Origin of the sequence: Rhodococcus koreensis (assembly GCF_017068375.1) — a bacterium.
GTDB classification, from domain to species: domain Bacteria; phylum Actinomycetota; class Actinomycetes; order Mycobacteriales; family Mycobacteriaceae; genus Rhodococcus_F; species Rhodococcus_F koreensis.
In genome coordinates this window covers 965,827-1,023,497 of sequence record NZ_CP070609.1, presented here as the reverse complement: position 1 = coordinate 1,023,497, position 57,671 = coordinate 965,827, and the positions used below count along the sequence as shown (strand labels likewise).

The 57,671-nt window shown below is 69.2% G+C and carries 52 protein-coding genes (2 of these 52 only partly in view); 29 read left to right on the top strand and 23 right to left on the bottom strand.

Annotated features, from left to right (window positions below):
- From JWS14_RS04630 to JWS14_RS04615, 4 genes are all read right to left on the bottom strand, one after another.
- Window positions 1-289: the start of a FecCD family ABC transporter permease gene (locus tag JWS14_RS04630; protein ID WP_072941795.1), read on the bottom strand. The gene continues 785 nt to the left of window position 1, outside the view; the window shows 289 of its 1,074 coding nt (coding positions 1-289); it begins with the start codon at window positions 287-289; its stop codon lies beyond the left edge, outside the window.
- The gene (locus JWS14_RS04625; RefSeq protein WP_206012607.1) at window positions 286-1,326 is read right to left on the bottom strand and encodes a heme/hemin ABC transporter substrate-binding protein; all 1,041 of its coding nucleotides are present in this window, start codon (window positions 1,324-1,326) and stop codon (window positions 286-288) included. The genes JWS14_RS04630 and JWS14_RS04625 overlap by 4 nt, the downstream gene beginning before the upstream one ends.
- A complete protein-coding gene (locus tag JWS14_RS04620) occupies window positions 1,323-2,009 on the bottom strand; it encodes a biliverdin-producing heme oxygenase (protein ID WP_072941791.1) in 687 nt (228 codons plus the stop codon). Before JWS14_RS04620 ends, JWS14_RS04625 begins: the two co-directional genes overlap by 4 nt.
- A 96-nt stretch (window positions 2,010-2,105) precedes the next feature.
- Entirely contained in the window at window positions 2,106-3,035 is a 930-nt protein-coding gene (locus JWS14_RS04615) for an aldo/keto reductase (protein WP_072941788.1), read from the bottom strand.
- 232 nt (window positions 3,036-3,267) lie between these two features.
- Here JWS14_RS04615 and JWS14_RS04610 point away from each other — a divergent pair, with 232 nt between their 5' ends.
- The 5 genes from JWS14_RS04610 (at window position 3,268) to mshC (ending at window position 7,701) form a co-directional block, all read left to right on the top strand.
- Window positions 3,268-4,113: an undecaprenyl-diphosphate phosphatase gene (locus JWS14_RS04610; protein WP_072941787.1), complete on the top strand. Its 846-nt coding sequence runs from the start codon at window positions 3,268-3,270 to the stop codon at window positions 4,111-4,113.
- A 40-nt stretch (window positions 4,114-4,153) separates the two neighbouring features.
- A complete protein-coding gene (locus JWS14_RS04605; protein ID WP_072941784.1) occupies window positions 4,154-4,852 on the top strand; it encodes a histidine phosphatase family protein in 699 nt (232 codons plus the stop codon).
- Between the two features lie 128 nt (window positions 4,853-4,980).
- The gene (locus JWS14_RS04600; RefSeq protein ID WP_072941781.1) at window positions 4,981-5,574 is read left to right on the top strand and encodes a DUF3090 domain-containing protein; all 594 of its coding nucleotides are present in this window, start codon (window positions 4,981-4,983) and stop codon (window positions 5,572-5,574) included.
- Between the two features lie 3 nt (window positions 5,575-5,577).
- Window positions 5,578-6,381, top strand: a complete 804-nt coding sequence (locus JWS14_RS04595) for an SCO1664 family protein (RefSeq protein WP_072941779.1) — start codon at window positions 5,578-5,580, stop codon at window positions 6,379-6,381.
- 72 nt (window positions 6,382-6,453) lie between these two features.
- On the top strand, window positions 6,454-7,701 hold the full coding sequence (mshC, locus tag JWS14_RS04590) for a cysteine--1-D-myo-inosityl 2-amino-2-deoxy-alpha-D-glucopyranoside ligase (protein WP_095863668.1): 1,248 nt from the start codon (window positions 6,454-6,456) through the stop codon (window positions 7,699-7,701).
- A 39-nt stretch (window positions 7,702-7,740) separates the two neighbouring features.
- On the opposite strand, the gene JWS14_RS04585 is transcribed toward mshC, so the two are convergent.
- The 6 genes from JWS14_RS04585 to JWS14_RS04560 all read right to left on the bottom strand — a co-directional run bounded on the left by JWS14_RS04585 (window position 7,741) and on the right by JWS14_RS04560 (window position 18,392).
- Window positions 7,741-11,898, bottom strand: coding sequence for a TIGR02680 family protein (locus JWS14_RS04585; RefSeq protein WP_206012606.1), 4,158 nt, complete (start codon window positions 11,896-11,898; stop codon window positions 7,741-7,743).
- Window positions 11,895-13,289 carry a TIGR02678 family protein gene (locus tag JWS14_RS04580; RefSeq protein ID WP_072941773.1) on the bottom strand — a complete coding sequence of 465 codons (1,395 nt, stop codon included), beginning with the start codon at window positions 13,287-13,289 and terminating at the stop codon, window positions 11,895-11,897. Before JWS14_RS04580 ends, JWS14_RS04585 begins: the two co-directional genes overlap by 4 nt.
- A complete protein-coding gene (locus JWS14_RS04575) occupies window positions 13,286-14,737 on the bottom strand; it encodes a TIGR02677 family protein (protein ID WP_095863995.1) in 1,452 nt (483 codons plus the stop codon). The genes JWS14_RS04580 and JWS14_RS04575 overlap by 4 nt, the downstream gene beginning before the upstream one ends.
- A 187-nt stretch (window positions 14,738-14,924) precedes the next feature.
- On the bottom strand, window positions 14,925-16,082 hold the full coding sequence (locus tag JWS14_RS04570; RefSeq protein WP_072941771.1) for a hypothetical protein: 1,158 nt from the start codon (window positions 16,080-16,082) through the stop codon (window positions 14,925-14,927).
- 182 nt (window positions 16,083-16,264) lie between these two features.
- The gene (locus JWS14_RS04565; RefSeq protein ID WP_206012605.1) at window positions 16,265-17,386 is read right to left on the bottom strand and encodes a helix-turn-helix domain-containing protein; all 1,122 of its coding nucleotides are present in this window, start codon (window positions 17,384-17,386) and stop codon (window positions 16,265-16,267) included.
- A gap of 154 nt (window positions 17,387-17,540) precedes the next feature.
- Window positions 17,541-18,392 carry a class I SAM-dependent methyltransferase gene (locus JWS14_RS04560; RefSeq protein ID WP_206012604.1) on the bottom strand — a complete coding sequence of 284 codons (852 nt, stop codon included), beginning with the start codon at window positions 18,390-18,392 and terminating at the stop codon, window positions 17,541-17,543.
- A 48-nt stretch (window positions 18,393-18,440) separates the two neighbouring features.
- On the opposite strand from JWS14_RS04560, the gene JWS14_RS04555 reads away from it, so the two are divergent.
- The gene (locus JWS14_RS04555) at window positions 18,441-19,031 is read left to right on the top strand and encodes a helix-turn-helix domain-containing protein (protein ID WP_206012603.1); all 591 of its coding nucleotides are present in this window, start codon (window positions 18,441-18,443) and stop codon (window positions 19,029-19,031) included.
- A gap of 73 nt (window positions 19,032-19,104) precedes the next feature.
- Complete coding sequence (locus JWS14_RS04550; protein WP_072941763.1) at window positions 19,105-19,317, top strand: helix-hairpin-helix domain-containing protein; 213 nt, start codon at window positions 19,105-19,107, stop codon at window positions 19,315-19,317.
- 18 nt (window positions 19,318-19,335) lie between these two features.
- Here the strand turns inward: JWS14_RS04550 and JWS14_RS04545 are convergent, their stop codons facing one another.
- Window positions 19,336-20,136 carry a helix-turn-helix domain-containing protein gene (locus JWS14_RS04545; protein WP_072941761.1) on the bottom strand — a complete coding sequence of 267 codons (801 nt, stop codon included), beginning with the start codon at window positions 20,134-20,136 and terminating at the stop codon, window positions 19,336-19,338.
- Window positions 20,137-20,201: 65 nt separating this feature from the next.
- On the opposite strand from JWS14_RS04545, the gene JWS14_RS04540 reads away from it, so the two are divergent.
- Complete coding sequence (locus JWS14_RS04540; protein WP_072941759.1) at window positions 20,202-20,642, top strand: DUF3224 domain-containing protein; 441 nt, start codon at window positions 20,202-20,204, stop codon at window positions 20,640-20,642.
- Here JWS14_RS04540 and JWS14_RS04535 read toward each other — a convergent pair.
- From JWS14_RS04535 to JWS14_RS04510, 6 genes are all read right to left on the bottom strand, one after another.
- Window positions 20,627-21,214, bottom strand: coding sequence for a carboxymuconolactone decarboxylase family protein (locus tag JWS14_RS04535; protein ID WP_095863675.1), 588 nt, complete (start codon window positions 21,212-21,214; stop codon window positions 20,627-20,629). The genes JWS14_RS04540 and JWS14_RS04535 overlap by 16 nt on opposite strands.
- Window positions 21,215-21,307: 93 nt before the next feature.
- Window positions 21,308-23,494: an acyltransferase family protein gene (locus JWS14_RS04530; protein WP_072941756.1), complete on the bottom strand. Its 2,187-nt coding sequence runs from the start codon at window positions 23,492-23,494 to the stop codon at window positions 21,308-21,310.
- 124 nt (window positions 23,495-23,618) lie between these two features.
- Complete coding sequence (locus JWS14_RS04525) at window positions 23,619-23,945, bottom strand: Rieske (2Fe-2S) protein (RefSeq protein ID WP_072941754.1); 327 nt, start codon at window positions 23,943-23,945, stop codon at window positions 23,619-23,621.
- Window positions 23,942-26,437, bottom strand: coding sequence for a nitrite reductase large subunit NirB (nirB, locus tag JWS14_RS04520; protein ID WP_206012602.1), 2,496 nt, complete (start codon window positions 26,435-26,437; stop codon window positions 23,942-23,944). Before nirB ends, JWS14_RS04525 begins: the two co-directional genes overlap by 4 nt.
- A gap of 90 nt (window positions 26,438-26,527) precedes the next feature.
- A complete protein-coding gene (locus tag JWS14_RS04515; RefSeq protein WP_072941750.1) occupies window positions 26,528-27,679 on the bottom strand; it encodes an MFS transporter in 1,152 nt (383 codons plus the stop codon).
- Window positions 27,676-28,641, bottom strand: coding sequence for a PAC2 family protein (locus JWS14_RS04510; protein WP_072941748.1), 966 nt, complete (start codon window positions 28,639-28,641; stop codon window positions 27,676-27,678). The genes JWS14_RS04515 and JWS14_RS04510 overlap by 4 nt, the downstream gene beginning before the upstream one ends.
- 51 nt (window positions 28,642-28,692) lie before the next feature.
- On the opposite strand from JWS14_RS04510, the gene metH reads away from it, so the two are divergent.
- The 6 genes from metH to hisG are packed head-to-tail and all read left to right on the top strand — an operon-like array spanning window position 28,693 to window position 35,920.
- Window positions 28,693-32,262: a methionine synthase gene (gene metH / locus JWS14_RS04505; protein WP_072941746.1), complete on the top strand. Its 3,570-nt coding sequence runs from the start codon at window positions 28,693-28,695 to the stop codon at window positions 32,260-32,262.
- On the top strand, window positions 32,255-32,947 hold the full coding sequence (locus tag JWS14_RS04500) for an HAD family hydrolase (protein ID WP_072941745.1): 693 nt from the start codon (window positions 32,255-32,257) through the stop codon (window positions 32,945-32,947). The genes metH and JWS14_RS04500 overlap by 8 nt, the downstream gene beginning before the upstream one ends.
- Before the next feature lie 15 nt (window positions 32,948-32,962).
- Entirely contained in the window at window positions 32,963-33,820 is an 858-nt protein-coding gene (gene trhO / locus JWS14_RS04495) for an oxygen-dependent tRNA uridine(34) hydroxylase TrhO (RefSeq protein ID WP_206012601.1), read from the top strand.
- Between the two features lies 1 nt (window position 33,821).
- The gene (locus JWS14_RS04490; protein WP_095863679.1) at window positions 33,822-34,715 is read left to right on the top strand and encodes a pseudouridine synthase; all 894 of its coding nucleotides are present in this window, start codon (window positions 33,822-33,824) and stop codon (window positions 34,713-34,715) included.
- 25 nt (window positions 34,716-34,740) lie between these two features.
- Complete coding sequence (locus tag JWS14_RS04485) at window positions 34,741-35,022, top strand: phosphoribosyl-ATP diphosphatase (protein WP_009473527.1); 282 nt, start codon at window positions 34,741-34,743, stop codon at window positions 35,020-35,022.
- Between the two features lie 46 nt (window positions 35,023-35,068).
- Window positions 35,069-35,920 carry an ATP phosphoribosyltransferase gene (hisG, locus tag JWS14_RS04480; RefSeq protein WP_012687844.1) on the top strand — a complete coding sequence of 284 codons (852 nt, stop codon included), beginning with the start codon at window positions 35,069-35,071 and terminating at the stop codon, window positions 35,918-35,920.
- A gap of 37 nt (window positions 35,921-35,957) precedes the next feature.
- Here hisG and JWS14_RS04475 read toward each other — a convergent pair whose 3' ends face one another.
- Together JWS14_RS04475 and JWS14_RS04470 are read right to left on the bottom strand one after the other, a co-directional pair.
- On the bottom strand, window positions 35,958-36,794 hold the full coding sequence (locus JWS14_RS04475) for a thioesterase family protein (RefSeq protein WP_072941740.1): 837 nt from the start codon (window positions 36,792-36,794) through the stop codon (window positions 35,958-35,960).
- Window positions 36,791-37,696: a RecB family exonuclease gene (locus JWS14_RS04470; RefSeq protein ID WP_095863680.1), complete on the bottom strand. Its 906-nt coding sequence runs from the start codon at window positions 37,694-37,696 to the stop codon at window positions 36,791-36,793. The genes JWS14_RS04475 and JWS14_RS04470 overlap by 4 nt, the downstream gene beginning before the upstream one ends.
- Window positions 37,697-37,791: 95 nt before the next feature.
- Here JWS14_RS04470 and JWS14_RS04465 point away from each other — a divergent pair, with 95 nt between their 5' ends.
- Window positions 37,792-38,646, top strand: a complete 855-nt coding sequence (locus JWS14_RS04465) for a tRNA (adenine-N1)-methyltransferase (RefSeq protein ID WP_072941736.1) — start codon at window positions 37,792-37,794, stop codon at window positions 38,644-38,646.
- A 47-nt stretch (window positions 38,647-38,693) separates the two neighbouring features.
- On the opposite strand, the gene JWS14_RS04460 is transcribed toward JWS14_RS04465, so the two are convergent.
- On the bottom strand, window positions 38,694-39,197 hold the full coding sequence (locus JWS14_RS04460; protein WP_095863681.1) for a WKL family lipoprotein: 504 nt from the start codon (window positions 39,195-39,197) through the stop codon (window positions 38,694-38,696).
- 183 nt (window positions 39,198-39,380) lie between these two features.
- On the opposite strand from JWS14_RS04460, the gene arc reads away from it, so the two are divergent.
- Window positions 39,381-41,156: a proteasome ATPase gene (gene arc / locus JWS14_RS04455; protein ID WP_072941731.1), complete on the top strand. Its 1,776-nt coding sequence runs from the start codon at window positions 39,381-39,383 to the stop codon at window positions 41,154-41,156.
- 65 nt (window positions 41,157-41,221) lie between these two features.
- On the opposite strand, the gene JWS14_RS04450 is transcribed toward arc, so the two are convergent.
- A complete protein-coding gene (locus JWS14_RS04450; protein ID WP_095863682.1) occupies window positions 41,222-41,770 on the bottom strand; it encodes an NUDIX domain-containing protein in 549 nt (182 codons plus the stop codon).
- A gap of 82 nt (window positions 41,771-41,852) precedes the next feature.
- On the opposite strand from JWS14_RS04450, the gene JWS14_RS04445 reads away from it, so the two are divergent.
- The 5 genes from JWS14_RS04445 to prcA all read left to right on the top strand — a co-directional run bounded on the left by JWS14_RS04445 (window position 41,853) and on the right by prcA (window position 45,825).
- Window positions 41,853-42,230: a nitroreductase family deazaflavin-dependent oxidoreductase gene (locus JWS14_RS04445; protein ID WP_072941725.1), complete on the top strand. Its 378-nt coding sequence runs from the start codon at window positions 41,853-41,855 to the stop codon at window positions 42,228-42,230.
- Between the two features lie 74 nt (window positions 42,231-42,304).
- Window positions 42,305-43,804, top strand: coding sequence for a depupylase/deamidase Dop (dop, locus tag JWS14_RS04440; protein WP_007299057.1), 1,500 nt, complete (start codon window positions 42,305-42,307; stop codon window positions 43,802-43,804).
- Between the two features lie 169 nt (window positions 43,805-43,973).
- The gene (locus tag JWS14_RS04435; protein WP_005242990.1) at window positions 43,974-44,168 is read left to right on the top strand and encodes a ubiquitin-like protein Pup; all 195 of its coding nucleotides are present in this window, start codon (window positions 43,974-43,976) and stop codon (window positions 44,166-44,168) included.
- Entirely contained in the window at window positions 44,165-45,049 is an 885-nt protein-coding gene (gene prcB / locus JWS14_RS04430; protein WP_072941723.1) for a proteasome subunit beta, read from the top strand. Before JWS14_RS04435 ends, prcB begins: the two co-directional genes overlap by 4 nt.
- Window positions 45,046-45,825 (top strand): proteasome subunit alpha, encoded by a 780-nt coding sequence (prcA, locus tag JWS14_RS04425; RefSeq protein ID WP_095863683.1) that lies wholly within the window; start codon window positions 45,046-45,048, stop codon window positions 45,823-45,825. The genes prcB and prcA overlap by 4 nt, the downstream gene beginning before the upstream one ends.
- On the opposite strand, the gene JWS14_RS04420 is transcribed toward prcA, so the two are convergent.
- On the bottom strand, window positions 45,816-47,279 hold the full coding sequence (locus JWS14_RS04420) for a phosphatase PAP2 family protein (protein ID WP_095863996.1): 1,464 nt from the start codon (window positions 47,277-47,279) through the stop codon (window positions 45,816-45,818). The genes prcA and JWS14_RS04420 overlap by 10 nt on opposite strands.
- Before the next feature lie 76 nt (window positions 47,280-47,355).
- Between JWS14_RS04420 and pafA the strand changes: the two genes are divergently transcribed.
- The 8 genes from pafA to JWS14_RS04380 all read left to right on the top strand — a co-directional run bounded on the left by pafA (window position 47,356) and on the right by JWS14_RS04380 (window position 56,816).
- Window positions 47,356-48,714, top strand: a complete 1,359-nt coding sequence (gene pafA / locus JWS14_RS04415) for a Pup--protein ligase (RefSeq protein ID WP_012687833.1) — start codon at window positions 47,356-47,358, stop codon at window positions 48,712-48,714.
- Window positions 48,715-48,761: 47 nt separating this feature from the next.
- A complete protein-coding gene (locus tag JWS14_RS04410) occupies window positions 48,762-49,754 on the top strand; it encodes a helix-turn-helix transcriptional regulator (RefSeq protein WP_143051464.1) in 993 nt (330 codons plus the stop codon).
- Complete coding sequence (locus JWS14_RS04405) at window positions 49,751-50,731, top strand: helix-turn-helix transcriptional regulator (RefSeq protein WP_206012600.1); 981 nt, start codon at window positions 49,751-49,753, stop codon at window positions 50,729-50,731. The genes JWS14_RS04410 and JWS14_RS04405 overlap by 4 nt, the downstream gene beginning before the upstream one ends.
- Window positions 50,728-51,792 (top strand): 2-dehydropantoate 2-reductase, encoded by a 1,065-nt coding sequence (locus tag JWS14_RS04400; protein WP_206012599.1) that lies wholly within the window; start codon window positions 50,728-50,730, stop codon window positions 51,790-51,792. The genes JWS14_RS04405 and JWS14_RS04400 overlap by 4 nt, the downstream gene beginning before the upstream one ends.
- Before the next feature lie 72 nt (window positions 51,793-51,864).
- On the top strand, window positions 51,865-52,161 hold the full coding sequence (tatA, locus tag JWS14_RS04395; protein WP_072941710.1) for a Sec-independent protein translocase subunit TatA: 297 nt from the start codon (window positions 51,865-51,867) through the stop codon (window positions 52,159-52,161).
- A 71-nt stretch (window positions 52,162-52,232) separates the two neighbouring features.
- Complete coding sequence (gene tatC, locus JWS14_RS04390; RefSeq protein ID WP_095863685.1) at window positions 52,233-53,273, top strand: twin-arginine translocase subunit TatC; 1,041 nt, start codon at window positions 52,233-52,235, stop codon at window positions 53,271-53,273.
- A gap of 18 nt (window positions 53,274-53,291) precedes the next feature.
- Window positions 53,292-56,027: a DEAD/DEAH box helicase gene (locus tag JWS14_RS04385; RefSeq protein WP_206015924.1), complete on the top strand. Its 2,736-nt coding sequence runs from the start codon at window positions 53,292-53,294 to the stop codon at window positions 56,025-56,027.
- A gap of 102 nt (window positions 56,028-56,129) precedes the next feature.
- A complete protein-coding gene (locus JWS14_RS04380) occupies window positions 56,130-56,816 on the top strand; it encodes a DUF4333 domain-containing protein (RefSeq protein WP_072941705.1) in 687 nt (228 codons plus the stop codon).
- A 19-nt stretch (window positions 56,817-56,835) separates the two neighbouring features.
- Here JWS14_RS04380 and JWS14_RS04375 read toward each other — a convergent pair whose 3' ends face one another.
- Window positions 56,836-57,671 carry the 3' portion of a 5'-3' exonuclease gene (locus JWS14_RS04375; protein WP_072941702.1) on the bottom strand. Its footprint extends 121 nt past the window's final position, so the window shows 836 of its 957 coding nt (coding positions 122-957); the start codon falls outside the window, past its right edge; it ends in the stop codon at window positions 56,836-56,838.

Below are 57,671 nucleotides of genomic sequence, written 5' to 3'. Positions count from 1 at the left end.
CTCCCGCGCATCCCAGTGCCGCCCCGACCAGGATCGCGAGGATCACGCGGGGGAACCGGACCTCCCACAGCGTCACTTCACCGCTGGGGTGCGCGGGCATCGGCCCGAGATCCAGTCCGACGCGGTGCAGGATGCTTCCGACGACCTCCCCGGGGCCGGTCGGCACCTGACCGATGCAGGCCGAGAACACGGCGGCGACGGCGAGGGCGATCAGCAGACCGCCGAGAACGGCACCGGTCCGGGTGCGTGACGAGGGCTTACCAGGAGCGTCGAGGTCTTCGACCGTCATGGAGTGGCGGCCGGGTAGACGGCGTCGGCCAGAGCGCCGAGGACGCGACCGGTGTTGGGGCCGAAGCTCAACAGCACCCCGTCCTGCATGTCCACGACCCGCTGGTTCCTGCCCGCCGGTGTCTGCGCCACCCCGGGGACCTTCTCCAGGCCCTCGATCCCGCCGATCGATTCGAGTCCACCGGTCATCATGAGAAGCACGTCGGGGGCGGCGGCGATCAGTGCCTCGCTGGTGATCGGGGCGAACTGCTGGGTGATCCCCGAGGCGGTACCGGCGTCGACGGCGCCGAGCGCGTCGATCAGGGAGTCGGCCCCCGATCCCGGGCCGCCGATCATGGTGATCGCGGTGCCGCGCAGATAGAGGAACGCGATCTTCAGCAGATTCTCGCCCTGGGGCGCGCGACTGCGGGCCGCCGCGATCTCGCTCTCCGTGCGGGCCGCGAGTTCCCGGCCCTGCTCCGGCACCCCGAGCGCATCCGCCACCGCGGTGATCTGGCCGGGCACGCCGTCGAGGGTGCGCGTCGGATCGAAATAGACCACCGGCACCCCGGCGGCCCGCAGCTGATCCTGCACCGCCTGCGGTCCGATGCTGGTGTCGGTGAGGATCACCGTCGGCGCCAGGTCGAGGATGGCCTCGGCATTGAGGGACTGCCCACCCGGTGTGACCACCGGCACGTCCTGCGCGGCCGGGAACTCGGACGCGATGTCCCGGCCCACCACGTTGTCGCCGAGCCCGAGCGCGAACACCGTCTCGGTGAGCGTTCCGTAGCGGTCCGCGGTCACGATCCGGCTCGCGTCCGTGATCGTCACGTCCACCCCGTCGAAACTGCGGACCGTGACGGGCAGCGCCGGTGTCGCCGGGGACGCGAGAGGCTCCGGATTCAGGTCGTCGAGGACCGCCGTGCGCGCGCCGCCGGTACCGCCCGCGCTGTCGCCGGTACCGGAACTGCACGCCGACACGGCCACCGCGGCCACCAGGAGCAGGACGAGAACGGCGAACAGCGACCTGTCTGCGCGGGTACGGGACACCAGCCTCATCGTGCGCGATACCGGTCGATGCCGGCTTCGAGGTCGGCGAAGAGGGCGCCGTTGAGGCGGTAGGCGAGGTTGACCTCGTCGATCACCCGCTGCTGGTCCTCCGGAGACAGCGGCGCCGCGTCGAGTGTCGCGCGGTAGGTATCCTTGAACACCTTCGGTTTCGGGATCTCGTCGAAGGTGTAGAACTGCAGGCCCTCGGTGCTGTACCCGTAGGCGCGCTCGAGCATGCGCCGGATGATCTGCCCGCCCGACAGGTCGCCCATGTACCGGATGTAGTGGTGCGCAACGAAACCGGCGGGCCATTCGTACGCCACCTCGCGGAGCCGTTCCACGTACCGGGTGGTGGCGGGCAGCGCGGAGACGGTGTCCCGCCACGACGGCCCGCGCAGGAACTCGAGATCCGCTTCCAGCGACGGAACCCGCAACAGCTCGTCGTGGAGAAACGGCGACACGACGGGGCTGCCGGTGTGGGCGCGCCCGGCGTCCTCGAGTTCGCGGTAGACGAGGTACGTCTGCGCGAGCAGTTCGGCGTAGCCGTCCGAGGTGAGCTCACCGGCGAGCAGGGCCCCGACGAAGCGGGACTGCTCGGTCTCCCGGTGAGCGGCGTCCGTGCCCGCCTTGATGCGCTCGGCGAAGCCGACGGTTCCGCGGTCGGCCGCGTCGGCCTCGTTCAGCGTGGTCATGGACTCTCCTGCGGATCTACGGACGTCGGCCGGTGAGCACCAGGTTAGCCTGCCCTGCACGTGAACTGCAGGTGCACGTCCGCCTGCCCGCCCGCGCTACGCGCTGACGTCGTCGAGCGCGGCCGCGATCGCTGCGGGCAATTCCAGCTCCTCGGCGACGAGCACTCCGGTCAGCTGGGCGATGTCCCTGGCCCCGACGACCGCGCTCGCGACCCCGGGACGGTCGCGTGCCCAGGCGAGTGCGACCGCCAGCGGGGACGTGCCGAGACCGTCGGCGGCGGTCACGACCGCGTCCACCACCCGCACGGACGAGTCGGTGAGGTAACTCTGGACGTCCTGCGCGTGCGCTTCGTCGGCCCCGCGTGAATCGACGGGGATGCCGTTGCGGTATTTGCCGGTGAGCACCCCGCGGGCCAGCGGCACGGCCGCGAACATCCCGACGCCGTGATGGGCGGCTGCCGGAACGAGCTCTTCCTCGACGCCCCGGGCGAGGAGCGAGTACTCCACCTGCGTGGCGACGAGCGTGGTGCCCCGGGACGCGCCTGCCGCGGTCGCCAGCTGCCAGCCCAGGTAGCCCCTCGCCCCGACGTACCGGACCCGGCCGCTGGACACCGCGAAATCGAGTGTGGCGGCGACCTCGTCGACCGGCGTGAACGGATCCCACGTGGCGACCTGCCACATGTCCAGGTAGTCGGTGCCGAGCTCGCGCAGGGTCGCGTCGAGCTGGGCGACGAGTCCCCGTCGCGAGCAGTCGATTCGCGAGGGTCCCGCCGGGTTGATGCCCGAACTCGAGCTCAGGACGAGTTCCGTGCGCGGCACCACGTCGTCGAGCAGTTCCGCCAGGATCCGCTGCGCCGCACCGTCGCCGTATGCGGGGGAGGTGTCGACGAGGGTTCCGCCCGCATCGACGAACGCCGCGATCTGCGCGGCGGCTTCGTCGCCGTCGGTGTCCCGACCCCAGGTGAGCGTGCCCAGGCCGAGACGTGACACTCGCAACCCGCTTGCTCCGACCGATCTCTGTTCCATAACCGCCTGCGTCTCGTACCGTAGCTGCAACCCGGGCATCCCCCGAAGATGCTGGTGCCCCCGGGACCGGCCACCACAGGAGCAGAGTAGTGGGGTATCGCGTGGCAGGGGTCCTGCCACGCCGGATTCTGCCGGAGGTCACCCCCACCGGTACCGTGGCGCCGGTGAATTACGAACGCGACATGGGAAATTGGCGTCAGAGCGGCACATTCGGCCTCGGGACCGGTGAGTGATGGGCGAGGCGATGACCTGGCTCCAGGCGATTGTCCTCGGTGCCGTCCAGGGATTGACCGAGTTCCTGCCCATCTCCTCGTCGGGCCATCTCCGGATCGTGTCGGAGGTCTTCTTCGGTGACGACGCCGGTGCCTCGTTCACCGCCGTCACCCAGCTCGGCACCGAGGCCGCGGTGCTCATCTACTTCGCCCGGGACATCGGACGGATTATCGCCGGCTGGTTCCGGGGACTGTTTCATGCCGAGCATCGCAGTGACCTCGATTACCGGATGGGCTGGTATGTGATCATCGGCACGATTCCGGTGGGTGTGCTCGGGTTCCTGTTCAAGGACCAGATCCGCACCGGAGCCCGCAACCTGTGGCTGATCGCCACCATGTTGATCGTGTTCGCGTTCGTCATCGCGGCGGCCGAGTACTACGGGCGGAAGGTGCGTCCCGTCGAGGACCTGCGCGCCAAGGACGGCATCATCATGGGCTCGGCCCAGGCGCTCGCCCTGATCCCGGGAGTCTCGCGGTCGGGCGGCACGATCAGCGCCGGCCTCTTCCTCGGACTCACCCGCGAAGCCGCGGCCCGCTATTCGTTCCTCCTCGCCATCCCCGCGGTCGTCGCATCCGGGCTGTTCAGCCTGCCGGACGCATTCGAACCGGCCGGTGAGGGTCTCAACGCGAGCGGTCCGCAGCTCCTCGTCGCGACCGCGATCGCCTTCGCCATCGGTTACGCGTCGATCGCGTGGCTGCTGCGTTTCGTCGTCGACCACTCCATGTACTGGTTCGTCGGCTACCGCATAATCCTCGGCGTCATCGTCCTGTCGCTTCTCGCGACCGGCGTCGTGTCGGCCACCTGAGATCGGGCGGTCGGGGAGTGCGCGACACTAGGCTGGGCCAATGACAGTTGTGCTGCTGCGCCACGGGCGGTCGACCTCGAACACTGCACACACGCTCGCCGGCCGGTCACCGGGAGTCGAACTCGACGACCGCGGCCGCGAGCAGGCGCAGGCGATCGTGGCCCGGCTCGCCGACGTGGTGATCGAGGAGATCGTGCACTCACCGCTTCTGCGGTGCGAGCAGACGGTGGCACCGCTCGCCCGAGCACGGGGCCTGACCCCGGTGGTGGAACATCGGCTGGTCGAGGTCGACTACGGCGAGTGGACGGGTCGCGAGCTGAAGGTCCTGCTCGAGGAGCCGCTGTGGAAGATCGTGCAGCAGCACGCGTCCGCCGCCGTGTTCCCCGGCGGAGAAGGGCTCGCCCAGGTCCAGGCGCGGGCCGTCGCCGCGGTCCGGGAGCACGACGCCCGGCTCGCGGAACTCCACGGCCGCGACGTCGTGTGGGTGGCCTGCTCGCACGGTGACGTCATCAAGTCGGTCCTCGCGGACGCCCTCGGCGCGCACCTCGACGGATTCCAGCGGATCGTCGCGGAACCCGCCTCCATCAGCGTCGTCCGGTACACCTCCACCCGCCCCTACGTGCTGAAGATGAACGACACCGGGGCCGATCTGTCGGGGGTGAACGTGCCACCGGCGTCGGGAGACGGCGCCCGGGCCGAAGTATCCGGATCGGTGCCGGGCGGGGAGGTCCGGTTGTGATGATTGGGCGGACACCGCCGGTAACGATTGACGGATAATGAACGCAGCATGCTGCGAGGAACAGTCCGAGACGGAACAACGAGTGGGCAGCGCCGCAGTAGGGCCCGGCTCCAGCTGAAGGAGGTGCAATGTCACGCGCAATTCACGTATTCCGCACTCCTGACCGATTCATTGCCGGGACGGTGGGCGAACCCGGCGACAGGTCGTTCTATCTCCAGGCAGTACACGAGGCGCGAGTGATCAGCGTCCTACTGGAGAAACAGCAGGTACAGGTCCTGGCCGACCGGATGGGACTTCTCCTCGAGGAAGTGCACCGCAGGTTCGGCACGGAGGTTCCCCCGGAAGGGGCCGAACTCGACGACTCGAGCCCACTCGTCACCCCGATCGACGCCGAGTTCAGGGTCGGCACGATGGGCCTGGGCTGGGACGCGGACGCCGGAGCCGTCGTCGTGGAACTGCTCGCCGTCAGCGAGACGGAATTCGACGAGTCCGTCGTCCTCGACGACTCCGACGACGGACCGGACGCCGTGCGCGTCTTCCTCACCCCGCTGCAGGCGAGGGACTTCTCCCTGCGGTCCGAGCGGGTCATCGCCGCCGGTCGCGCACCGTGCCCGCTGTGCGGCGAGCCGCTCGCCCCGGAGGGACACATCTGCATCCGCACCAACGGGTACCGCCGCGGCCAGAGCTTCGGACTCACCCCGGAAATGGACGAGGAGGACTGACGGTTGCCTGCCGAGGAGTCCGATCCCCTGGAGTCCGGCGAGCTGACCCTCATCGGCCAGATCACCCACGCCAGTAACGCCACCCTGGTCTGCGACGCGGCCGCGGGTGAGAACACCGTCCGCTGCGTGTACAAACCGGTCCGCGGGGAACGCCCGCTGTGGGACTTCCCGGACGGCACGCTCGCCGGACGGGAGTACGCGTCGTATCTCGTGTCCGAGCAGCTCGGGTGGGGTGTGATTCCCCGCACTCTCCTGCGGGACGGTCCGTTCGGCCCGGGGATGGTGCAGCGGTGGGTCGACACCCCGGACCGGCACGCCGACGACACCGGCGGTCTCGACCTGGTCGACATCTGCGCGCCCGACGCCGTCCCCGAGGGGTGGTTCGAGATCTTGCGCGCCACCGACATGGACGGCGAACCGGTCGCACTGATCCACGCGGACGACCCGCGGCTGCAGCGGATGGCCGTTCTCGACGTGCTGATCAACAACGCCGACCGCAAGGGCGGCCACGCGCTCGAGGGTCTCGACGGTTCCGTCTACGGCGTCGACCACGGCATCTGCCTGCACACGGAGAACAAATTGCGGACCGTGCTGTGGGGGTGGGCCGGGACGGAGGTGCCGGGCGCCCTCGTCGTCGACATCGCCGAACTGATCTCCTCACTCGAGGGCGACTTCGGCGCGCGGCTCGGCGAGCACATCACGTCCGGCGAGGTGGCCGCGCTGTACGAGCGCGCCGTGGACCTTCTCGCCGCACCCGTGATGCCCCGGCCGAACGGTCACCGGCCCATCCCGTGGCCCGCGTTCTGAGCGACCCGTTCGGAGCCCGGCGGGCGGCGGCTCCCTCCGAGGCGGAAACGCGGGTCCATTAGGCTCGCTGTCATGCAGTCTTGGTCCGAAACCGCTGTCCCGTCCGTTCCAGGCCAGGGGCCTCCGCTGCGGTTGTTCGACACCGCCGACCGGCAGGTGCGCCCCGTCACTCCCGGACGCACGGCCACGATGTACGTGTGCGGTATCACCCCCTACGACGCGACCCACCTCGGTCACGCCGCCACGTACCTGACGTTCGATCTGGTGAACCGGATCTGGCGTGACGCCGGGCACGACGTGCACTACGTCCAGAACGTCACCGACGTGGACGACCCGCTGTTCGAGCGCGCCAACCGCGACGGCGAGGACTGGGTCGTCCTCGGCATGCGCGAGACGGCTCTGTTCCGCGAAGACATGGAAGCCCTCCGGGTGATTCCCCCGCGCGACTACATCGGCGCGGTGGAATCGATCGGCGAAGTGATCGAGATGGTCGAGAAGTTCGTCGCGTCCGGCGCCGCCTACGTCGTCGACGACGCCGAATTCCCAGACGTGTACTTCCGCGCGGACGCGACGGAGCAGTTCGGGTACGAATCCGGCTACGACCGCGCGACGATGGACAAGTTCTTCGCCGAACGCGGCGGCGACCCGGACCGCCCCGGCAAGCAGAATCCCCTCGACGCGCTGGTGTGGCGTGCGGCCCGGCCGGGCGAGCCGTCCTGGCCGTCGCCGTTCGGTCCCGGGCGTCCCGGCTGGCACATCGAGTGCTCGGCCATCGCCCTCAACCGCATCGGCTCGGGTTTCGACGTCCAGGGCGGCGGCAGCGACCTGATCTTCCCGCACCACGAGTACTCCGCGGCGCACGCCGAGTCGGCTACCGGGGATCGCCGCTTCGCGCGCCACTACGTGCACACCGGCATGATCGGTCTCGACGGCGAGAAGATGTCGAAGAGCCGCGGCAACCTCGTGTTCGTGTCGAAACTGCGCGGCGAGGGCGTCGACCCGACCGCCATCCGCCTCGGACTGCTGTCCGGGCACTACCGGCAGGACCGTCCGTGGACCGAGCAGGTTCTCGCCGACGCCCATACCCGGCTCCAGTTGTGGAAAGATGCCGCCGCACTCGAGTCAGCGCAGTCCGCCACCGACACGATTGCCCGGCTGCGCCAGCATCTCGCGGACGACCTCGACACCCCGAAGGCGCTCGACGCCCTCGACGGCTGGGCCCGCCGCGCCCTCGACAACGGTGGTTCCGACACGAACGCGCCGAGCGAATTCGCCGCGGCTGTGGATGCCCTTCTCGGTGTGCGGCTTCGCCGCCCGTGAGTACTTGTTAACCGCCCGCGGTTAACAAGTACTCACGGGTCAGGCGAACTCGAGGGCACCCTCCGCGGGCGTCGGGACGCGCCGGCGCAGGGGCGAACCGAGCGCCTGCGCCAGGTCGGTGCCGTCGTGTTCGGCGAGTAGCTCACCGTCGGACCACACGAGCAGGGTGGCGCTGACGCTCTGCTCGGCCGTCGAGTGCGCCAGATCGTAGTGCGCGCAGCCCGGCACGCCGCCGTACGTGATCCACAGGTCGAACCCGGTCATGAACAGGTCGAGGTCGAATTGCACGCTGAGACCGAGCAGTTCGGCCCGGCCGTTGTCGTCGACGCCGGCGAACGCCTCGTCCAGCGCCAGCAGTCGCGGGGCGTGCGGGTCGGCGGAGTCGAGCATGACGTGCGCCGCGGCGAACAGCGGCAGGTGCAGTGAGACGGACTGCTCGCCACCGGAGAGTGCGCTGTGCCGGGCGACCGTCAGCCTGTCCTCGTTGCCGTTCCCGCTGATCAGGGTGAACGAGAACACCCGCCACCGCCGGTAGTCGAGGGCGGACGCCAGGATCTCCGGGTACGACCGTTCCGGGTGGGCAGCGCGGGCTGTCCTGATCTGGTGGGCGAAGTGGGCGCGCATCGTGGCGAGTTCGTCTGGGCCCAGCGCCGAGGTGTCGCGCTCGAGCAGTTTGGAGATGGCCTTCGCGCTGTCGTCGAGGTTGTCGGCGAGCACCCAGTGGACGCCGATAGTGTTGCCGGACGACATCCGCCGCTCCCGCATCTCGGTGCCCATCCGGGCGATGAGTTCGCGGGCGTCGACGGTGCGTTCGTGGATCTGCTGGGCGAGACCGGTGAGCAGCGCGTCCTCCAGGATGCGGCGCTCGGATTCGGTGAGCAGCAGTTCCTGATCGGAGCGCGCGGACGCGATACGGGCGGCGAACTCGCCGATCGACGAGTAACCCTCGTCGTCCTGCACCTGCACGACCGTCAGGCCGTCGGGCGCGTCCCACTGCAGCCGGTAGTCCTGGCCGGCGGCCGCGAGTTGCGCGTCGAAGTCCTGCAGCGCGGTGGTGAGCGCCGTCCGCGTCGACTTGCGTGCCGAGTCGCTGACCCGCACCGATTCGGTGGCGCCGTCCAGTGCGCGGAACAGCGCATCCGCCTCGGGGGGCAGGATCGGAGTGTCCTGGTCGGCGTTCTGGATGCGGTACACCAGCTGTTCGGCGCTCATCCACGCCGCCGTACTGGCCGGCCAGGTGTGGCCGCCGTCGACGCCGAGGAGTTCGAGCAGGTCGCGCCGGGCGTACGGCGCGAGGTGGGCGGCGTCGGCGTGGGTTTCGGTGAGCGCCAGCCGGAGCGTCTGGACGGCGGTGTTGTACGCGCCCTCGGCTTTACCGATGGCCTCGCCCGCATCCTTGTCCGCCTTGCGGGCGTCGCGCTGCTCCTTCTTGCACGCCTCGATCCGCGCGTGCGCCTCCTCGAGTTGCCGGTCCAGTTGTTCGGCCCCGGCGCCCAGTGTGTCGCGGAGCGTCTCGAGACGCTGGATCTGTTGCGCGAGCACCTCTTCGGCGACGGCGGCCTCCTCCGCGAATTCCTCCGCGTTGCCGCGCGCCTCGTGCAGCCGGTCCTCGGACTGGCGCGTGTGCTCCACCTCCTTGCCGTGTTCGCGCCTGCACCGCTGCACCATCTCGCCCTGCTTCTCGAAATGCCGCACGGCCGCGGCGAGCGAGTCGATCTCGCGGGCGACGTGGGGAGTCCGGTGCGTGGATGCGGTGGCCCGGAGTTGCTTTTCCTTCGCGGACAGGTCGGCGATGGCCTGGTCGAGTTCGCGGCCGACGGCGGTCGCGGTGTCGGTGCGGCTGCGGAGCGCGCCTGCCGATTCGGTGACCTTCTTCAGCGCGGTGAGGATCGATCCGGTGCGGGGCAGGGCTTGTGCCGCCGCGGTCGTCCGCGTCAGCAACGCTGCCGCCGTATCCGCGGACGCCCGGGTGTCGTCGAGCCGCGCCCGGGTTTCCTCGAGCGTCCGGTCGAGTTCGGTGAGTCGGGCGGCGCGCCTGCGGGCCCGCGCGGTGGTTCCGATGTACTCCGCATCCGATTTCGTGTGCCGTCCCCGCTGGATCCCCTGGCGGTAGGCCCCGTCCCCGGCGACGCCCACCGGACCCTCGGCGAGGTCGAGGGATTCGAGGGCGATGGATTCGAGGATTGCGCGCACACGATCGTCGGGGACACCGGTGTCCTGCTCGACGTCGAGGACGTCGGCGAGGGTCCTGCCGGTGGGCCGATCCTCGGCGGGAAGAGCCACGAGGAATTGTTCGGATTCGACGTCGGGGAGCGCGTCGTCGACGGTGACCCAGCCGTCGAGGAGATTCGCGGCCTCCAGTGCGGCCTCGATTCCCGCCGCGACCGCGGCGTCGACGCCGTCGGCGAACCGGACCAGACGCCAGAGCGGCGCACCGGTCAGCCCGGACCGCGCGTCGTGCCTGCCTGCCGGGAGCGGTGGGGCGTCGTCGTGCTCGGATTCGATTGCCGCGCGCGCCGATTCGTATTCGGCGATCGCCTCGGCCGCGGCGGCGGCGTCCCGGTCGTACTGCTGACGACGCAGCCGGAGTGCGTCGACGGCGTCCGTGGTCTGCTCTGTCAGCGTCTCCGACAGGGTGGCGGCGTCGTCGTCGCCGATCCCGCGGAGGGCGCCGTCCAGTGCGTCGAACAGCGCAGCGGGCGCCTCGATCTCGGCGTAGAGGGACGACTGTTCCGTCCACCAGGAGCGGAGTTCGGTGGCGCATCGGCTGCGGGCCGATTCGACCGCGGTCTCGGCTTCGAGGACGGCCACCGTCGCGGTGTCGAGTTGTTCCTGGCCACGACGTGCCGCGTCGTCGGCGCGGGTCCGCTCGGTGGCGGCCTTCTCGACGGTGGCGAGCGCGGCCCGGACCGCGCGCAGGTCGCCGTCGCGTTCCTCGGCGTGCCCGCGCAGCGCCGCGGTCAACTGGTCGGCGCGCGCGTCGCCGGGGAGTGCGGTCCAGGTGATTCCGGCGTCCTCGGCGGCGACGTGAAGTTCGTCTTCGGCGTGGGCGAGCGCCTCGACGGCGCGGGTGACGGCGTCGCCCGCCTTCTCGTGCTCCTCGGACCGCTGTTCGAGGGTCGCCTTGGCCTTGCGTGCCTTCTCGGCCTGCAGTTCCGTCGACTTCTCCAGCGTCGACACGGCCTGCGCAAGGTCGTCGAGTTGAGTCCGCCCCTCGTAGGCGGTCGACCGTTTCAGTGCGTCCAGGGTGGCGTTGGCCTGGTCGAGTGCGCGGTCGGCGGCGGTGAAGCGTTCCTCGGCGGCCTCCCGGCTCGCCTGGCTGCGCGCCCGGTCGGCTGCCGCCCCGTGGAGGGCGGTGATGCCGGATCGCACCGCGTCGAGACGGGTTGCGAGTTGGTCGACGTCCGTACGCGCCTGCTGGCGAAGGTATTTCGCGTACACACCGACGAAGCTCTGCGCCGCCTGATCCGCCGCCGCCAGCCCCTCGAGCGCCCGGCCGACCTCTTCCATGTCGCTGAACGAGCGCGCCGCCTCGAGGACGAGCTGTTCGTCGAGGGGTCGCAGACCGTCGGTGAGCGCCTGCGACAGTCCCTTGGGGTCGAGGTTCTTCGCGAGCTGGGGGCGGCGCAGCGTGAGGATGAGGTTGATCAGCTGGTCGTAGCGCTGGACACCGAGCCCGAACATCCGGGCGTCGATGGCGGCGCGGTAGTCGAGCGGCCGGTCGGTGATGGAGTCGGTGCCGATCTGCTCGCCGAGTTGCTTCTTCGTGAGCGGACGGTCGTCGGTGCCGAGCAGGGAGAAGTCGACGCCGACCCGGCCGTCGGCCACGAAGTACCAGCGCGTGACCTTGTCGTTGGTGCGGGAGGCCCGCATGCCGATGCCCACGGTGACGGCCTCGGGGTCGTCCTTCGCGCCGCGGCAGAACTCCATCCAGACGTACGAGTACGCGCTCTCCTGCCCGCGGTACAGGAGGTTCGACTTCATGGTCCGTTCCTCGCCGGCGAACGGGTTGAGACGCCGCGGTTCGATCCTGCCGTCGAAGACGAACGGGAACAGCACTTCGAGCGCCTTGGTCTTGCCGGAACCGTTGGGGCCACGAAGAACGAGGCGGCCATCGGCGAAGGAGAACTCCTGATCCCGGTAGTCCCAGAGGTTGATGATCCCGGCTCGGGTGGGCCGGAAACGCGCACTCGTCATGCTGTGATGTCCTCGCTGTCGTTCGCTGAGCTCTGGAACAGGTCGATCTCCGGTGTGCGGTCGCGGATCGTGACCACCACACCGCGGTAGCGGGCGAGCGCCGGGAGCGCGAGCACGCCGCCCGGCACCGCGGCGGTGAGGCGCAGCCGCTCGAGCAGCGCCAGAGCGGCGCGTCCCAGACCGTCGGGGTCGGCCTGCCACCCGGCGGCGAACGTGCGCCCGAATCTGTCGGTCAGGGTCCGGACGGTGTCGGTAATCCACTGGTCCTCGACGACCGGGAAGAGCCGGTCGGCGGGGGCGGGCTCCTCGGGTTCGACCCCGTCGTGGCCTGCCAGGCTGTCGAAGATCCCGGACTGCGGAATCGCGCTGTCGACCTGTTCGACCAGGTCCTCGGACCGGCCCCGCGGCAGCGGCATCCGGGCCGTCTCCGGCGTGTCGGGATCCAGGACACGATCGGCGATCTCCCCCGCGAGCAGCAGCGCGACCTGTGCGACCGTTCCCGTCCCGGGGAACCGGACGTCGGAGAGCCGTCCGGAGGAGTCGATCATCGCGACGCCCTCCTCGCGCCGTTCCGCGACCAGTCCGGTGAGCAACTCGACATCGGCTGCGGTGCGGGGGAGCGCGAGCTGCACCAGTTCGTGATCGTCCAGGTCGGCGGCGTAGACGACGGGCCGTTCGACGAGAGCGCGCCGGACCCGCCGCGCCGTCTCTTTCACGTCGACCGTCCGGGACGTCCCGAACTCCGCGGCGTCGTCGTCGGTCATCGAGTCCGCGCCGGCGAGCAGACCGCGGATGGAGCGGAGATGCTGCAGTGCGCGCGGCGGCCGGAACAGGGCGATGACGACGGACCGGTCGATGTCGTAGAGCGCTTCGCCCGCATCGGGATTGGCGGCCCAGCCGCCCGCGTCACCGTCGGCGAGGGCGATCGCGCCGCGGGCCGCGAGCCAGCCGACGGCGTCGACGAACGCGTCCCGGTCGGACGCGCGTTCGGTGGACAGGTCCACCCCGTCGACCTGCGCGGCGTCGGCGGCGACGTGATCGGCGAGTTCGGACAGGGTGATCTGGTTGCCGGCGCGACCCAATGCGGCCAGCGCCAACGCGAGGTAGGCGTAGCGGTACCGGTCGAACGTGCGGTCGGTGGCCGTCTTGGCCGGGGTCCCGGCGTCGAGTCGGTCGCTGACCGTGAACAGTCGGGCGGTCGTCTCGGTGACCTCGAGCCGGTACCCGAAGAGCGTCATCAGATCGTCGCGCAGTTCGGTGGCCCACCGGCGGAGCAGGGGAAGCGCGATGCGATCCGGATAGGTCTGCGTCACCAGATGATTCGACAGGATGACGCGGGCGGCGCGCTGATACGAATCGAGGGCGAGCGGTGAGATCTCCCGTGCCTTCACCGAACGCTCACCTGCAGTCCGTCGAGGTGCAGTCGTCCTCGGGCGGTGCGCACCACCGTCGATTCGCTGTGCGGGCTGAGGGTGAGCTTCACGCCGTTCTCCGATCCGGTGCTGCTCGTGACGCGGCCGCTGACCGGTACCCGGGCCGTCAGTGCGGCATTGAGCAGGCTCAGCAGCACGTCGGTTTCGGCCTCGTCGAGTTCCCGCTCGTAGACTCCGCCCCGGGCCAGCGACTGGGCGGCGGCCGCGCGATTTCGTTGTGCGGTCAGCTGTTCCTCACGCAGGCGGCGCACGCTGCCCTCGTTGCGCTGCACCCGCGCGGGCAGGCCGGGGGACGGCGGACGTCCGGTCTCGGCCAGCGTGCGGGAGATCTCCACGGGCTGCGCCTCCCACCACGACCGGGTGTCGGGGATGATGTCGGCGTCCGGGTGCACCATCGAGAGGTGGCGCGGACGCCCGAGGTCGAACACCGCCTGGAACAGCGCGTGCGCGGCGTCCTCGTTCGGAGTCGCGGCGAACCAGCCTGCAAGGTGGCGCAATTGGCTCTCCCTGCTGACGCCGCCCTTGCGGGTCTCGGTGACGCGGCGCAACAGCGACAGGACGGCGGCGATGGCGCTCATCGTGCCCTCGCGCAGGCGTTCCGACTCGCTCGGACCCGCCTCGCTCCCGACGAACCAGTGCGTCAAACCGGTCCACCGGGCGCGCCAATCGGCTTCGCGCTCTTCGACATCGAGGAACACCCGCTCGTCGCTGGCGGCGGCCCGCGCCACCATCGCCTCGACACCGGTGTCTTCCACGAGCGCGATGGCCGCGGCGAGTTTCGGCGCATACCGCGACAGGTCGGAGCTGAACTCGCGCATGTGGGTGAGGAGAGCGTCCTTGTGGGACATGAACGTCTCCGGGGTGATCTCCGTGGTGCGGACGAGATCGCCCAGGGTCAGATAGAACTGGGCCGCGCGTCCGGCCATGTCGGACAGCGTCGCATCGAGTCGGTTGAGTTTCCGGTACACCAGGTCGTTGTCGGCGGCGCGATTCGCCGCGGCCAGGTCGTTCATGTCGGCGAGAAGGTCGGGGAGCGCCAGCCGGGACAGCGACGCGTCGTCGAGCCGGGCCGCGAGTGCGTCCTCGACGGCCCGGAACACCTGGTAGCCGGCCTGACTGAACTGGTACACGAAGTGCCGGTTCCGATATTCGGCGAGTGTCGCGGCGCGCGTTCCGTCGTAACTGCGTTCGAGCACTTCCCAGACGTGGAGTTGCTCGAGCAGGGGAGTGACGTCTCCGGCGCCGAGTTGCCCGGCCGGGTCGTCGCCGGCGAGGCCGTCCAGGATGCGGGCGACGTCGCCGGCGTGGAGCAGCACGATGTAGTTGGCGCGGGCGTGATCGAAGGCCCGCAGCACCCACAGATACTCCGCCCGCTTCTCCGCGGTGGCGAAGGAGAACAGTTTCAGCCGGTCGTCCCGGAGCGGGGGAGCGACCGCCGGACGCCCGGCGCGCAGCCCCGACGGGGACCGACCTGGATCGCTGCCTGATTCACTCACCGTGACAGGTTATGCGGTCGTGCAGCGGTCGAGCGAACGCCGTGCCGACCTGCACCCCTCACCCCACCACGACACCGACGAAAGGGAGGCGGGGCAATCAGAGGACGAACAGCACGAAGACGATCGCGACCAGCACGAGCGCCAGCCCGACCGCTGCGGCGACGAGCCAGGACGCCCGGGAGGCACTGTCGGAATCTTCCCCGGACTGCACGACGGCGCGCGGTTCCGGCGGCGTCGCGACTGCCGTTCCGCCCGACACTCGCGCGGGGGAGGCGCCCACCGCTGCGGCGGACGCGGGGTTCTGCGTGCGTGTGGCGGCCCGGTTCGGGGTTGCGGACGTCGACGGCACGGGCTCGCCGACGACGGCGTCGATCACCTCGGTGACGTCGTACGACGGTGGCAGGCCGATCGGGGTCACCCTGTGGGTGGTCGGATTGAACCCGGCGGCGCGGATGGCGGCACCGAGCGCCGAGGTCTGCTCGGGGCCCGGGCCGACGACGCACCGGACATCGAACTTCTCGCCGATCGTGGCCGCGAATCCGTGAACGGCCGCGGAGTCCCTCGCGATCAGACCGTCGCCCGTGACGACCACGGCGTCGAGGTTGCTGGGCAGCCAGCCGAACGCACCGAGTGCGGTCGCGATCTGGGCCGTCGGGGAGCCCCCCGAGGAGAACCGGAACGCCTTGCCTGCCTCGACACCCGAGCGAATCAGCGCGACCGTCGATCCGGTGTCGTCGACGTGATAGATGCCGACCAACTGCCCGGGGCGCTCGGCGATCTCGGATTCGAACCAGGCCGCGGCGGCTTCGGCGTCCGAGACCAGGGACAGATACGACATGTCGGCGTAGTCGAGCGCGTCGCGGAGCGCTGCGACCGCGGCCGAGTCCCAGCGGGTCGGATAGGTGGCCATGATGTCGGGGGCGCCACCCGTTCGGCCGCCGTGGTCGGGCAGAGGTTCGCACTCGCGGAGCAGGCATCGCATCGCACCCGCGACCAGGTCTTCTGCGCGGTACCGCGATCCGTCGCCCACCGCGACGCCGGCGGGGTCGCCGACACGGGGAAGGAACCCCGACACGGTGTGGGTATCTCCGATCGTGTGCGGCGCCGATCCGCCGAGAATTGCGGTGCCGTCCGGGCACATGTGCAAGACGGTGTCGCGGACGATGACGATCGGATCGGGGGATCCTGGATCGTTCGACGCCACCACCGCGGTGGACACGACACTGCCGATCCTGAGCCCGACTCCCATGGACATGCAAGAACCCCTATTCGTGTTGCGAACGGATTGCGACTTCCGTCAGGCCCGCCCGACTCGGTCGGTGAGGCCACAAGATGTACATCCTGCTACCCGAGGGTGCTTGTGCGCGCCATCACGCGCGGCGTGGCGTGGTCGTATTGCACACACTCGGGGAGTTTGCGCCTGCGACGAGTGATCGGTCAGGTCACCGTGGGTGCGCCGAGGGCCGTTCTCCACTCGGTCACGTTCTCGGTCATCCAGCTGAGGAGATGCTCCGCTTCCTGCGGATGGCGGCCGGTGCCGGCGAGGAGATCCGCGAAGGCCTGTGCCGGGGCGACCAGGCGGACGTTGTCGCGGAACAGGGTGCGTTCGAAGACCGCGGCCGATCGGGGAGTGGCGACGAGGACGTTGGCACCCTGATCGACGGAACGTAGTTCGAGAGCGCCTGCCAGCGCCTCGGCGTTGTCGGCGTAGATCTGCACGTGGTGCGTCGGTGCGTACTCGACGAACGCTGCTGCGGCGTGCGAGCCTGTCACCGCGTAGAGATGGTCGGAGACCTTCCCGAGTTTCGCGACGAACGACTGCACTCCCTCGGGTGCGAAGTAGCCGACGGTGGGGCAGTCCTTGAAGCTGGAGTCGCTGCTCCAGGCGCGCAGCATCTGCTGCCACCGAACACTGGTGATGGGGCCGCGGGGGAGTCGCTCGAGGAGATCGCGTTCCTCCAGGGTCTCCACCACCCGATAGGTCGCGCCGGTGGACGCGCCGGACAGCCGGACGAGTTCCGGGACCGTCAGCTGACCCGAGTGATCGGCGAGGGCACGCACGACCCGCGCGGCGGGATCGCCGGTCAGCTGGGCGGCCGGACGGCCGGGCCCACGCCACGGGTCGGCGTCCGCGCCCCGGTCTCGCACCCAGATGGCGGGCCGGTCCGCCGACAGAGAGGTGTTGCCCGTCGCGTCCGCGTACGACAGACCCCTGGCGTCGAGTTGGCGGCGAACGGGTTCGGAAAGATAACGGGCGCAGACGAATCCGCGATCGGATCCGGACAGTCCGTCGGCGAACCGGGCGGCGTCCCCCGCGAGCACCCCGCGGGCGGGGATGACGGAGAAGGACGCCACCTCGCCGCCCGGGGCACCGACCAGCAACCGTTCCGGTGCGTCGGCGAGGGAGCGGGACTTTCCGGACGTCAGCGACCAGCCGTGGGGGAGTGCGGCCTGGAGGGTCGCGATCGCCCGGCGGTAGAGATCGATGTCGCGTTCCGGCTTGGGGAACGGGACCTTGGGCTCGCTCCCGGCGAATTCGGGGTTCTCCTGATTCGGCACTTCGCCAGTCTACTCACTCGGTCCGAGACGGAACCGCGTAAAAGACCGAATTCTGAGATTCCGTTCCGTACGTCACCGAGTATGCAGATCCCGCCGATCCTCACCACCGCACAACACCCGTTCCGAAAGCTCGGACAAGGGCACGCACACGATTTCAGGGGCGTCGGGCGGTCCAGGCGGTCCTGCTGCCGCGGACCGTCAGGTCCCCGCGGTGCAGGACGCTGTCCGGGTTGTCTTCCGAGAGAAGACGATCGAGAGTGTCGCGGTCGTCGGCGGCCAGTTGTCCGTCGAGGGCGGAGCGAACACGGCTCAGAAAGGTATGTGCGTAGCGTCCGGTGCTGGGCGGGGCGGGGGTTGCCTCACTGGTGAAATTGCGCTCCTCGACGTCCACGAAACCAGCTCTCTCCACGTGGTCCCGCCAGTTCGGGTGAGCGTTCCAGTCCATCCGCGCCAAGGCCTCGTGGCAGCGCGACTCCAGGCCCGGGCGGCCCATGCCCAGGTCGTCCGGCAGGAGGCGGGGCAGGGCGTCCATCTCGACGACCACCAGCACGCCGTCGGAGTTCAGCGCGGCGTACATGTCGCGCAGCACCCGGTCGGGGTCGGCGACCTCGTGCAACGAAGAGGCCGCCCACACGACGTCGGTGGCCTCGACTGCGGGCCAGCCGGCATCCAGATCGGCGTGCACGACGCTCACCCGGTCGGCCAGGCCCTGCCCGCGCGCGGCTGTGCGGACGCGCTCGAGCATCACCTCCGACCTGTCGATCGCGACCACCTCGGCCGCGGGGAACCGCCGAGCCAGCGTCAGGCTGCCGACGCCCGTTCCCGCGCCCACGTCGACGACCCGGCGCGGCGTCTCCCCGACGCGCCGTTCGGCCCACTCGGCCACCTGATCCAGGTAGGAGCCGAAGATCTCGGCGTCCAGGTCGAGGAGATCCGGCAGAGCGGCTTCGTGGGCGAGTGTGTGCTCGCCGTGGTGGTGGGCGTGGTGATGCGAATGCTGTGTCATGACTCCAAGGCTAGTCACGTTCTGCTCTATACGCATACACTCTTGCGTATGACGCAAGAACTCGGATTGGACGGTGTGATCCGGCAGCGCATCCGGGGCCTACGGCTGGCCCGCGGCTGGTCCCTCGACGCGCTCGCCGCCCGCTGCTTCCTCAGTCCGTCTACGCTGAGCCGCATCGAGACGGGCCACCGCAGGATCGCCCTCGACCAACTGGTTCCGATCGCGCGGGCTCTCGGCACCACGCTCGATCAGCTCGTCGAGTCCGTCGACGACGAGGACGTGGTGATCCGGCCGATGCCCGAACACACGCGAGGCCTCACGACCTGGCTCCTGTCCCGCGAACGCGCCCTCCACGGCGCAACCGTGGCGAAGATGCGCATCACCCCCGAACGGACGGCCGGCCCGGAGCACGTCTGTGTGCACCCCGGTCACGAGTGGTTCACCGTCCTGTCGGGGACGGCCCGCCTGCAACTGGGGGAGCGGACCATCCTGATCGAAGCCGGTGCCGCAGCGGAGTTCTCGACCATGGTGCCGCACTCCATCGGCGCCCACGACGGTCCGGTGGAGATCCTCACGATCTTCGACCACGACGGGGAGCGGGCACACCTGCACGCCGCGGACGACGCTCCGCCGGCGTGACGAACGCACGCCTACGGTGCACGGCCCATACGATGTGGGCGGCATCGGCGCACGCCGAGAAGAAAGGACGGATATGTCGTCTTCCGACACCGCAGGCGAGACGGAATTCCCGGCGAGTATGGGGAAGGTCTCCCGTCGTGAGCTCGCGTCCCACGGCTACACGCGCTTCGATCAACTGACGACGGTCACCGCCAAGGAGCTGTTGAAGATCCACGGCGTCGGACCGAAAGCGATCCGGATCCTCGAGGAGGAACTCGCCGAGCGGGGACTCGGCTTCGCCGGCTGAGCGGCGGAGCCGGACGCGCTACAGCAGGCCGTTCGCGCGCTGGTAGGTGGCAGGCGGTGTGCCGACGACCTGGGTGAAGACCCGGGTCAGGTGGGCCTGGTCGCTGAACCCCAATTCGTAGGCGAGCGCAGACCAGTCGATCCTCTCGCCCGAGTGGGCGGCGGCGGCCGCGTCGAGGATGCGAAACCGCTGGATCACCCACTTCGGGCCGATGCCGACGTATTCGGTGAACAGCCGTTGCAGGGTACGCAGGCTGCAGCCGGCGTGCGCGGCGAGCTGGTCTGCGCGGACGAAGTCCCGGCGGCGCTGGGCGTCGCCGACCAGGGCCGTGACCTCCCGTCCCGTAGGATCCGGAACGGGATCGCTGCGCAGAAGATACCGCTCGAAGGTGTCGATCATCTCCGCGCTGTCCGTGCCTGCGAGGATCCGTTCCGCGACGGGGCGATCGTCACCGGACAGCAGATCCCGTCCGGGCTGGACGGTTCCCGAGATCGCGCCGAGACTGCTCTTCAGCAGAGGCCGGAACCCGCCGGCGTGGAAGGCGGCACCCAGCACGTGGCCGTGTCCCGTCAACGTTCGGGAGAACGGCGACCGGGAGATCCCGTGCACCAGCAACTGTCCGTCCTCGGCGGCGACGTGAACGCGCGGCTGAGGAACCACCTGCTGCCGATGGGGCTTCGGCACCGACCACCTCACCAGCCAGTGGTAGTCGACGAACTCGGCCAAATCTGCTCGGGGAGCGACTCGTTCGACCTCGAAACCGGGTGCGTCGGCGGTCGGGCGGACGATCGCCTCGGGATGTCCTGGCACATTCGGCACTCGCTCATCCTAGTGTCGCGAATGTTCAAGAGCGCCACGCTGCCGCGTACCTAGAGTCTCCTGACATGAGCTACTCACACACTGCACGAAGCAAATTCACCATCGCCGCGTGGTCGGAATCGCTGATCACCGACATCGACGGCGAAGGTACGACCGCCGGCGACACCTACTACCCCGCACGCGGCGCCACGCGAGCGGCCGTCGAATATTCGTACTCCGGCGACATCGAGGGAACGAGCACCGTGACCTACCTGATCGCGTACAAGGCCGATGCCGCCCCGGTGCTCGGCCTCGAGCGCTTCGAGGGCTCGATCGGCGGGCACGACGGAACGTGCGTGTTCCAGCACCTCGGCAGCCAGGACCAGGGTTCCGTGTCGGCACGGATCGAGGTGGTGCCGGGTATGGGCACCGGCGGTCTGACCGACCTGCGTGGCAGCGCGGACCTGTCCATCGCCGGACCCGGCGAGGGCGGCTACGAATTCGTCCTGTCCTACGACATCGGCTGAGTACGGGTCGTCGAGCGTGCGCTCAGCGGCTTCAGGCCACACGACGCCGCGAGGCCCTGCGACTCGATGCCGAACGCGGTGTTGGAGCGGGTCATGAAGTTCGTCAGTGCGATGAACGCGGTCAGTTCCACCATCGCGGCCGGGCCGAGTGCCTTCAGTAGCCTGGCCGACAGTTCGTCGGTGACCGTCGGCGGGGTCAGCGTCATCGCCTCGGCATACTCCAGCGCGTCCCGCTCCAACGGGGTGAAGACGTCCGACTCGCGCCACCGAGGCACCTCGCGTGCCTTCGTCTCGTCCAGTCCCTTGTTGTGGGCTTGGAAGTAGCCGTAGTCCAGGCAGAAGCCGCAGCCGACCATGCTCGCCACCGCCATGTGGGCGAACGATTTCAGATTCTCGTCACACCGGTCCCACTTCTGTACCTTGCGGCCCACGCTGAAGCTGAAGTTCAGCACCTTGCGGTTGTGCCACACGACCCCCACCCCGTCGGGTACGTCGCCGAGCATCTTGCGGGACATCCGCTTGACGACCGCACCGTAGATGCCGGTCAGCTCTGCCTGCGGGATCCTGGTCATGATTCCTCCTCCGGTTGGAATGTTCTCGGCATAGAGACACCGGCCACGAGCCGAATGTGACATCCGAACCGGATCTTTTTCGCCGGCCGCCCCTCAGCCCTGCGCGAGTGCGCGGTCGGCCAGCGCGGCGATCACGGGTGAGAGCGCCTGCGCGTGTTCGAGGGTCAGATGGTTGTCGTCGCGGTACACGAGGTCGTTGCCGACGACGACCGGGCAGCGCTCGGCGGTGCAGAACAGGGTGGTGAGATCGGCGTACCTGCCGCCGCCTGCCGCGGTGGCGGTCGCCTCGGCCGCGACCCCGGCGTCGTTGACCGCGACCGCACGCGGGGGCGAGCAGGCACTCGCGTCGTCGAGGTGCGCGGACAGGCACGTCGGGACGGTCGACTGCGGATCCGGGACGGGACCGAGGACGAGGACGGCCGCACCCGTGGCCCGCAGTTCCGTGACCAGCCGCGTCAGGCTGTCGAGCCAGGGCCGGGCATAGACGCTGAAACCGAAATCGGCGCCGTACCGCCGGGACATGCTCAGCACGACCAACCGGGGCCGCTCGGCCCGCAGCCGGTCGACGATCTCGCCGCGCCACTGCTCGCACTCGGTGTATTCCCGCCCGAGGTAGGGGCTGGTGAGGGGAAGGTCGAGGAGTGGGCAGGTGACCTTGCCCATCGTCTCCAGCCGCCAATGATGCTGCTCGGAGGCCGCTTCGAACGCCGGGGCCCACATCGCGGCATGCGAATCCCCGACCAGCGCAACCGTCGTCGCCGACGTCACGTCACCCGATGCGCACTCGTCCTGCCCCACCTCGAGCCACGACCGCACGCAGCCGTTGACGAACACCGCAGGCTTGTCTGCCGGTGCGTCGGCGAGCGGTGGCGACAGATTCGACGGGACCGACTGCAGCCCAGCAGCCGCCGCGACCGCCGCCTGCACCTGAGCGGTCATGTCGTTCACCGCCGCGTCACGCGGATCGATTGCGGGAGTGGCCGATTCGACCGGTGCCGAGACGGTGAGGGCTGCTGCGGCGGCGCCGTGTCCGACCGGGACCGGCCGCGCCACCAGCAGAACCAGCGCCGCACAGACGGCGACGGCGGTGACGGCTCCGCCGAGGACGAGGCTGCGTGAGGCCGAGAGACGTAGCGGAGCCGCGAAGCGAACCGGGTTCTCGACCAGGGCCAGTGTGAGTCCGGCCAGACCTGCGGACACCATGACCATCGCCAGCCGATCGGTCAGATCGAGAGAGCGGCCGAGCACGATCGGCGCGAGCAGCAGTACCGGCCAGTGCCAGAGATACCAGGAATAGGACACCCGCCCGACCGCCCGCATCGGCGGCAGGGACAGGCCCCGGCCGACCCCCAGCCGCGGTGCGGCACAGCCCGCTCCGATCACCAGCACCGTGCCGAGCACCGGCAGCAGCGCGGCGGTGCCGGGGTAGGGTGTCTTCTCGCCCAGCCGAAGACAGGCGAAGACGATCAGTGCGAGGCCTGCCCAACCGGCGGCCGCGGCGACCGCAGGCGGCAGCCGCCGCCAGTGCCGAACCGACAGCGCGACCAACCCACCGGCGGCCAGCTCCCAGGCGCGGGCGGGCAGCGAGAAGAACGCCCACGGCGGCAGCGTGCGGGTCCAGTCGAGCGAGACCGCGAACGACACCGCCGCGACCACCGCGAGGACCACCAGATACGGGGTCGTCGACGGTGCGTGGTCCGGGCCCTGGCGTCGTGTTCTGCGCCGCACGAGCCAGGCGACCCCGATGATCAGCGCAGGCCACAGCAGGTAGAACTGCTCTTCGACGCCGAGCGACCAGTAGTGCTGGAACGGTGACGGGGGCGTGTCCGCGGCCAGGTAGTCGGTGCCGTGCAGCGCCAGTCGGTAGTTGCCGACGTAGAGCGCGCTCGCGATCCCGTCACCGAGGACCGCGCGGGCCTGCAACGGAGGAAGGAGTAGGGCCGCGCCGATCGCGGTGGCCACCAGCACGACGCACCCGGCGGGCAGCAGTCGCCGGGCACGGGCGCCGTAGAACTCGGCCAGTCCCACGCGGCCGGTGGCAGCCACGTCCCGCCACAGCAGCCCGGTGATGAGAAACCCCGAGACGACGAAGAAGATGTCGACACCGGCGAATCCGCCGTCGATCCCGGGCACACCCGCGTGAAAGAACACCACGGCCAGCACCGCGACGGCCCGCAGACCCTCGATGTCCGTACGGAACACGGTTCCCACGGTCCGGTCACCGGCCTGAGGGCGGTTACCGGATCGGCCCCGTCGTTCCGAACTGGCGACGGTACTCACTCGATCAGCGATCTGTCCATGCGACGAGCCCCTTCAGCTGCAGCACTGGCCTCATGATGACAGCGGTGCCGCAGTTTTCCCGAAAGGCACGCCGTACCAGGGCAGAGCACAATCGGGCGAACACTCACACGTGCACGACGACCGACCCGTCGCGGACCGACGCGGGGTACGTGCGGACCGAGCCCACACCCTCGGATCCGCAGGCGCCCGTGTCGAAGGCGAACGCGTACTGGTGGAGCGGGCACGTCACGCCGGTGGCGTCGATCTGCCCGTCGGCGAGGGGACCACCCTTGTGCGGGCACACCGCATCCATCGCCCGAACGGTGCCGTCCGACAGCAGGAATACGGCCACCTGACGGTTCTGCACGACGTACGTCCGGCCTTCGCCCGGTGTCAGGTCGCTGACCGGTCCCACCGCGACCTCGGCGGGACCCTCGATCAGGGCGGTCATCGGACCGGCACCTGGGGGAGCGGCAGCAGCGGCAGCGAGGGAGCGAACTGTGCGGGCGATTTCGGCGCGCTGCGCTCCTTCCAGGGATCCCGGTAGCCGTCCACCGCCGTCTGGATCCGCTCGTCCAATCCGGTCACGATGTCCTCCTCGTCTCGGACCAGTAGCGCCTGAAGATGTTCGAGTCCTACCCGCGGCACGAAGTCGTACGTGCGTTCGAGCCATTTCGCGTTCTCGCGGTAGTACTGGATGAATCGCCCGCCGAGTTCGATCACGGCGTCCGGTGATTCGACCGTGGCCAGCAGGTCGCCCTTGCGGATATGCGCTCCGGCGGCGCCGCCGACGTAGATTTCCCATCGACCGTCGCCGACCGCGACCACACCGAAGTCCTTGCACAGGGCCTCCGAGCAGTTCCGTGGGCATCCGGCGACCGCGAGTTTCAGCTTCGCGGGCGTCTCCAGGCCCTGGAACCGCTCCTCGAGAGCGATGCCGAGGCTCGTCGAATCACCGAGACCGTAGCGGCAGAAGTCGGTTCCGACGCACGTCTTCACCGTGCGCATGCTCTTGCCGTAGGCGAACCCGGACGGCATGTCGAGGTCACCCCACACCTTGGGGAGATCCTCCTTCTTGATGCCGAGCAGGTCGATGCGCTGCCCGCCGGTGACCTTTACGAGCGGCACGCCGTACTTGTCCGCCACGTCGGCGATCTTGCGGAGTTGCTCCGGCGTGGTGACACCGCCCTTCATCTGCGGGACCACCGAGAACGTGCCGTCGCGCTGAATATTGGCGTGCACGCGGTCGTTGATGAACAGCGCGCCGCGCTCGTCCACCCAGTCGGGACCCCAGATGGTGCGAAGCAGCGAGGCCAGGGGCATCTTCGCGGACGACTCCTCCTTCGCGTCCACCGCGAGCTCGACGAACACCTGTGACACGGCGCGGAGATCGCGTTCCCGGATGGTCGCGATGAGTTCGGGCTTCGTCATCGGAATGCAGGGCACGTACCAGTCGGCGGAGGGGTCGGCTTCGAGTTCGCCGCCTGCGGCGCAGGCCACGATGTCGGCGACGAGTCCCTTGCACGAGCCGCAGCCCTTGCCTGCCCGGGTCTGGGCGCAGACGTCGGTGAGCGTCTTGGCGCCGGAATGGACGCACGCCACCAGATCGCCCTTGCTCACGCCGTTGCAGTTGCACACCTGCAGGTCGTCGGGGAGGTCGGCGACACTCGTCGCGGCGCTCGGGGCTCCGACGTCGAAGAGCATGCCGATCCGCTCCTCGGGCAGCGGAACCTTGCCGTCGAACGCCTGCGTGAGGAAACCCGCCTTGCTGATGTCGCCCATCAGCGTGGCGCCGATCAGCTTGCCGTCGCGGACGACGAGGCTCTTGTACGTGCCGCTGCGCGGTTCGTAGTACTGGATGAACTCGTCGTCCGCCGTCTCGGGTCCCTTGACGCCCATCGCGGCCACGTCGACACCGGCGACCTTCAGTTTCGTAGTGGTGCGTGTACCGACGTACGCCGCTTCGGGATTGGAGCCGGTGAGGACTTCGGCGAGGATGACCGACTGCTCCCACACCGGGGCGACGAGGCCGTAGGTCTCCCCACGGTGCTGTGCGCACTCGCCGACGGCGTACACGGAACCCTCGTCCTCGCAGCGCATCTGGTCGTCCACCACGACGCCGCGTTCGACCACCAGCCCGGCGGCCCGCGCGAGTTCGGTGTTGGGCCGGATTCCGGCGGTGACGACGACCATGTCGGCGGCCAGGGTGGAGCCGTCGACGAACGACACCCCGGTCACCAGGCCCGCCTCGTCGCGCAGCACGGCGGTGGTCCGCATCGAGGTGTGGACGCCGACGCCGAGTTTCTCGATCTCGGCGCGCAGGACGCTGCCGCCGCGTTCGTCGAGCTGCTGGTTCATCAGGTGCCCCGGGGAGTGCACGACGTTGACGGTGAGGCCCTGGGTGCGCAGCCCGTACGCGGCCTCGAGGCCGAGCAGACCGCCGCCGATGACCACCGCGGACACGTCGTCGCGGGCCTGCGCCATCTGCAGCATGCCGTTGGTGTCGGCGATGTTCCGGAATCCGAACACCCCGCGGGCCAGGCGCCCGTCGTGCTCCCGCAGTCCGTCCATGTTGGGGAAGAACGTATTGCTTCCCGTGGCGATGATGAGCACGTCGTAGTCGACGACGCGGCCGCTCTCGCACGTCACGGTCTTCGCGAACCGGTCGAGCGCCAGCGCGCGGTCGCCGGCGTGGAGTTTGACGCCGTTGGCGGTGTACCAGCCCATCGGGTTGAGGATCAGGTCCTCGTCGTCGACAGCCGCCTCCCCGGACAGGACGTGCGAGAGCATGATGCGGTTGTAGTTGCCGTAGGGCTCGTCGCCGATCATGGTGATCTCGAAACGCTCACGCCCGCTACGGTTGAGGATCTCCTCGACGGTGCGTGCGCCGGCCATACCGTTGCCGACGACCAGCAGCTTGCTCGAACTCGGTGTGTGGGCCATGCACAGAGGCTGCGCCCCGGGAGTGTCGTAACGGCTGCGCGCACGTTACGTGGGAATCAGGAACACCTCACAGTCCTCCCGGAAGGCGTGTCAGGCGGGTGCGTGGTCGCGGGGCATGAGCAGCGGGGCCAGCACGGCGAGCAGCACGGCGGGCAGAAGGAAGCCGGCCGCGGGCGACACGGAATACACCGGGGTGAGGGTGATCGGGGCGAGCGCGTTGCCCATGAATCGCAGCGCCTGCACGACGGACACCGCGCCGCCCCGGTTCGGGCCCGGCGACCCGAGCACGGCGGCGTTGACCCCGACCAGGATGAACTGACCGGCGACCCCGGCCGCGAACCACGCCACGGCCACGACTGCGAGGAGGGACACGGTCCCGGCGGCCGCGACGAGAATCGCCCCGCCGAACGCGCCGATCAGTACGGCCGCCCGGGCCCCGATCTTGTCGATGACACCGCCGACGAGACGTGCGGTGAGGATTCCGGCCACGCCGAACCCGGTGAGCAGCAGCCCGCGCTGGGTCGGGCTCAGCCCGAAGACGTCCTCGGCGCGGAACGCGACCAGGAAGCTCAGCCCACCGAGCGCGCCCCACCCGAGGAGTGCGACCACCCCGATTCTCAGCACCGACGGGGTGAGGGCGTCGCGCAGTCGCGGGCGCGGCGCCCCCGGCTCGGCGGGAGCGCTGTCGGGAACGCCGACCATCCCCAGCACCGCGGCCACGAGGGCGATGACGAGGAACGCGAGACGCCAGTCGACCTCCGCCGCGAGTCCACCGACGAGCGGCGCGCTCGACTGTCCCGCAGCCTGGAAGGCGCCGAAGATCCCCAGCGCCCGGCCGAGATGCTTCTTCGGGGTCGAGGCGGCGAGCGCCGCCAGCAGCAGGGGCGTCGTGAACGAGTTCGAACACCCCTGGAGCACGCGGGCACCGAGGAAGAGCGGCAGCGTCGGCGCCACGAAACAGGCCAGCGACGACAGCAGGTAGACGCCGTACGCGATCCGCACGGTCCGCATCTGTCCCCACCGGGCGCCCAGCGTGCCCGACACCAGCATCAGCAACGCGAACGGCAGCAGGTACGCCGTCAGCGACCCGGCCGCGGCGGATGCACTCACGCCGAGGTCGTCACCGATCTCGGGAAGGATCGAGGCGACCACCCCGCCGCCGAACGGGCCGAGGAAACCGCCGGCGTAGAGCGCCGTGCGCTGGAGCGAGGAACGAAGCGACTCGGACGAGTTCTTCGTCACAGCCCGAAGCTGCCGGGCCCACGCCTGCGGAGATACCGCTCGAACTCGGCCGCCAGCGCGTCACCGTCGATCTTCGAGATGGCCTCGGAGATGTCGGTCTCGGCGTCGCCGCGCTCCTCGAGGGAGCGGACGTAGTCGCCGATCTCCTCGTCGTCCGCGGTCATCTCGGTGACGGCTTCCTGCCAGTCGTCGGCCTGCGACGGGAGTTCCCCGAGCGGCACCTCGATGTCCAGGACGTCCTCGACGCGCTGCAGCAGAGCCACCGTCGCCTTGGGGTTCGGCGGCTGGGACACGTAATGGGGCACGGCCGCCCAGAACGACACCGCAGGCACACCGGCCCGGACGCACGCGTCCTGCAGCACCCCGGTGATCCCGGTCGGTCCCTCGTAGCGGGTCTGCTCGAGCTTGAACCGCTCGGCGGCCTCGCTGCTGTACGCGCTGCCCGTCACCGGGACCGGCCGCGTGTGCGGGGTGTCCGCGAGCAGTGCCCCGAGGATCACCACGGTGTTGATCTGCAGCTGATCGATCAGCTCGAGGAGGTCCTCGCAGAAGCTGCGCCAGCGCATGTTCGGTTCGATTCCGCGCAGCAGCACCACGTCGCGGTCGCTGCCAGGGGGCGAGCACACCGACAGCCGGGTGGCCGGCCACACGATCTCCCGGGTGACCCCGTCGACCTGCCGGACCGTGGGGCGATTGACCTGGTAGTCGTAGTATTCCTCGGAGTCCAGCTCGGCCAGCGGCTGGGCGTCCCAGGTCAGTTCGAGGTGCTCGACGGCTCCGCTCGCGGCGTCGCCGGCGTCGTTCCAGCCCTCGAAGGCGGCGACGAGAACAGGGTCACGAAGTACGGGCACGCCAGTGTCGGTGGCACCGTCGTCGGCGCTGTCGGTGGCACCGTCGTCGGCGGTGTCGGGGGTGTCGTCGTCGGGGCCCGCAGGCGTGACGGGGAACTCACTGGAACTCACCCACCCAGCCTACGGCCAGCGTTGGTTCCCCCGCCCACTAGTCTGGACGGCATGTCTGCGCCATTTCACTCTGCCCTGCTCGATGCGTTGAACCAGCGCGTTGTCATCGGCGACGGAGCCATGGGCACCATGTTGCAGGCCGCGGACCTCACGCTCGACGACTTCCTCGGGCTCGAAGGCTGCAACGAAATCCTCAACGACACCCGCCCTGACGTGCTGAAAGAGATCCACCGCGCGTACTTCGAGGCCGGGGCCGACGCTGTCGAGACCAACACGTTCGGGTGCAACCTCCCCAACCTCGCCGATTACGACATTTCGGACCGTATCCGGGAACTGGCCGAGAAGGGCACCCGGTTGGCGCGTGAGGTCGCCGACGAGATGGGGCCGGGACGCGACGGCATGGGCCGCTTCGTCCTCGGCTCGATGGGGCCCGGAACCAAGCTGCCGACGCTCGGCCACGCGCCGTTCGCGATCCTGCGCGACGCCTACGCCGAGGCCGCGATGGGCATGATCGACGGGGGCGCCGACGCGATCCTCGTCGAGACCTGCCAGGACCTGCTGCAGGTGAAGGCGGCGATCCTGGGCAGTCAGCGGGCGATGGAGACGCTGGGGTCGCGGCTGCCGATCATCACCCACGTCACGGTCGAGACCACCGGCACGATGCTGCTCGGCAGTGAGATCGGTGCCGCGCTGACCGCGCTCGAACCGCTCGGTATCGACATGATCGGGCTCAACTGCGCGACCGGTCCCGCCGAGATGAGCGAACATCTCCGCCACCTGTCCAAGTACAGTTCGCTCCCCGTATCGGTGATGCCCAACGCCGGACTGCCGCAGCTCGGCCCGAAGGGTGCCGAGTACCCGCTCACCGCGGAGGAACTCGCCGAGGCGCTCAGCGGCTTCGTCACCGAGTTCGGTCTCGGTCTGGTCGGCGGCTGCTGCGGCACCACCCCGGAGCACATCCGGCAGGTGGCCGAGGCGGTCCGCCTCGTCGAGAAGGCCGCGCGCAACCCGGTGCACGAGTCGGGGACGTCGTCGCTGTACACGGCGGTGCCGTTCGAGCAGGACGCCAGCATCCTGATGATCGGCGAGCGCACGAACTCCAACGGCTCCAAGGCATTTCGTGAGGCGATGATCGCCGAGGACTACCAGAAGTGCCTCGACATCGCGAAGGATCAGACCCGCGACGGCGCCCACATGCTCGACCTCAACGTCGACTACGTCGGACGTGATGGCGCCGCCGACATGGCCGCCCTCGCGAGCCGGTTCGCGACGTCGTCGACGCTGCCGATCATGCTCGACTCCACCGAGCCCGCGGTCCTGCAGGCCGGTCTCGAACACCTCGGCGGCCGGTGCGCCGTCAACTCCGTCAACTACGAGGACGGCGACGGACCGGACTCGCGGTTCCAGAAGATCATGCGGCTCGTCAAGGAACACGGCGCCGCCGTCGTCGCGCTGACCATCGACGAGGAGGGCCAGGCGCGCACCGCAGAGCACAAGGTCCGCATCGCCGAGCGCCTGCTCGACGACATCACCGTGAACTGGGGCCTCGACGAGTCCGACATCATCATCGACGCGCTGACCTTCCCGATCTCCACCGGTCAGGAAGAGGTCCGCCGCGACGGCATCGAGACGATCGAGGCGATCCGCGAACTGAAGAAGCGGCACCCGCGGGTGCACTTCACCCTCGGCGTGTCCAACATCTCGTTCGGTCTCAACCCTGCCGCCCGTCAGGTCCTGAACTCGGTGTTCCTGCACGAGTGCACCGAGGCCGGCCTCGACACGGCCATCGTGCACGCGTCGAAGATCCTGCCGATGGCACGGATCCCCGACGAACAGCGCGAAACGGCCCTCGACCTGGTCTACGACCGCCGGCGCGAGGGCTACGACCCGCTGCAGAAGCTGATGGAGCTGTTCGAGGGCGTCTCCGCGGCGTCGGCACGCGAATCCCGCGCCCAGGAACTGGCGGCGCTGCCGCTGTTCGAGCGGCTGGAACGGCGCATCGTCGATGGTGAGCGCAATGGCCTCGACGACGACCTCACCGCGGCGATGGAAGAGAAGCCGCCGCTCGCGATCATCAACGAGACCCTGCTGTCCGGCATGAAGACCGTCGGCGAACTCTTCGGGTCCGGGCAGATGCAGTTGCCGTTCGTGCTGCAGTCCGCCGAGGTGATGAAGGCGGCCGTGGCGTACCTCGAACCCCACATGGAGGCCACCGACGAGGACGGCAAGGGCCGCATCGTCATCGCCACCGTGAAGGGCGACGTCCACGACATCGGCAAGAACCTCGTCGACATCATCCTCAGCAACAACGGGTACGACGTGGTGAACCTCGGCATCAAGCAGCCGATCGCGACGATCCTCGACGCGGCGATCGAGCAGAAGGCCGACGTCATCGGCATGTCCGGTCTGCTCGTGAAGTCGACCGTGGTGATGAAGGACAACCTGCAGGAACTCAACGCCAAGGGAGTCGCGGAGAAGTTCCCCGTCCTCCTCGGCGGTGCTGCGCTGACCCGCTCATACGTGGAGAACGATCTGGCCGAGGTGTACGAGGGCGACGTCAGCTACGCGCGCGACGCATTCGAGGGCCTGCACAGGATGGACGAGATCATGGCCGTCAAACGCGGCGGCGGACCCGACCCGGACAGCCCGGAAGCGATCGCCGCCCGGGAGAAGGCGGCCGAGCGCAAGGCGCGCCACGAACGGTCCAAGCGGATCGCGGAGAAGCGCAAGGCCGCCGAGACCCCGGTCGAGGTGCCGGAACGGTCCGACGTTGCCACCGACATCGTCGTCCCGAGCCCGCCGTTCTGGGGCAACCGGATCGTGAAGGGTGTCTCGCTGTCCGACTACGCCGGACTGCTGGACGAGCGCGCCCTGTTCCTCGGGCAGTGGGGCCTGCGCGGGCAGCGTTCCGGCGACGGACCCACCTACGAGGAATTGGTGGAGACGGAGGGCCGCCCGCGCCTGCGGTACTGGCTCGACCGGCTGAGCACCGAGGGAATCCTCGCGCACGCCGCCGTGGTGTACGGCTATTTCCCCGCCGTGTCCGAGGGCGACGACGTGGTCGTGCTCACCGACCCGGCGCCCGACGCGGACGAACGCTTCCGGTTCACGTTCCCGCGCCAGCACCGCGACCGCTTCCTCTGCGTCGCCGACTTCGTGCGGTCCCGCACCGAGGCGAAGGAGACCGGCCAGGTCGACGTGTTCCCGATGCAGCTGGTCACCATGGGGCAGCCGATCGCGGACTTCGCGAACGAGCTGTTCGCCGCCAACGCGTACCGCGACTACCTCGAGGTGCACGGCATCGGCGTGCAGCTGACGGAGTCGCTGGCCGAGTACTGGCACCGACGGGTCCGCGAAGAACTCGTGCTGCCCGGCGGCCACAACGTCGCCGAGCAGGATCCGTCGGAGGTGTCCGGGTTCTTCGACCTCGCCTACCGCGGCGCCCGCTACTCGTTCGGCTACGGCGCCTGCCCCAACCTGGAGGACCGCGCGAAGATGGTCGCTCTCCTCGAACCGGAACGGATCGGTGTGAAGTTGTCGGAGGAACTGCAGTTGCATCCCGAGCAGTCCACGGATGCGTTCGTGCTGCACCACCCCGAGGCGAAGTACTTCAATGTCTGACGCATTCGACGGTCTCGCAGGCGTGCTGTGGGACATGGACGGAACGCTGCTCGATTCCGAGAAGATGTGGGACGTCGCGGTCCGTGAGTTGTCGATGCACCTCGGTGGGCCGATGACGGAGGAGACCCGGCTGAAGACGATCGGCGCGTCCAGCGCCAACGCGCTCGGCGTCATCTTCGACGCCCTCGGGCTCGACCGGGATCCGGCGGCGCTCGCCGAGGCCAAGGAATGGATGTTCACCCGCGTCGAGGAACTGTTCGGCGACGGCATCCCGTGGCGGCCGGGCGCCCACGATGCACTGCGGACCGCCCGGGCCCACGGCCTGAGGTCGGCGCTGGTGACCAACACCGAGCGCCGCCTCACCGAGCGGGCGCTGGAGACGCTCGGCAGGCACCACTTCGACCACTCGGTGTGCGGCGACGAGGTGCCGGCAGGCAAACCACATCCCGACCCGTACCTGCGGGGTGCCGAACTTCTCGGGTTGCATCCGTCGCAGTGCCTCGCGATCGAGGACTCGCCCACCGGCGCGGCGTCCGCGCAGGCCGCGGGCTGCGTCGTGCTGATCGTCCCGTGCGAGATCCCGGTGGCCGACGGCCCGGGGCGGGTGTTCCGGGACAGCCTCGAAGGTCTCACCGGTTCCGATCTGGCCGAGGCCTGGGCGCAGCCGAGCGGTGTGCGTCTCTAGGTAGTCTGGTTCCCCGTGGCTGTCCCGAAAATCGTGCTGTTCTACGTGTTCACTCCGCTCGCCGACCCGGAGGCGATCCGGCTGTGGCAGTACACGCTCGCCGAGGCACACAACCTGACCGGGCGGATCCTCGTCTCCGAGCACGGCATCAACGCGACCGTCGGCGGCGACATCCGCGACGTCAAGCGGTACGTGAAGGGGACCCGCGGCTACGCGCCGTTCAAGGACGCCGACATCAAGTGGTCGGACGGTCTCGGTGACGACTTCCCGCGGCTCAGCGTCAAGGTGCGGTCGGAGATCGTGACGTTCGGTGCGCCGGGCGAGCTGAAGGTGGACGCGGACGGCGTCGTCGGCGGCGGTACCCACCTGGCGCCGGACGAGGTGCACCGCCTGGTCGAGGGGCGCGGTGACGACGTCGTCTTCTTCGACGGACGCAACGGTTTCGAGGCGGAGATCGGCCGCTTCCGGGACGCCGTCGTGCCGGACGTGTCCACCACCCGCGACTTCGTGCACGAACTCGACAGCGGCAAATACGACCATCTCAAGGACAAGGCTGTCGTCACCTACTGCACCGGGGGAGTGCGGTGCGAGGTCCTGTCCTCGCTGATGCGTTCGCGCGGGTTCGGCGAGGTCTATCAACTCGACGGCGGCATCGTCCGGTACGGCGAAGCGTTCGGCGACACGGGTCTGTGGGAGGGGTCGCTGTACGTCTTCGACAAGCGGATGACCATCGAGTTCAGCGACCAGGCCACGACCCTGGGGCGCTGCACCCGATGCGGCGGTCCGACGTCCCGGTACGAGAATCTGCCGAACGACCGGGGCCGCGAACTCGTGCTCGTGTGCGCCGACTGCACCGAGAACCGGGCGGGCTGAGGTGGCCGGGGCGCCGCTGCCCGTCCGCAACGGTCTCGGTCCCGATCGCATCCGGATGCCGGCCGGGCTCGGGGCGAAGACCGTCGCCGAATTCCTGGTCGAGACGTACCCCGACGAGCGGGCGCACTGGCTGTCGCTGATCGACGGTGGGGGAGTCGTCGACGAACACGGCCGGGTCGTCGACCGCGGCACCCGCTATGCGCCGACCCGATTCGTGTACTTCTACCGCGACCCCGCACCCGAGATCCCGGTTCCGTTCGAGATCGACATCCTCCACCGCGACGACCACCTCGTGGTGATCGACAAGCCGCATTTCCTCGCGACCATCCCGCGGGGCGCGCACATCACCGAGACGGCGGTCGTGCGGTTACGGCGGACGCTCGACCTCCCCGATCTCACCCCGGCGCACCGGCTCGACCGGATGACGGCCGGTGTGCTGGTGTTCCTGATCCGGCCGGAAGACCGCCGGGCCTATCAGGAACTGTTCGTCTCCCAGCAGGTCACCAAGGAATACGAGGCCGTCGCCGGGCACGATCCCACGCTGGAGTTTCCGCGCATCATCCGCAGCCGCATCGTCAAGGAACACGGGATCATGACGGCCACGGAGGAGCCGGGAGAACCGAACAGCGAAACCGTCGTCGACCTGATCGAGACCCGGGACGGCCGCGCCCGGTACCGGCTGCTGCCGAAGACCGGCCGGACGCACCAACTGCGGCTGCACATGTCGTCGCTGGGACTCCCGATCGAGGGCGACAACTACTACCCGGACTTCCGCCGATCCGAGCCCGGCGACTTCTCGACCCCGTTGCGGTTGCTGGCGCGGGCCATCGAGTTCACCGATCCCCGTTCGGGCCGGGTCCGCCGGTTCGAGAGTCGCCGCACACTCGGGTGGTGACCGGTTCGGAGAGGTCCGCGGCGGCGTGAAACAATGGGTCCTCGTGAAGACCTTCGAATCCCTGTTCGCCGAGCTGACCGAGCGTGCCGCTACCCGCCCCGAGGGGTCCGGCACCGTTGCCGCCCTCGACGCCGGCGTCCATTCGCAGGGAAAGAAGATCCTCGAAGAGGCGGGTGAGGTGTGGATCGCCGCCGAGCACGAAAGCGACGAGGCGCTCGCCGAGGAGATCTCCCAGCTGCTGTACTGGACGCAGGTGCTGATGGTGGGCAAGGGCCTGAAACTCGAGGACGTCTACCGACATCTGTGATCGGTGATCGAGACTCCTCCACCCGCTCCCGAAAGGAACCTCAGCCATGCTGCGCGTCGCAGTCCCCAACAAGGGCTCGCTGTCCGAGTCCGCCGCCGAAATTCTCTCCGAGGCCGGCTACCGCCGTCGCACCGACTCCCGCGACCTGACCGTCCTCGACCCGTCCAATCAGGTCGAGTTCTTCTTCCTCCGCCCCAAGGACATCGCGATCTACGTCGGATCCGGTGAACTCGATCTCGGCATCACCGGCCGCGACCTCGCCCGTGACTCGGGCGCCCCGGTCGCCGAGCGGCTGTCGCTCGGCTTCGGCCGCTCCACGTTCCGGTACGCCGCTCCCGCGGGCAAGGACTGGAAGGTCGAGGATCTCGCTGGACTCCGGATCGCCACGTCCTACCCCAACCTGGTGCGCGACGACCTCTCCGCACGCGGGATCGAGGCCTCGGTCATCCGCCTCGACGGCGCCGTGGAGATCTCGATCCAGCTCGGGGTCGCGGACGCCATCGCCGACGTCGTCGGATCCGGCCGCACCCTGCGCCAGCACAACCTGGTCGCGTTCGGTGACACCCTGTGCGACTCCGAGGGTGTGCTCATCGAGCGCGCCGGTTCGCCCGCCGACGATTCCGCACGCAACCAGTTGGTCGAGCGGGTGCGCGGCATCGTCTTCGCGCAGCAGAATCTGATGCTCGACTACGACTGCCCGAAGACGATCCTCGACGACGCGCTGAAGATCACCCCCGGACTGGAGTCGCCGACGCTGTCGCCGCTCGCCGACGAGAACTGGGTCGCGGTCCGGGCGATGGTGCCGATCAAGGGTCACAACGGAGTGATGGACGAACTCGCGGACCTCGGCGCCAAGGCCATCCTCGCGTCGAACATCCGGTCCTGCCGCGCCCTCTGATCTCGTTCCGCCGCAGGACGATCCGCGCCCGTTCCGATCAGGAGCGGGCGCGGACCTGTACGGTCTGGGCGATCCGGCCGACCGCGCCGGTCTCGTCGTACAGCACGCCCGCGCACATCCCCACGCCGTCGGGGCCGATGGACGTCTCGGAGCCGACGCCGACCCATTCGCCCTCGGGGACCCGGAAGATGTGCACGGTGAGGTCGGTATTGAGGAACGTCCAGTCGGCCGGGTCGAGTTTCGATCCCACACCGTTGGCGACGTCCGCGATGGAGAAGAGCCGCTCGAGCGGCGTCATGGTCTCGCCGAGGACCAGCGCGGGCCGCGGCCTCGCCCACAGCTTGCCGGGGCCCTCGCACCCCATCTCGGCGATCCACCGCCAGTCGAGGGTCGTCAGGTAGCCCGAATTCCAGCCTTCGCTGAACTTGCCCTCCCGGCCGGTGGACCGAGGTTCGAGCGGCGGGTCGACGACGTGGACGGCATCGTTCGTGTCGACGGTCTCCATGCGCCACGCCGAGCCCCGCGCCACGGCCCGGGGCCGGTCGCCGACGGTCCACAGTTCGGCGACCACCAACTCCACCCGGCGGCCCGGCCGCTGCACCCAGGACCGGACCTCGAGTTCGGCGATCGGGATCGGGCCGAGGATCTCGACCACGACCCGCGTGATGCGCGCGTCGTCACGAGGGGCGCACCGTTCGAGTGCCCGCACGAGCAGCGCGGACGGGGGAGCGCCGTGCTGCATCGTCTCGGCCCACACGCTGATCGTCAGATCCGTGCTGTCGAATCGCTCGACCGTGATCTTCTGGTCCGAGTCCACTTCCGGCGCACCCAGTGCTTCCGAACCGAGTGGTACGTAGTAGGACTCGGAACTCATTCGACAATCTCCTCGAAACCTGGTGCGTCTTCGGCGGGCCCCTCCGGCCATCCCGGGTAGGGAGGCGGCGTTCCTCCGAACGAGGGGCACAGGGACTTATGATCACACCAGTCGCAGAGCCGGCTCGGCTTGGGTCGGAAATCGCCGGTGACACCCGCCGCCAGGATGGCCTTCCAGATCGCCGACAGTGTGCGCTCGAACCGCAGCAGTTCGTCCTCGTCGGGTGCGTAGGTGAGGACCGTCCCGGACGCGAGATACAGCAGTCGCAGCTGCGCCGGGACGATGCCGCGGGTGCGCAGCAGGACCAGCGCATAGAACTTCATCTGGAACAGCGCCTTGGACTCGGACATCTCGCGGGGTGCGCGACCGGTCTTGTAGTCGACCACCCGCACCTCACCGGTGGGGGCCACGTCGATTCGGTCGACGAATCCGCGGAGCAGCACCCCGTCGGCGAGTTCGGTCTCGACACGCTGTTCGCACGATTCGGCCTCGAACCGGGTGGGGTCCTCCAGTTCGTAGTAGGCGGTGACGAGCGACCGCGCCTCGTCGAGGAACGACTCGCGCTGGTCCTCGGGAACCAGGTCGATCAGGTCGGGGGCCTCGGCGAGGAGGCGCTCCCAGGACGGGAGGATCAGATCGACCGCCTTCTGCGGAACCCGTTCGGCGGCGGGCAACGCGAACAGCGTCTCGAGCGCGGCGTGCACGACCGTGCCCTTCACCTGCGCGCGCGACGGCGCCTCCGGGAGCCGGTCGACGGCACGGAAGCGGTAGAGAAGCGGGCACTGCTTGAAGTCGCCGGCGCGGGACGGCGACAGGGCGGGGCGCCTGCGGGTGACCGAAGTGTCGCCGGGCTGTGACGGGGAACCCTGTGTGACGGGGGCTGGCGACTCTGAGATGCTCACACCTGGCAGGGTAGGCCCCCGGTCCGACAGTCGTGTCGGGGCAGCGGGACGGGCGCCGGACGGCGCCGGACGAACAGGCTGAGGAGTCGGTGACGATGGTGGGACGCGAAACGCGACCGAGTGGACCGTTTCGGGTGGGCGATCGCGTCCAGCTGACCGATGGCAAGGGCCGGCACTACACGGTCAACCTGGAGGCCGGCAAGGAGTTCCACACGCACCGCGGCGGAATCCTGCACGACGACCTGATCGGCACCGACGAGGGCAGCGTGGTCAAGTCGACCAACGGCACCCCCTACCTGGCGCTGCGACCGCTGCTCGTCGACTACGTCCTGTCGATGCCCCGCGGGGCGCAGGTCATCTACCCGAAGGACGCCGCGCAGATCGTCCACGAGGGCGACGTCTTCCCCGGCGCCCGCGTCCTCGAGGCCGGCGCAGGCTCGGGCGCCCTGACGTGCTCCCTGCTGCGGGCGGTCGGGCCGGAAGGCCGGGTCATCTCGTACGAGGTGCGCGACGACCACGCCGAGCACGCGGTGCGGAACGTCGAGACGTTCTTCGGGGAACGCCCCGCGAACTGGGACCTGACCATCGCGGACGTCGCCGAGTTCGACGCCGACGCGGCCGGCGGCCCGGTCGACCGGGTGGTCCTCGACATGCTGGCACCCTGGGACGCGCTGCCCGCGGTGTCCAAGGCGCTGGTCCCCGGCGGCGTGCTCGTCGTCTACGTCGCGACTGTGACGCAGCTCTCCAAGGTCGTCGAGGCGATGCGCGAGCAGGAGTGCTGGACCGAGCCGCGGTCCTGGGAGTCGATAGTCCGTGGCTGGCACGTCGTCGGGCTCGCCGTGCGGCCGGAACACCGGATGCAGGGCCACACCGCGTTCCTGGTGAGCGCCCGGCGTCTCGCCGAGGGAACCGTCACCCCCAAGCCGCAGCGCCGGTCGGGTAAGGGCTGAGACACGGCTTCGGCGGCGCCCGGAGCGGGCGCCGCCGAAGGACCGGGCTAGCTGCAGCCCGCGCGTGCCATGCCGAGCAGGGTGCACGTGCTCTCGTCCGACACCTTCCACACGCCGTCGACGTTCTCCCACGTCCACGCCGTCGGAGCGGCCGTGCCGTGCGGGCTCACGATCGCGACGTTCGCCGTCGCGGTATCGCCCTCCACCTGCACGTCCGTGACCGTGAAGGACACCGGGTAGTTGGCCATGGCGGCGGTCATCGCCTCCAGATTCGGGCGGCGTTCGTCGCCGTCGACGACCACGACGGTTTTCTCGTCGACCGGCCGGGCCGGGTCCACGAGCAGCTGGAGCGTACCGAGCAGTTCCTCCGACGTGGGGGCGGCGACGGTCGCGTCTACCTGCGACGACGTGGCCGCGGACGTCGCCGCGGCGGTGCCGGAACCGTCGTCGGACGAGCAGGCCGACATTCCGAGCGCGAAGACCACCGCGCCCACGGCAACCACGGACCTACCGGTGAAGGACGTGCCGTTCAGGGGCTTGCGGATTATCACGACGAACCCTTTCGTTACACGGAACAGAGAGGAAACTGCTCGACAGGTAGGTAAGGCTAACATGAGAGTTTCGATGGCCCCGGGTGTCGCGTATGCCGATTCGCAATCGGCAGAATCCGTGTCACGGCGCAGAATTCGGGCAGTGCCGGTAGCGTTGATAGATCTCATTGGGAGGAGACGCACATGAGCTCGACAGAGAACCCCGATTCGGTTGCGGCCGCACGAGAGCTCGAGGCGTTGCGCGCGGAGGCGTCGGCACTGCGCAGGCAGCTCGCGGAGTCGCCGGAACAGCTTCGTGAGATGGAATCGCGAGTGGACTCGCTGTCCATCCGGAACACCAAGTTGATGGACACCCTCAAGGAGGCCCGTCAGCAGCTCATTGCGCTCCGAGAGGAAGTCGATCGCCTCGGCCAGCCGCCGAGCGGGTACGGCGTGCTGCTCGGAGTGCACGACGATCAGACCGTGGACGTGTTCACCTCCGGACGCAAGATGCGGTTGACCTGCTCCCCGAACGTCGACGCCGAGACCCTCAAGCTCGGCCAGACTGTGCGCCTCAACGAGGCACTCACGATCGTGGAAGCGGGCAACTTCGAGCGTGTCGGTGAGATCAGCACGCTTCGAGAGGTCCTCGACGACGGTCAGCGCGCCCTCGTGGTCGGTCACGCCGACGAGGAACGGATCGTCTGGCTGGCCGAACCCCTCGCCACCGTGTACGCGGACAGCGAACGAGAGTCGGTCGCGTACGACGCCGAATCGCCCACCCGCAAACTACGGCCGGGCGACTCCCTCCTCGTCGACACGAAGGCCGGGTACGCGTTCGAGCGGATCCCCAAGGCCGAGGTCGAGGATCTCGTCCTCGAAGAGGTTCCCGACGTCCACTACGACGACATCGGCGGCCTCGGCCGGCAGATCGAGCAGATCCGTGACGCCGTCGAGTTGCCGTTCCTCCACAAGGACCTGTTCCACGAATACGAGCTCCGCCCGCCGAAGGGTGTGCTCCTCTACGGTCCGCCCGGGTGCGGCAAGACGCTCATCGCCAAGGCGGTCGCCAACTCCCTCGCGAAGAAGATCGCGGAGGCCCGGGGGCAGGACAGCAAGGAAGCCAAGTCCTACTTCCTCAACATCAAGGGCCCCGAGCTGCTGAACAAGTTCGTCGGCGAGACCGAGCGGCACATCCGGCTGATCTTCCAGCGGGCCCGGGAGAAGGCGTCCGAGGGCACCCCGGTGATCGTGTTCTTCGACGAGATGGATTCGATCTTCCGCACCCGCGGGTCGGGTGTCTCCTCCGACGTCGAGACCACCGTCGTGCCGCAGCTGCTCAGTGAGATCGACGGTGTCGAGGGACTCGAGAACGTCATCGTGATCGGCGCCTCCAACCGCGAAGACATGATCGACCCCGCGATCCTGCGCCCCGGCCGCCTCGACGTGAAGATCAAGATCGAACGCCCCGACGCGGAGTCGGCGCAGGACATCTTCTCGAAGTACCTCGTCGAGACACTGCCGGTGCACAGCGACGACATCGCGGAGTTCGGTGGCGACCGCACGGCCTGCATCCGGGTGATGATCGAACGGGTCGTCGACCGTATGTACGCCGAGAGCGAGGAGAACCGCTTCCTCGAGGTCACGTACGCCAACGGCGACAAGGAGGTCCTGTACTTCAAGGACTTCAACTCGGGGGCGATGATCCAGAACATCGTCGACCGCGCCAAGAAGTACGCGATCAAGTCGGTGCTCGACACCGGTGCCCCGGGCCTGCGCGTCCAGCACCTGTTCGACTCCATCGTCGACGAGTTCTCGGAGAACGAGGACCTGCCGAACACCACCAACCCCGACGACTGGGCCCGGATCTCGGGCAAGAAGGGTGAGCGGATCGTCTACATCCGCACGTTGGTCACCGGTAAGAACGCGAGCGCGAGCCGCGCCATCGACACCGAGTCCAACACCGGCCAGTACCTGTAGGCCGATCGGTACGACCCGCGCGGCGGGAACCGGGGACGGTTCCCGCCGCGCGGGTCGGCCGTGTATCAGCGGTCCCGTGCGACGAGGTAGTCCTCGAGGAGTGCCCTCGTGTCCGGCACGAACGGCCACCGCGGGTCGCGCAGGTGCGTCACCAGTTCGTGGGGTGTCCACCACCAGCCCGACGCGATCTCGCTGGCCTGGTGGACGACGGGCCCGTCCCAGTGCGTCTCGTAGGCGTACAGGTGGCAGCGCAGCCGCAGGCCCTGCCACTCGCCGTCCCACGCCACCCTCGCGATGGGGGTGAGGCTCACCCCGGTGATGCCTAGTTCCTCCGCCAGTTCCCGGCCCGCCGCCTCTTCCGGCGTCTCCCCGGGATCGACCACCCCGCCGGCCAGGCAGTCGTGGTGTCCGGCGAACACCGTCTTCGTGTCCGACCGCCGGTGCACGTAGAGGCGCTGCTCGTCACCGGATCGGACGAGGACCCCGGCGCTCGCGTGCCACAGTCCCTCGGCGTAGACACGGGAACGCGCGGCCGATCCCACCGGTCGCCCGGAACTGTCGAACACCGCCACCACTTCGTCCGTGCCGGGTGGGGTGTTCGGTGCGGAATCCATGAGTCGATCCTGCCAGCACCCCGGCGAACGTCGGTACTGTCGAGGTCGGTTGCTCGTTCCGGTGCCGAAGGGGTGAGAGTTCATGGCGTTGCCGCGTTCGATCGCCCGATTCAACCGGGTCCTCACCAACCGGGTGAGCCGTCGCGTCGCGACAATCCTGCCCGGGTTCGCCGTGGTCGAGCACCGCGGCCGCACATCCGGTAGGACGTATCGCACGCCCGTCAACGTGTTCGTCGTGGACGGCCGCTACCGGTTCGCCCTCACGTACGGAGCGCACAGCGACTGGGTGCGAAACGTGGTGGCGGCGGGCGGATGCACCATCGTGACGCGCCGCCGGACGGTGCACCTGACGGACCCTCGAATCGGCACCGACGGCACCCACTCCTGGGCGCCGCCCGGGGTCCGGACCGTGCTCGAGGTGATCGCGGCGGACCAGTACCTGGAGTGCTCGCCGGGCTAGTCGCCGGACACCGACGGCTCGCGCGGCAGGAGTGTGCCGCCGGGTGGCGTGGGTGATCGCATAGGCTCGGCAGCATGCAGCGGATCATCGGTGTCGAAGTCGAGTACGGAATCTCCTCACCCAGCGAGCCTTCGGCCAATCCGATCTTGACGTCCACCCAGGCGGTGCTGGCTTATGCGGCAGCCGCGGGAGTGCCGCGCGCCAAGCGCACCCGATGGGATTACGAGGTGGAATCCCCGCTGCGGGACGCCCGCGGATTCGACCTGGGCCGGCTCAGCGGCCCGGCGCCCGTCATCGACGCCGACGAGGTCGGCGCGGCCAACATGATCCTCACCAACGGCGCCCGGCTCTACGTCGACCACGCGCACCCCGAGTACTCGGCCCCGGAGGTCACCGACCCCCTGGACGCCGTCATCTGGGACAAGGCCGGCGAACGCGTGATGGAGGCGGCCGCCCGGCACGCGTCGAGCGTCCCCGGTGCCCCGCGACTGCAGCTGTACAAGAACAACGTGGACGGCAAGGGCGCGTCGTACGGCACCCACGAGAACTACCTGATGTCCCGGGCCACGCCGTTCTCTGCGGTGATCAACGGGCTGACGCCGTTCTTCGCGTCCCGTCAGGTGATCTGCGGGTCGGGCCGGGTGGGCATCGGCCAGTCCGGTGACGAGGCCGGCTTCCAGCTGTCCCAGCGGGCCGACTACATCGAGGTGGAGGTCGGGCTCGAGACCACGCTCAAGCGCGGCATCATCAACACCCGCGACGAACCGCACGCCGACGCGGACAAGTACCGGCGTCTGCACGTCATCATCGGCGACGCGAACCTCGCCGAGATGTCCACGTACCTGAAGGTCGGGACGACGGCGCTGGTCCTCGACCTCATCGAGGCCGGTGTCGACCTCACCGACCTGCAGCTGGCCCGACCGGTCACCGCCGTGCACCACATCAGCCACGACCCGACGCTGCGCGCCACGGTCGCGCTGGCCGACGGCCGGGAACTGACCGGGCTTGCGTTGCAGCGGATCTATCTGGACCGGGTCGACAAGTTCATGTCCGCCGAGGGCAACGACGACCCCCGCGTGGCCGATCTGCTGGAGAAGTGGGCGATGGTGCTCGACCTCCTCGAGCGGGACCCGATGGAATGCGCCCACCTGCTGGACTGGCCGGCCAAGCTGCGTCTGCTCGAGGGTTTCCGGAACCGGGAGGGCCTCAACTGGTCCGCGCCGCGACTGCATCTGGTCGACCTGCAGTACTCGGACGTCCGCCTCGACAAGGGTCTGTACAACCGGCTCGTCGCCCGCGGGTCGATGGAGCGCCTGGTGTCGGAGCAGGCGGTGCTCGACGCCGTCGACACCCCGCCGACCGACACCCGCGCCTACTTCCGCGGTGAATGCCTGCGCAAGTTCGGCGCCGACATCGCGGCTGCGAGCTGGGATTCGGTGATCTTCGATCTCGGTGGCGACTCCCTGGTCCGCATTCCCACCCTCGAGCCGCTGCGGGGCAGCAAGGCGCACGTGGGGGAGTTGCTGGAGTCGGTGGAGACCGCGAAAGAGCTCGTCGACGAGCTCACGAACTGACATCTCGGCCGTTCCCGCACGGATCTGCCCGGAACTCGCCGTCGCGTCGGCACACGTGGGGCGGCGACGCTCGGTAGGGTGAAGGTCCGAGCGGATGATGTAGTCAGACTGCTTGGCAGCACAGGACGCTCGGAAGAAGAGCTCCCTTCACACAAGGAGGTCGGCGGCGATGGCGCAAGAGCAGACCAAACGAACTGGCGGCGGCGACGAGGACGACACCCCGGGCGGTGACGGTGCGGCCGGTCAGGAACGTCGCGAAAAGCTGGCCGAGGACACCGACGACCTGCTCGACGAGATCGACGACGTGCTCGAGGAGAACGCCGAGGACTTCGTCCGGGCCTATGTCCAGAAGGGCGGCCAGTGACGGCGGATCGACCGGCATTGCGGACAGGCGACGGTGACACGAGACTCAGTTTCGGTTCGAATCTGAGCTCGTTCACCGAGTATCTGCGTGGTCACGCACCAGAATTGCTGCCGGAGAATCGGATCGGCCATCGTTCGCACTCGACACGGGGTGGTGACGGGATGGAGAGCGGTGATCTCGCACCGCACGGAACCACGATCGTGGCGCTCACCTACAAGGGTGGCGTCCTGCTGGCAGGCGACCGGCGCGCGACCCAGGGCAACCTGATCGCCAGCCGGGACGTCGAGAAGGTGTACGTCACCGACGAATACTCGGCGGCCGGTATCGCCGGCACCGCGGGCATCGCCATCGAACTGGTCCGCCTGTTCGCCGTCGAACTTGAGCACTACGAGAAGATCGAGGGCGTTCAGCTGACCTTCGACGGCAAGGCCAACCGCCTGGCGTCGATGGTGCGGGGCAACCTCGGGGCGGCGATGCAGGGTCTCGCGGTCGTCCCGCTGCTCGTCGGCTACGACCTCGACGCGGACGACGAGGCCCATGCGGGCCGCATCGTCTCGTACGACGTCGTCGGCGGCCGGTACGAGGAACGCGCCGGATACCACGCGGTCGGTTCGGGTTCGCTGTTCGCGAAGTCGGCACTGAAGAAGATCTACTCGCCGGACAGCGACGAGGAGACCGCCCTGCGGGCGGCCATCGAATCGCTGTACGACGCGGCCGACGACGACTCGGCCACCGGTGGGCCCGACTTGACCCGCGGCATCTACCCGACCGCGGTCACGATCACCCAGGCCGGTGCCGTACACGTGTCCGAGGAGACGACGTCCGAGTTGGCTCGGCGCATCGTCGCCGAGCGCACCGAACAAGGGGGGTCTGCGCGATGACCATGCCGTATTACGCCTCCGCCGAGCAGATCATGCGGGACCGCTCGGAATTGGCGCGCAAGGGAATTGCCCGCGGACGCAGCGTCGTGGTGCTCACGTTCCGCGACGGCGTGCTGTTCGTCGCCGAGAATCCCTCCACCGCGCTGCACAAGGTCAGCGAACTGTACGACCGGCTCGGCTTCGCGGCCGTCGGCAAGTACAACGAGTTCGAGAATCTGCGGCGCGCAGGGATCGTCCACGCCGACATGCGCGGTTACTCGTACGACCGCCGTGACGTGACGGGCCGATCGCTGGCCAACGCGTACGCGCAGACCCTGGGCACGATCTTCACCGAGCAACCCAAGCCGTACGAGGTGGAGATCTGCGTCGCGGAGGTCGGGCGCGTGGGCAGCCCGAAGGCTCCCCAGCTGTACCGCATCACCTACGACGGATCCATCGTCGACGAACAGCATTTCGTCGTGATGGGTGGCACGACCGAGCCGATCGCGACCGCCATGCGCGAGTCGTACCGTGCCGACCTCGACCTCGAGGCGGCGGTCGGTATCGCGGTCAACGCCCTACGTCAGGGCGGTGCCGGGGAGGGCGAGAAGCGGAACGTCGACGTGGCCAGCCTCGAGGTGGCCGTGCTCGATCAGTCCCGGCCGCGCCGCGCGTTCCGGCGGATCGCCGGACCCGCGCTCGAACAGCTGATCCCCGCAGAGCCTGCGGCCGCCTCGGAGCCCGCTCCGGAGTCGAAGCCGGACACCGAGACGAAGCCGGCCGACACTCAGGACTGAGGCCGGTACACCGCGATCGCTTCGGGCGCCGACCGGAAGTCGAAGCGCAGGGCGTCGGCGACCACTTCACCGTCGGTGGCCAGCGCAACCGGCGAGCCGTCCACGCGGACGGTGAGCCGGGGCACGAGGGATCGCACGTACACCCGGCTGCTTCCGAGCGTCCCGGTGGCGGCGGCGAACAGTAGCCGCGGCCGGGACGCTCGCCGGTCGGCCCGCACGTAGCGGACGTCGAGCAGTCCGCCGGTGATGGCGGGACGCGACATCGGAACCTGATCGCCGGGGGAATACCGACCGTTCCCCACGAACAACATCCACACCTTCACGGGCCTGCCGTCGATGGTGACGGCGAGCGGTGTTGCCGCGGAGAGAATCCGGATCATCGCCGCACACGCCGCGGGCCACTTCCCGTACCGGGGCTGCCACTTCTCCCGCAGCCGCACCGCGTCGGGGTAGCCGCCGAGACTGGCGGTGTTGAGGAACGGGGCGGGTTCCTCGACATCGGTGTGGACGACGGCCTGGTCGACGAGAACCGCACGTCCGGTCTCGACGGCCTTCGCGGTGTCCGAGATGTCGGCGACGCCGGCGTCGCGCGCGAAGTGATTGAGTGTGCCGCCGGGGAACACCGCCAGCGGCAGCGAATGACGCGCCGCCGCGGACGCGACGGCGACCACGGTCCCGTCCCCACCGCACACCCCGAGTGCACGCGGATTCGTCTCGGCCACCCAGGCGTCGAGTTGCTCGGCGAAATCGTGGTCGGTGTCGAGGGCGCGCACGTGCGCGTTCGGGAGTGCGGTGGCGATCTCCTCACTGGGATCCACAGTGTCCGGCCCGGACTCCTGGTTCACCAGCACGAGCAGGCCCTCACCGCCCGGCAGCGCCGGCGCGTCGACCGCGCGGCCCAGTTCCGCCGGGTCCTCGGTGCGCACCGCCCACCAGCGGCGGGTTCCCGAAGCGACGGCCCCGCCCAGTATCAGCCCGGTGACGACGTCCGACGGCCAGTGCACGCCGTTGTGCACCCGGGAGTACGCGACCGCGGCCGCGAGGGGGGCGAGTGCGGCACCGGCCGCGGGCGATTCCAGGGCGACACCCGTGGTGAACGCCGCCGCCGATGCCGAATGTCCCGACGGGAAGGACGAGGACCGGGGGATCGGCACCCCGCGCAGCGCGTTCGTCCACGCGCGGGCGGGAGGGCGCCGCCGCGGGAACACCGGTTTGAGGATGCCGTTGGCGAGACCGCTCGCCATCGCGAGGGACAGCAGGCCCCGCACGGCACCGCGCCGGGCGCGTCCGCCGACCAGTCCCAGCAGCGCCGCCACGCACCACCACAAGACCCCCTTGTCGGCCGCGTGACTGAGGAAGCGCATCGCCCGGTCGACCTCGGAGGGGCGCAGATCTGCGCTGCGGCCGAACACGATTTCGTCGGCCCGGTGGATGCGGTGCAGGTGTCGGTTCACCGTCTCAGCGTAGGCGCGGAGTGTCGCCGGACGGTTTTCCCGCTCCGCCGGGTGATCGGCGTTGTACTCTCGAGGTGTGCAGCGACGAATCATGGGAATTGAGACAGAGTTCGGTGTGACCTGCACCTTCCATGGTCACAGGCGACTGAGCCCGGACGAGGTTGCGCGCTACCTGTTCCGGCGGGTGGTGTCGTGGGGCCGGAGTTCCAACGTGTTCCTCAGGAACGGTGCCCGCCTGTATCTGGACGTCGGCTCGCACCCCGAATACGCGACAGCCGAGTGCGACAACCTCATCCAGTTGGTCAACCACGACCGGGCGGGTGAGCGCGTCCTCGAGGAGTTGCTGATCGACGCCGAGCAGCGGCTCGCCGAGGAAGGCATCGGCGGCGACATCTACCTGTTCAAGAACAACACGGACTCGGCGGGTAATTCGTACGGCTGTCACGAGAACTTCCTCGTGGCGCGGGCCGGCGAATTCTCCCGGATCTCGGACGTGCTGCTCCCGTTCCTGGTGACGCGGCAGCTGATCTGCGGCGCCGGCAAGGTACTGCAGACGCCGAAGGCGGCCACGTTCTGCCTGTCGCAGCGCGCCGAGCACATCTGGGAGGGCGTGTCCTCGGCGACCACGCGGTCGCGGCCCATCATCAACACCCGCGACGAGCCGCACGCCGACGCGGAGAAGTACCGCCGCCTGCACGTGATCGTCGGCGATTCCAACATGTCCGAGTCCACCACGATGCTGAAGGTGGGCACGGCGGCGCTCGTGCTCGAGATGATCGAGGCCGGGGTGTCGTTCCGCGACTTCGCGCTCGACAACCCGATCCGCGCCATCCGCGAGGTCAGCCACGACGTCACCGGGCGCCGCCCGGTGCGGCTCGCAGGCGGCAGGCAGGCCAGCGCCCTCGACATCCAGCGGGAGTACCACGCCCGCGCCGTCGAACACCTGCAGAACCGCGACCCCGATCCGCAGGTCACGCAGGTGGTCGACCTGTGGGGCCGCATGCTGGACGCCGTCGAGACGCAGGATTTCGCAAAGGTCGACACGGAGATCGACTGGGTGATCAAGCGCAAGCTGTTCCAGCGCTACCAGGACCGGCACGGCTTCGAACTGGCCGACCCGAAGATCGCGCAACTCGATCTGGCGTACCACGACATCAAACGCGGTCGCGGCGTGTTCGACGTGCTGCAGCGCAAGGGTCTGGTGAAGCGGATCACCGAGGACGAGACCATCGAGGCCGCGGTGGACACTCCGCCGCAGACCACCCGGGCGAAGCTGCGCGGCGAATTCATCACCGCCGCGCAGGAGGCCGGACGCGACTTCACGGTCGACTGGGTGCATCTCAAGCTCAACGACCAGGCCCAGCGGACCGTGCTGTGCAAGGACCCGTTCCGGTCGGTCGACGAGCGGGTGGAGCGGCTGATTGCCTCGATGTAGCGGCGCTCGGGGAGTCCGTAACGGGCTCACCCACTAGGCTTCCGGGCGTGCCGACTTCCAAGATCGAGCGCTTGATGAACCTGGTGATCTGTTTGCTGTCCACCAGACAGTTCCTCACCGCCGAGAAGATTCGCGAGAGCGTTGCCGGGTACGCCGACTCCGCCAGCGACGAGGCGTTCAGCCGCATGTTCGAACGCGACAAGAACGAGTTGCGGGATCTCGGTGTTCCGCTCGAGACCGGGCAGGCGTCGCGGTTCTCGACGGTCGAGGGCTACCGGATCAACCGCAATGCGTACGAGCTCCCCGACATCGACCTCAGCCAGGAGGAGTCGGCGGCCGTCGCGGTGGCCGTTCAGCTGTGGGAGTCGCCGGAGTTGACGTCCGCGGCGCAGGGGGCGCTGCTCAAGCTGCGTGCGGCGGGTGTGCAGGTCGATCCGGATTCGGCGGCCACCCCGATCACGGCGGTGCCCGCCCGCACCCGCGGCTCCGAACCGGCGCTCGGCAAGCTGCTGGCGGCGGTCGACGCCGGCCGCGCCGTGCACTTCCCGCACCGCGGGGCTCTCAACGAGCCGTACACCGAACGCACCGTGGAACCGTGGGGTGTCGTCACCGCCCACGGCCGGTGGTACCTCGTCGGTCACGACGTCGACCGGGGAGCCGTCCGGACGTTCCGGCTGTCGCGGATCGGCGACGACGTGACGGAGTTCGGACCGTCGGGGGTCGTCCACAAACCCGCGGGCGTCGACCTCAGGGACATCGTCGACCGGGTCACCGGTTCGGGTGAGGTCACCGGCACCGCCACCGTGTGGGTGGCCGAGGGCCGAGCCCAGGAACTGCGCCGACTGGCGACCACCGCGGAGGAGAAGCGGGTGAACGAGCGCAGCGGCACCGTGCTCCGGATCCCCGTCCACTCCCGGGACTGGATCGCGCGGCTGGTCGCGGGTCACGGGGCGGACGCCCTGGTCCTCGATCCGCCGGAACTACGACACGATGTGCTGACCAAGCTGAAGGACGCCGCAGGGGAAGGGGGGACGTCGTGAGCAACAGGCTGTCGTCGCGACTGTCCCGGCTCCTCAACCTGGTGCCGTATTTCATCGCGAACCCCGGGATGAGCGCCGCCGAGGCCGCCGCCGAACTGGGCCTCACCACCACACAGCTGATGTCCGACCTCAACCAGTTGTGGGTGTGCGGGCTGCCCGGCTACGGTCCCGGTGACCTCATCGACCTGTCGTTCTCCGAGGAGAGCATCGAGGTGACGTTCTCGGCGGGCATCGACCGTCCGCTGCGGTTGACGTCCACCGAGGCGACCGCCCTGCTGATTGCCCTGCGTTCGCTGGTGGAGTTGCCGGGCATGGTCGACCCGTCCGCCGCGCACAGTGCGATCGCGAAGATCGAGAACGCCGCGGGCACCGCGGCGGCCCGTGCGGCGGTGACGCCGGCGTCCGAGCGGGACGCGGTGGAGGACGTGCCGGAAGATCCCATCGCCGCCGCGGTGCGATCCGCACTCCATCGCCGGCGGGCCCTCCACTTGACGTACTACTCGGCGTCCCGGGACCGGGTCACCGAGCGCACTGTGGACCCGGTGCGGATCGTGCTGGTCGACAATCACAGCTATCTGCAGGCGTGGTGCCGGCAGGCCGAGGGGGTCCGGCTGTTCCGCCTCGACCGGATCGACGCCGCCACCGAACTGGACGAGCCGTCCACCCCGCCGGCGCAGGCGCTCGTGCGAGACTCCAACCTGGAGTTGTTCAGCGGCGACGCATCCCTTCCCCAGGCACGGTTGCACATCCGCGCCGACTGTGTGTGGGTGCTCGACTACTACCCGATGGATGTCGCCACGGTCGCCGCCGACGGTTCGGTCGAGGCGACCATGAGTTACGGGGCGCTGGAGTGGATGGCCCGGCTCGTGCTCGGGTTCGGTTCCGGAATCACCGTGCTCGAACCACCCGCTCTGGTCGACGAGGTGCGCCGCCGGGCCGTGGAGGCGCTGTCCGCGTACGAGGCTGTCGAGGCATGACCGGCGCCGCGCGTCCGCTGCGGATCAGTGTGTTCGGGGCGGGCAGCATCGGGTGCTATCTCGGGGGCCGGCTCGCCGCAGCCGGCGCCGAGGTGACCCTGATCGGCCGGGAGCGGGTCGGGACCGAGATCCGTGACCACGGGTTGCGGCTGACGGACCTGCACGGATCGGACATCCGCGTCGGTGCCCCCGACATCGCCTTCGACACCGGGGCCGCGTCGGCGGCCACCGCCGATCTCGTCGTCGTGTCGGTGAAGTCGGCGGGGACACCGGAGGCGGGTGCCACACTCGCGTCGGCGATCGGCCCCGGCACCGTCGTGGTCAGCGCCCAGAACGGGCTGGGCAACGCGGACACCCTGCGCGCCGCACTCCCGGAGCAGGTCGTTCTCGCGGCGATGGTGCCGTTCAACGTGGTGCACCGCGCCGACGGGCACTTTCACCAGGGTTCCGAGGGCGACCTCGAGATCGAGCAGCATCCGGCGGTGCGCGCATTCGCGCCGGTGTTCGACGACGCCGGACTGCCGCTGCACGCCCATGAGGACTTCCGTTCGGTGCAGTGGGCGAAGCTGCTGCTCAACCTGAACAACCCGGTCAACGCCCTGTCCGGTCTGCCGCTCCGCGAGGAGTTGTCGCGGCGGCCGTTCCGCCGGGCTCTCGCCTTGGCGCAGCGGGAAGCCCTCGCACTGCTGGCCGCCCGCGGTATCGCTGTCGCCAAGCTCACACCGCTGCCGCCGCAGTGGATTCCCCGGTTGCTGACCGTCCCGGACGGAGTGTTCCGGGTGGCGGGTAGTCGGATGCTGGCCATCGACCCGCACGCGCGGTCGTCGATGTGGGACGACCTCGAGGCGGGCAGGCGCACCGAAGTGGACTGGATCAGTGGGGAGATCGTGCGCATGGCGGAGGCGTCGGGGACGGCCGCGCCGGTGAACGCGAGGCTGGTCGCACTGATCCGCGAGGCCGAGGCGGGCGGGAACCGGCAGTGGTCCGGGGACGCTTTGCTCGCCGATCTGCGCTCACAGCGGGGACCCAGGAAACCGGCAGGGAAACGGCAGCGCAACTAGCCGGTTTCGACCGAACCGGTGCCGTGTATGTCCGGTAGCATCAGGGTCACCTGATCTTTTGGAGGTTTCATCATGGGAGCCATGAGCCCCTGGCACTGGGCCATCGTCGCGCTGGTCGTCGTCATCCTGTTCGGTTCCAAGAAGCTGCCCGACGCGGCTCGTGGACTCGGCCGTTCGCTCCGCATCTTCAAGAGCGAGGTCAAGGAGATGCAGAACGACAACAGCACGCCGGCGCCCACCGCGCAGAGTGCGCCCCCCGCGCAGAGCGCGCCCGCCGAGCTGCCCGTGGCGGACACCACCACCGCACCGGTCACTCCTCCGGCGCCGGTGCAGCCGCAGTCGCAGCACACCGAGCCCAAGTCGGCGTAGCCCGAGCCGCCTGACAACCGGGGTGACTCTTCACCCCGGTTGACTGCTGACCAAGACTAGGGCGAACAACAGTGCGAATTCCGTTCGATCCGCGCCACAGCAAGCGGAGGACCAACCCCGACGGCACGATGTCGTTGGTCGATCACCTCTACGAGCTGCGCACGCGACTGCTCCTGTCGGTGCTGGCCATCGTGGTCACCACCGCGGTGGGCTTCTTCTGGTACTCCCACGAGATCTTCGGCATCGAGAGTCTCGGCGAACTCCTGCGTGGGCCGTACTGTTCGCTGCCGGAGTCGAGTCGCGCCGACCTGAGCCACGACGGGTCGTGCCGACTCCTCGCGACCGGACCGTTCGAGCAGTTCATGCTCCGCTTCAAAGTCGCGTTCACGGCGGGCGTCGTCCTCGCCTGCCCCATCTGGCTGTACCAGCTGTGGGCGTTCATCACCCCCGGCTTGTACGCGAAGGAACGCCGCTACGCGATCGGCTTCGTGGTGTCCGGCGCGGCGCTGTTCATGGCCGGCGCCGTTCTGGCGTACGTGGTCGTCGCGAAGGCCCTGCATTTCCTGCTGACGATCGGCGACAACGTCCAGATCACCGCACTCGGCGGCGCGGAGTACTTCGGGTTCATCATCAACCTGCTGATCATCTTCGGCGTCAGCTTCGAGATCCCGCTGCTCATCGTCGCCCTGAACTTCGTCGGCATCCTGTCCTACGCGAAGCTCAAGGCGTGGCGCCGCGGCCTGATCTTCGCCCTCTTCGTGTTCGCCGCGATCGCCACACCCGGTCAGGACCCGTTCTCGATGCTCGCGCTCGCGTTCGCGTTGACGCTGCTGTTCGAGATCGCCGTGCAGATCGCCCGCGTCAACGACCGCCGCAAGGCTCGTCGCACGGAGCAGGAGTGGGGTGCCCTCGACGACGACGAGGCGTCGACGATCGCGGCGCCGTCGGACCTGAACGAGTCGTTCGACGTGGCCGCCACCGCGGTCCCCGAGCCCGCGGGCCGGTTCCGTCGTTCCCGCAAGTCCGGGAAGTCCGGTGCTGCGAACAAGAACGACGACGCGAGCACGACCGGCAGCAACACACCGGGTCAGGACTTCTCCGACACCCTGTGACAATCTGACGGGGTGGCAGTGACAACAGGTGACAGGACCGGCGGCACCGAACTCGATGTGTTCTCGGCGCAGCTCGGTTTCGTGCTCGACCCCTTCCAGATCAACGCCTGCCGCGCGCTCGAGGGCGGCCACGGCGTCCTCGTCTGCGCCCCGACCGGCGCGGGAAAGACGGTGGTCGGCGAATTCGCCGTGCACCTGGCGCTCGCGGCCGGTCGCAAGTGCTTCTACACCACACCGATCAAGGCGCTGAGCAATCAGAAGTACGCGGAACTGGTGCGACGCTACGGCAAGGACACCGTCGGGCTGCTGACCGGAGATTCGAGCATCAACTCGGACGCCCCGGTGGTCGTGATGACCACCGAGGTGTTGCGGAACATGCTGTACGCCGATTCCGCCGCGCTGCGCGGGTTGTCGCACGTCGTCATGGACGAGGTGCACTTCCTGGCCGACCGGTTCCGTGGGGCGGTGTGGGAAGAGGTGATCCTGCACCTGTCCGAGGACGTCCGGCTCGTCAGTCTGTCGGCGACCGTCAGCAACGCCGAGGAGTTCGGTGCGTGGATGGAGACGGTGCGCGGCGACACCACCGTGGTGGTCGACGAGAACCGCCCGATCCCGCTGTGGCAGCACATCATGGTCGGAAAGCGGCTGTTCGACCTGTTCGACACGAGGGCGCGCAGCGGGGACGTCCGCAAGGATCTGGTGGTCGACCAGGATCTGGTGCGTCACGTCAAGCAGCGGCAGGCCCTCGAACGGGCCGACTCGTGGGAGTCGCGGGGCAGGGGACGACGCGGCGGCGGCCGCGGGTACTCCAGCGATTTCCGGCCGCTGCCTCGGCCGGAAGTGATCTCCCGCCTCGACGACGAGGGGCTCCTCCCGGCGATCACGTTCATCTTCAGCCGGGCCGGGTGCGACGCCGCGCTGGCCCAGTGCCTGCGATCCCGACTCGATCTGACGACGCCGGAGCAGGTCGCCGAGATCCGGACCATCGTCGACGCCCACACCGGCGAACTGCCGAAGGCCGATCTGGAGGTCCTCGGGTACTGGGAATGGCGCAAGGCGCTCGAACGTGGCCTCGCCGCGCACCACGCGGGGATGTTGCCCGCGTTCCGGCAGACGGTAGAGGAGTTGTTCGTCAAGGGACTGGTCCGGGCCGTGTTCGCCACCGAGACGCTGGCGCTCGGCATCAACATGCCCGCCCGCACCGTCGTCCTCGAACGCCTCGTCAAGTACAACGGCGAGGCCCACGCCGAACTCACCCCGGGGGAGTACACCCAGCTCACGGGCCGGGCGGGACGTCGCGGCATCGACGTCGAGGGTCACGCGGTGGTCCTGTGGCAGCCCGGGGTGGAACCGGTGGACGTCGCCGGGCTGGCGTCCACCCGCACGTTCCCGCTGCGCAGTTCGTTCCGTCCCGGCTACAACATGACTATCAACCTGGTCGACCGCATGGGTGCGGCGGAATCGCGGGCCCTGCTCGAGCGGTCGTTCGCCCAGTTCCAGGCCGACCGGTCGGTGGTCGGCCTGACGCGCGGCATCGAACGCAACGAGGCCGCGCTCACCACGCTCAGCGAACGGCTCGGCGGCGAGGACGGCGAGTACTTCGAGTACGCGCGGCTGCGGGAGGAACTGAGCAGCCGGGAACGATCGCTCGAACGCGCAGGCCGGACCGAACGCCGGGACGCCGCCGTCGCGTCGCTCGTCGCCCTGCGGCGCGGCGACGTGATCGCGATCCCCGTGGGACGGCACTCCGGTCTGGCGGTGGTGCTGGAACCGGACCGGGATCCGACGGACCCGAAGCCGTTGATCCTCACCGAGGCGAAGTGGGCGGGCCGGGTGTCGGCGGGCGACTTCCCCGAGCCGGCACGGTCTTTGGGATCGATGCGGTTGCCGCGACGCTTCGATCACCACACGGCCCGGGTGCGACGCGATCTGGCATCGGCGTTGCGCAGCACCGGAATCGTCGCCCCGGGCCGGCGGAAGCGGAAGAAGTCGGGTGCGGCCGGAGACGACGCCGAGATCGCGCGGCTGCGGCGCGCGATCCGGCAGCATCCGTGCCACAGCTGGCCCGACCGCGAGCAGCTGAGCCGGATCGGTGAGCGCTACAACCGGCTGGCCCGCGAGACGGAGACGATGCGGCAGAAGGTCGCCGCCACGACGAACTCGTTGGCGCGCACGTTCGATCGGATCCTGTCGCTGCTCGCCGAGCGCGACTACGTCTCGGCGGGTGAGCACCCCGATGCCACCGAGCACGGCACCCGGTTGAGCCGGATCTATTGCGAGAGCGACCTCTTGGTGGCCGAGTGCCTCAGGCAGGGTGTGTGGAAGGGGCTCGGGCCCGCGGAACTCGCCGCCGTCGCGTCCGCCGTGATCTTCGAATCGCGCCGCGAGGGGGACACGGTCGAGAGCGGCGGTCCGGGAGCGCTGCGGCACGCCCTCGACGAGACCGTGCGGGTGTGGCGGGAACTGCGGGCGGACGAGATTCGGCACAAGCTGCCGCCCACCCGTGAACCGGACTTCGGCTTCGCCGCCGCGATCTACCACTGGGCCAGCGACAATTCGCTCGTCGAGGCGCTGATCGCGGCGGGAGACCAGGGGCGCGCGCTGTCCGCCGGCGACTTCGTGCGGTGGTGCCGACAGGTGATCGACCTCCTCGAGCAGGTCCGTTCGACGTCGCCCGATCCGGAGGTCGGCAAGGCGGCGAGTCGTGCGGTCGCGGCGATCCGTCGCGGCGTCGTCGCCGTGGATGCTGCGTGACCTGACGCCGTGTGGTTGGATTCGCACGCCGTCCGAGGGCCCGAATCCGATGGTGGGGCGTTACGGTAGGTACAAAACTTGACACGTGAGCGGGAGGCGACGATGAGCGGCCCTTACGGACCGAACGACCCGAACGGGCAATGGGCCCAGGGACAGCAACCGGGCCAGGGTAATCCTGACCAGACCGGCGGCCAGTACGGCGCGCCGCAGTACGGTCAGCAGCCGCCCGCCCAGCCGTGGGGTCAGCAACCGGGTCAGCCTCAGCAGCCCGGGCAGCCGCAGTGGGGTCAGCAGCCCGGACAGCCGCAGTGGGGTCAGCAGCCGCAGCCCGGTCAGCTCGGACAGCCGGGTCCGGGGCAGTGGGGCCAGCAGCCTCAGCAGCCCGGGCAGCCGCAGTGGGGTCAGCAACCGGGTCAGCCGCAGCAGTGGGGGCCGGCCCCCGGCCAGCAGCAGTGGGGTCAGCCTCCGTCCTCGGGGAAATCGAAGCTGCCGTTGATCATCGGCGGTGTGGTGGCACTGCTGGTGATCGTGGGTATCGCTCTGGTGCTGGCGTTCACGGTGTTCGGCACGGACACTCTCGATCAGAAGGCGGCGGAGGACGGTGTCGAGCGCATCGTCACCGATTCGTACGGCGCCGAGAACGTGTCCGGTGTCACCTGCCCCTCGGGTCAGGAAGTGAAGAAGGGCAACAGTTTCACGTGCAGCCTCACCGTCGACGGTGAGAAGAAGCAGGTCACTCTCACCTTCACCGACGACAAGGGCACGTATGAGGTGAGCCGCCCCAGCTAGGCGGCGGCCCACCCGGCCGTCACGGAACCCGTGCGGCGGCCACCTTTTTCATCGCCGTCGTGAGGCGTCCCACGGAGTTCTCGATTCCGAGTTCGTCCGCCAGCCTGCCGAGCCGGTCCGCGTCGACCGGTTCGGCGGGCAGCGTGTCTTCGCGGGACAGTTCGACGTCCGCGTCGCGCACGACCCGCACCACCGGCAGCGCCGCGTCGAGATAGTCGGCCGCGGCGGCGAACTTCGCGCGCGCACCCTTCGCCATGTCCGATTCGGGATCGACGGCCGCGGCCCGCAGTGCGGCGAGCGATCCGTATTGCATGATCAGGCTGGACGCGGTTTTCTCGCCGATGCCCTTCACGCCCGGCAGTCCGTCGGACGAGTCGCCGCGCAGCAGCGCGAGTTCGGCGTAGGCCTCGCCGGCCCGATCGGTGGGCACCCCGTACTTGGCCGCCACTTCTTCGGGCCCGAGCAACTCTGCCTTGGCGAGTCCGCGCACCACGTACAGCACCCGCACGGGCACCGGGTCGTCCGTGACGACCTGCAGGAGGTCGCGGTCGCCGGTGACGACGACGACCGGGTCGCTGGTCTCGGTGGCGGCGAGGGTGCCGAGAACGTCGTCGGCTTCGAGGCCTTCCGCGCCCGCGGTCGCGATTCCGGTGGCGGCCAGGACATCCAGGATCATCGGGACCTGTGGCGACAGGGTGTCGGGGACCTCTTCCTCCGCCCCGCCGGTGTCCTCGGCCACCCGGTGCGCCTTGTAGGTGGGCACCGCTTCGACGCGGAACGCGGGCCGCCAGTCCAGGTCGAGGCACACCGCGAGCCGGGACGGCTGGTGCTTGGTGATCAGTGCGGCCACCATGT

Bases quoted from the DNA above. Each gene is read 5' to 3' on its own strand.
- JWS14_RS04570 (WP_072941771.1), bottom strand. From the start codon at position 16,082: ATGTCCATGGGAGTCGGGCTCAGGATCGGCAGTGTCGTGTCCACCGCG.
- nirB (WP_206012602.1), bottom strand. From the start codon at position 26,437: ATGGCCCACACACCGAGTTCGAGCAAGCTGCTGGTCGTCGGCAACGGT.
- JWS14_RS04610 (WP_072941787.1), top strand. From the start codon at position 3,268: ATGGGCGAGGCGATGACCTGGCTCCAGGCGATTGTCCTCGGTGCCGTC.
- hisG (WP_012687844.1), top strand. From the start codon at position 35,069: ATGCTGCGCGTCGCAGTCCCCAACAAGGGCTCGCTGTCCGAGTCCGCC.
- JWS14_RS04525 (WP_072941754.1), bottom strand. From the start codon at position 23,945: ATGACCGCCCTGATCGAGGGTCCCGCCGAGGTCGCGGTGGGACCGGTC.
- JWS14_RS04500 (WP_072941745.1), top strand. From the start codon at position 32,255: ATGTCTGACGCATTCGACGGTCTCGCAGGCGTGCTGTGGGACATGGAC.
- JWS14_RS04535 (WP_095863675.1), bottom strand. From the start codon at position 21,214: ATGACCAGGATCCCGCAGGCAGAGCTGACCGGCATCTACGGTGCGGTC.
- JWS14_RS04465 (WP_072941736.1), top strand. From the start codon at position 37,792: ATGGTGGGACGCGAAACGCGACCGAGTGGACCGTTTCGGGTGGGCGAT.
- dop (WP_007299057.1), top strand. From the start codon at position 42,305: ATGCAGCGGATCATCGGTGTCGAAGTCGAGTACGGAATCTCCTCACCC.
- JWS14_RS04620 (WP_072941791.1), bottom strand. From the start codon at position 2,009: ATGACCACGCTGAACGAGGCCGACGCGGCCGACCGCGGAACCGTCGGC.
- JWS14_RS04605 (WP_072941784.1), top strand. From the start codon at position 4,154: ATGACAGTTGTGCTGCTGCGCCACGGGCGGTCGACCTCGAACACTGCA.
- JWS14_RS04475 (WP_072941740.1), bottom strand. From the start codon at position 36,794: ATGAGTTCCGAGTCCTACTACGTACCACTCGGTTCGGAAGCACTGGGT.
- JWS14_RS04445 (WP_072941725.1), top strand. From the start codon at position 41,853: ATGGCGTTGCCGCGTTCGATCGCCCGATTCAACCGGGTCCTCACCAAC.
- JWS14_RS04380 (WP_072941705.1), top strand. From the start codon at position 56,130: ATGAGCGGCCCTTACGGACCGAACGACCCGAACGGGCAATGGGCCCAG.
- JWS14_RS04625 (WP_206012607.1), bottom strand. From the start codon at position 1,326: ATGAGGCTGGTGTCCCGTACCCGCGCAGACAGGTCGCTGTTCGCCGTT.
- JWS14_RS04560 (WP_206012604.1), bottom strand. From the start codon at position 18,392: ATGACACAGCATTCGCATCACCACGCCCACCACCACGGCGAGCACACA.
- metH (WP_072941746.1), top strand. From the start codon at position 28,693: ATGTCTGCGCCATTTCACTCTGCCCTGCTCGATGCGTTGAACCAGCGC.
- JWS14_RS04450 (WP_095863682.1), bottom strand. From the start codon at position 41,770: ATGGATTCCGCACCGAACACCCCACCCGGCACGGACGAAGTGGTGGCG.
- JWS14_RS04600 (WP_072941781.1), top strand. From the start codon at position 4,981: ATGTCACGCGCAATTCACGTATTCCGCACTCCTGACCGATTCATTGCC.
- mshC (WP_095863668.1), top strand. From the start codon at position 6,454: ATGCAGTCTTGGTCCGAAACCGCTGTCCCGTCCGTTCCAGGCCAGGGG.
- arc (WP_072941731.1), top strand. From the start codon at position 39,381: ATGAGCTCGACAGAGAACCCCGATTCGGTTGCGGCCGCACGAGAGCTC.
- JWS14_RS04435 (WP_005242990.1), top strand. From the start codon at position 43,974: ATGGCGCAAGAGCAGACCAAACGAACTGGCGGCGGCGACGAGGACGAC.
- JWS14_RS04585 (WP_206012606.1), bottom strand. From the start codon at position 11,898: ATGACGAGTGCGCGTTTCCGGCCCACCCGAGCCGGGATCATCAACCTC.
- tatA (WP_072941710.1), top strand. From the start codon at position 51,865: ATGGGAGCCATGAGCCCCTGGCACTGGGCCATCGTCGCGCTGGTCGTC.
- JWS14_RS04400 (WP_206012599.1), top strand. From the start codon at position 50,728: ATGACCGGCGCCGCGCGTCCGCTGCGGATCAGTGTGTTCGGGGCGGGC.
- JWS14_RS04615 (WP_072941788.1), bottom strand. From the start codon at position 3,035: ATGGAACAGAGATCGGTCGGAGCAAGCGGGTTGCGAGTGTCACGTCTC.
- JWS14_RS04550 (WP_072941763.1), top strand. From the start codon at position 19,105: ATGTCGTCTTCCGACACCGCAGGCGAGACGGAATTCCCGGCGAGTATG.
- JWS14_RS04555 (WP_206012603.1), top strand. From the start codon at position 18,441: ATGACGCAAGAACTCGGATTGGACGGTGTGATCCGGCAGCGCATCCGG.
- prcA (WP_095863683.1), top strand. From the start codon at position 45,046: ATGACCATGCCGTATTACGCCTCCGCCGAGCAGATCATGCGGGACCGC.
- JWS14_RS04540 (WP_072941759.1), top strand. From the start codon at position 20,202: ATGAGCTACTCACACACTGCACGAAGCAAATTCACCATCGCCGCGTGG.